Source organism: Serratia sp. CY76391 (assembly GCF_052166695.1).
GTDB lineage: Bacteria > Pseudomonadota > Gammaproteobacteria > Enterobacterales > Enterobacteriaceae > Serratia > Serratia nematodiphila.
On sequence record NZ_JBJNOJ010000001.1, the window covers coordinates 163456 to 219624 of the forward strand.

A 56169-nucleotide genomic window follows, 5' to 3' on the forward strand; every position below is an offset into this window, starting at 1 on the left:
TTCCGCAAATACCATCCCATACTGCAGTGATTGTAATCGCGTTCACATTCATGAGGTCTTTATGTATCGCCTGGCAGCTTTCGATATGGACGGCACGCTGTTGATGCCGGATCACCGGGTTGGCCCGGAAACGCTGGCGGTGCTGAACCAGCTGGTGGAGCGTGAGATGGTGGTGACGTTCGCCACCGGGCGCCACTACCTCGATGCGCAACCGATCATGGCGCAACTGGGGCTGCAGGGGTACCTGATCACCGGCAACGGCACGCGGGTATATGACAACCGCGGCCAACAGCTGCACGCCACCGACCTGCCGGCGGCGGTGGCCGAAGAGGTGCTGCATCATCATTGGCGCACCCGCGCCAGCATGCATGTATTCCGCGACGAAGGTTGGCTGACCGAGTTTCCCGTGCCGGAAGAGATGCTGCGGGCGCATCACCTGAGCGGTTTTCGTTTTCAACTGGCCGATGTGCGCCTTCTGCCGGCGTTCGGCAACAGCAAGGTGTGCTTTGTCGCGCCACATGAGGAGTTGCTGGCGTTGCAGGTGCAGCTGCGGGCGCAATTGGGCGATGAGGCAGACCTGTGCTTTTCCGCCTACGACTGTCTGGAGGTGCTGCCGCTCGGTTGCAACAAAGGCACGGCGCTGGAGCGGCTGAGCCGTCATCTGGGGCTGACGATGGCCGACTGCATGGCGTTCGGCGACGCGATGAACGACAAAGAGATGCTGGGAGCGGTGGGGCACGGCGTGGTGATGGGCAACGCCCTGCCGCAGCTGAAATCCCTGCTGCCGCAGCTACCGGTTATCGGCCATTGCCAACAACAGGCGGTGGCTCACTATTTACAACATTGGCTGCGTTCACCTTGCCTCACCTATTCCCCCGAAGAATGAGGTTCTCCTTACAGCCGGCCGGGTATGACTACCCGGCTTTTTTTTAGCCGAAGCCTGGCGTTACAAATCCGCCAGCTGCGCGAGATACGGCTGCAGATCGCCGATGTTGTTGCTGACCCATTCCGGGTTGTAATAGGTATCCAGATAACGCTCGCCGCTGTCGCACAGCAGGGTGACGATCGCCCCTTGCTCGCCGTTTTCCCGCATCTGCTTCGCCAACTGCAGCGCACCCCAAACGTTGGTGCCGGTAGAGGCGCCAACCTTGCGGCCCAGCACGCTTTCCAGCCAGTGAATGGTGGCGACGCTGGCGGCATCCGGCACGCGCAGCATGTTGTCGACTACCGACGGGATGAACGACGGCTCGGCGCGCGGGCGGCCGATGCCTTCGATACGGCTGCCGCAGCTGCCGATCAGGGTGCGATCGCCGTGGTGGAAGCAGTCATAGAACACCGAGTTTTCCGGATCGACCACCGTCAATTGGGTGTCGTGCCCCTGATAGCGAATGTAGCGCCCCAGCGTGGCGGAGGTGCCGCCGGTGCCGGCGCTCATCACGATGTGTTTCGGCACCGGGAAAGGTTCGCGCGCCATCTGGCGGAAGATGCTGTCGGCGATGTTGTTGTTGCCGCGCCAGTCGGTGGCGCGCTCGGCGTAGGTGAACTGATCCATATAGTGGCCGTTCAGCTCTTTCGCCAACTGTTCGGAGGCAGCGTAGATCTGGGCGGCGTGATCGACGAAGTGACAGCGGCCGCCGTAAAAGGCGATCTGTTCCACCTTGCGGCGCGCGGTGCAGGACGGCATCACCGCGATGAACGGCAGGCCGATCAGACGGGCGAAGTAGGCTTCGGAGACCGCGGTGCTGCCGGAAGAGGCCTCGATGATGGTGGTGTTCTCGGTGATCCAGCCGTTGCACAGGCCATAAAGGAACAGCGAGCGCGCCAAGCGGTGTTTCAGGCTGCCTGTCGGGTGAGTGCTTTCATCTTTCAGGTACAGGCAGATGCCGGGAAACGCCGGCAGGTTCAGGCGAATCAGGTGCGTATCGGCGGAGCGCTGAAAATCCGCTTCTATTTCACCGATAGCATATTTTACCCAAGAGTTTGTCATGATTTGGCCTCAGAATAGGGGGCTGGTTTATGGCGTAGCATAGCCTGTCGGCAGGAAAAAAGGATTGCCATTTTCCCTGTTTAATCGCCTAATGGGAGAAAATTTTTCTCCGGGTTGCCGCTATGTTAGATAAAACAGACCGTAAGCTGCTGTGCATGCTGCAGCAAGATTGCACCCAGTCGCTGCAGGCGCTGGCCGATGCGGTCAATTTGACCTCTACGCCGTGCTGGAAACGGCTGAAGCGTCTGGAAGACGAAGGCTATATCCGCGGCCGGGTGGCCTTGCTGGATAACGAAAAGCTCGGGCTGGGGCTGACGGCGTTCGTGCTGATCAAGACCCAGCAGCACAGCAGCGAGTGGTATCAGGCGTTTGTGCAGCTGACCAGCCAGATGCCCGAGGTGCTGGCGTTCTACCGGATGGCGGGGGAGTACGACTACCTGATGCAGGTCGAAGTGGCGGACATGAAAAGCTACGACGGCTTTTATAAGCGCCTGGTGAACGGCGTACCGGGCCTTATTGACGTCACCTCGAGCTTTGCCATGGAAAAAATCAAATACACCACTGCGCTGCCGGTGCCGGAGTGAAAAGTTAACCGGACGGGCGGCTCAACGGTGGTATCCTGCTCTGCTGAAGCAGAAAAAGAGACAAATCCCATAAAATCCTGGAATCAAACTGCGTGAGATTATTTGCACAAATCGGCTGGTACTTCCGCCGGGAGTGGCGCCGCTACCTCGGGGCGGTGGTGCTGCTGATCGTCATCGCCATCCTGCAACTGTTGCCGCCTAAGCTGGTCGGCATCATCGTGGATGGCGTCACCGAAAAACAGATGTCCACCGGCGTGCTGTTGGCCTGGCTCGGGCTGATGATCGGCACCGCGATAGTCGTTTACCTGCTGCGCTATGTGTGGCGGGTGCTGCTGTTCGGCGCTTCCTACCAGCTGGCGGTCGAACTGCGCGAAAACTTTTACCGCCAGCTCAGCCGACAAAACCCGGCGTTCTACCTGCGTCATCGCACCGGCGACCTGATGGCGCGCGCCACCAACGATGTGGATCGCGTGGTGTTCGCCGCCGGTGAAGGCGTGTTGACGTTGGTGGATTCGCTGGTGATGGGGGTGGTGGTGCTGGTGGTCATGAGCACCCAAATCAGCTGGCAGCTGACGGTGTTGGCGTTAATCCCGATGCCGCTGATGGCGATCGCCATTAAATATTACGGCGACCAGCTGCACCAGCGCTTTAAATCGGCGCAGGCGGCGTTTTCCAGCCTGAACGATCAGGCGCAGGAAAGCATGACCAGCATCCGCATGATCAAGGCCTTCGGGCTGGAAGATCACCAATCCAACCGCTTCGCCGACGTCGCGGCGCAGACCGGGGCCAAGAACATGCACGTGGCGCGGGTGGATGCGCGCTTCGATCCGACCATTTATATCGCCATCGGCGCGTCTAACCTGTTGGCTATCGGCGGCGGCAGCTGGATGGTAGTGAACGGTTCGCTGACGCTCGGGCAACTGACCAGCTTTGTGATGTACCTCGGCCTGATGATCTGGCCAATGCTGGCGCTGGCCTGGATGTTCAATATCGTCGAGCGCGGCAGCGCAGCCTACAGCCGCATCCGCAGCCTGCTCGACGAGGCGCCTGCGGTGCAGGATGGCCCGCAGGCGTTGCCGGCCGGGCGCGGCGTGCTGGAGGTGGATATCCGCGCGTTCCACTACCCGGAAAACCCGCATCCGGCGCTGCACGATGTGGCGCTGACGCTGAAACCAGGGCAAATGCTGGGGCTATGCGGGCCGACCGGAGCCGGCAAATCGACGCTGCTGTCGCTGATCCAGCGCCAGTTCGACGTCGATCAAGGGCAGATCCGCTATCACGGCCTGCCGTTGCCGCAGGTCAAACTCGACGACTGGCGTTCGCGGCTGTCGGTGGTGAGCCAAACGCCGTTCCTGTTCTCCGATACCGTGGCGAACAACATCGCACTGGGCCATCCGGGGGCGACGCAGGCGCAGATCGAACAGGCGGCGCGGTTAGCCAGCGTCCATGAGGACATTCTGCGGCTGCCGCAGGGCTATGACACCGAGGTGGGCGAACGCGGCGTGATGCTGTCGGGCGGGCAGAAACAGCGCATCTCCATCGCGCGCGCGCTGCTGCTGGATGCGGAGATCCTGATCCTCGACGATGCGCTATCGGCGGTGGATGGCCGTACCGAACACCAGATCCTGCACAACCTGCGCAGCTGGGGGCAAGGTCGCACGGTGATCATCAGCGCACACCGGCTGTCGGCATTAACCGAGGCCAGCGAAATCCTGGTGATGCAGCACGGCGGCGTGGCGCAGCGCGGCGATCCGGCGGCGCTGGCGGCGCAGCCGGGCTGGTATCGCGATATGTACCGCTATCAGCAGCTGGAAGCGGCGCTGGACGAAGCGCCGGAAAACGGCGAGGAGGCGTTGGCCGATGAATAAAGTGCAAAAGCTGTGGCCGACGCTGAAGCGCCTGCTGGCCTACGGTTCGCCGTACCGCAAACCGTTGGGGGTGGCGGTGCTGATGCTGTGGGTGGCGGCGGCGGCGGAAGTCGCCGGGCCGATCCTGGTGAGCTATTTTATCGATAATTACGTCGCCAAAGGGCAACTGCCGCTGATGATCGTCGGCGGGTTGGCGGCGGCCTACATTCTGCTGGAGCTGCTGGCGGCGGCGCTGCATTACTTCCAGGCGCTGCTGTTCAACCAGGCGGCGGTAGGCGTGGTGCAGCGGCTGCGCACCGACGTGATGGACGCCGCGCTGCGCCAGCCGCTCAGCGCCTTCGACACGCAACCGGTCGGGCAATTGATCTCGCGCGTCACCAACGACACCGAAGTGATCAAGGACCTGTACGTGATGGTGGTCTCCACGGTGCTGAAAAGCGCCGCGCTGATCGGCGCCATGCTGGTGGCGATGTTCAGCCTCGACTGGCGCATGGCGCTGGTGGCTATCTGCATCTTCCCGGCGGTGTTCGTGGTGATGGGCATCTATCAATATTACAGCACGCCGATTGTGCGCCGGGTGCGCAGTTATCTGGCGGACATCAACGACGGCTTCAACGAAGTGATCAACGGCATGGGCGTGATCCAGCAATTCCGCCAGCAGGTGCGCTTCGGCGAGCGCATGAGCGCCGCCAGCCAGTCGCACTATCTCGCGCGCATGCAGACGCTGCGGCTCGACGGTTTCCTGCTGCGGCCGCTGCTCAGCCTGTTTTCGGCGCTGGTGCTGTGCGGTTTGCTGATGTTGTTCGGCTTCAGCGGTGAAGGCGTGATTGGCGTCGGCGTACTCTATGCCTTCATCAACTACCTGGGGCGTTTGAACGAACCGTTGATCGAGCTGACGTCACAACAGTCGATCCTGCAGCAGGCGGTGGTGGCCGGCGAACGCATTTTCGAACTGATGGATCGCAGCCAGCAGAGTTACGGTTCCGACGATAGTCCGTTGGCCGGCGGCCGCATCGACATCACCGATCTGAGCTTCGCTTACCGCGCGGACAAAAAGGTGCTGCAGCATATTTCGCTGTCGGTGCCGTCGCGTGGCTTCGTGGCGCTGGTCGGGCACACCGGCAGCGGCAAGAGCACCTTGGCCAACCTGCTGATGGGTTATTACCCGGTCAGCGAGGGGGAAGTGCGTCTCGATGGCCGCCCGATCTCCAGCTTGTCACACCGCACGCTGCGCCTGGGCGTGGCCATGGTGCAGCAGGATCCGGTGGTGATCGCCGATTCGGTGCTGGCCAACGTGACGCTGGGGCGCAATATCGAGGAACACGCCGTTTGGCGAGCGCTGGAAACGGTGCAGCTGGCGGAGCTGGTGCGTGGCTTCCCGCAGGGGATTCACACCCGACTGGGGGAGCAGGGCAATAACCTGTCGGTTGGGCAGAAACAGCTGCTGGCGATGGCGCGGGTCTTGGTGCAGGCGCCGCAGATCCTGATCCTCGACGAGGCGACCGCCAATATCGACTCGGGCACCGAGCAGGCTATCCAGCGCGCGCTGCGTGCGATCCGCGAGCACACCACGCTGGTGGTGATCGCTCACCGCCTCTCGACGATCGTCGACGCCGATTCCATTTTGGTGCTGCATCGCGGCCAGGCGGTGGAGCAGGGCAACCATCAGCAGCTGCTGGCGCAGCAGGGGCGTTACTACCAGATGTACCAACTGCAGTTGGCGGGCGAGCAGTTGGCGGAAGCGGTGCGCGAGGAGAGCCAACCCGCCTGAATATGGGCCGCGCTCGCGGCCCTTCTTTCTTTCCAACGCACCATAAGCAGGCAAACCATCTGGGTCACGCCCCCTTTCTGCACTTTTTCGACGCGATGTGCACCAAATCAGTGCGCATTATTTAACCTATCCAAGGTATCGGTGCCGTGCTGCCTCGCGGCTGCGCCCGCGTGCCCGCTAATCCGCTGAATCGCCCTGCAAAATTAAATTTGGCACAGCCCTTGCTACATATGACGCGTACCAGGGGTGAGTTTGGGCTTAATTCGTGGAGGGGCAATATGAAGCTGGTGACCGTGGTAATCAAACCGTTCAAGCTGGAGGACGTGCGCGAGGCCTTGTCCTCCGTGGGCATTCAGGGGTTGACCGTAACCGAAGTGAAGGGCTTTGGCCGCCAGAAGGGGCACGCCGAGCTGTATCGCGGCGCCGAATATAACGTCAATTTCCTGCCCAAGGTCAAAATCGATATCGCCATCGCCGACGATCAGTTGGATGAAGTGGTTGATGTGATTAGCAAAGCCGCCTACACCGGCAAAATCGGCGACGGCAAAATTTTCGTTGCCGAGTTGCAACGTGTGATCCGCATTCGCACCGGTGAAACCGACGAATCGGCACTGTAACCGCGAACTCAGTTAAGTGATGGGGATGGATTGATAATGAAAAGACTGTTATCCATGTTGGGCCTGAGTTCGGTAACCCTGGTTCCTTCTTTGGCCCTGGCCGCCCCGGCGGTCGCTGATAAGGCCGACAACGCCTTTATGATGATCTGCACCGCGTTGGTGCTGTTCATGACGCTGCCGGGCATCGCGCTGTTTTACGGTGGCTTGCTGCGCGGCAAAAACGTGCTGTCGATGCTGACGCAGGTCACCGTCACCTTCGCGCTGGTCTGCGTGCTGTGGGTGTTGTACGGCTATAGCCTGGCGTTCAGCGAGGGCAATGCGGTGTTCGGCGGGTTCGAAACGGCGATGCTGAAAGGCATCGGCATCGACAGCGTCACCGGCAGCATCAGCCAAATGATCCACGTCGCCTTCCAGGCCTCCTTCGCCTGTATCACCGTGGCGCTGGTGGTGGGGGGCTTCGCCGAACGCATTCGCTTCTCGGCGGTGCTGATCTTCGCGATCCTCTGGTTCACGCTGTCTTATCTGCCGATCGCGCACATGGTGTGGGGCGGCGGTTACCTGGCCGCCGACGGCGCCTTGGACTTCGCCGGCGGCACCGTGGTGCACATCAACGCCGCCAGCGCCGGGTTGATCGGCGCCTACCTGATTGGCAAGCGCGCCGGCTTCGGTAAAGAGGCCTTCAAACCGCACAACCTGCCGATGGTGTTTACCGGGGCGTCCATCCTGTATATCGGCTGGTTCGGCTTCAATGCCGGTTCCGCCAGCGCGGCCAACGGCATTGCGGCTCTGGCATTCCTCAACACCGTGGTTGCCACTGCGGGCGCCATTCTCTCCTGGACCTTCGCCGAGTGGGTGCTGCGCGGCAAGCCTTCATTGCTGGGCGCCTGCTCCGGCATGATCGCCGGGCTGGTAGCAGTGACGCCGGCGGCGGGCACCGTGGGCGTGGGCGGGGCGTTGATCATCGGCCTGGTGGGCGGCGTCGCCGGCCTGTGGGGCGTCGTGACGCTGAAAAAATGGCTGAAAGTGGACGACACCTGCGACGTGTTCGGTGTGCACGGGGTGTGCGGCATCGTCGGCTGCCTGTTGACCGGGGTGTTTACCGCCTCTTCACTGGGCGGCACCGGTTACGCCGAAGGGGTGACGATGGGCCATCAGGTCTGGATCCAACTGGTGAGCGTGCTGATCACGCTGGTGTGGTCGAGCGTCGCCGCCTTTATCGCCTTCAAGATCGCGGGCGCCATGGTTGGATTGAGAGTGCCGGAGGAGCAGGAACGCGAGGGGCTGGACGTCAACAGCCACGGCGAGAGCGCCTACAACCAGTAAGGCTCAAAGCAGGGCAGTGCGCTAAAGACTAAAATAATGATGAAGCCAAAAGGGGCGATGGAAACATCGCCCCTTTCTTTATGCTGCGGATCAGGCGTCGCGTTGGCGAATCACCCCTTCCTGCACGGTGGTGGCGACCAGTACGCCCTCGCGGGTATAAATCTGGCCGCGCACAAAGCCACGTGCGCCGGAGGCGGAGGAGCTCTCCACCGCGTACAGCAACCAGTCATCCATGCGGAACGGACGGTGGAACCACATCGAATGGTCAATGGTGGCCACCTGCATGCCCGGCTCGAGGAAGCCGACGCCGTGCGGCTGCAGCGCCGTCGGCAGGAAGTTAAAGTCCGACGCGTAGCCCAGCAGATATTGGTGGATGCGCTGATCGTCCGGCATGCTGCCGTTGGCGCGGAACCACACGTAGCGATGCGGTTCTTCCACGCTGCCTTTCAGCGGGTTATGGAATTTCACCGGGCGCATTTCGATCGGCTTCTGGCCGATAAATTTTTCGCGCACTTTTTCCGGCAGCATATGCGCCAGCTTCTGGGCGATCTCTGACTCAGACAGCAGCCCTTCCGGCGGCGGCACGTCCGGCATCAGATTCTGATGCTCAAAACCCGCTTCCGGACTCTGGAAGGAGGCGGTCATATAGAAGATAGGTTTGCCGTGCTGGATGGCGCTGACGCGGCGTGCGCTGAAGCTGTTGCCGTCGCGCAGGGTTTCCACGTCGTAAACGATAGGTTTGCTGCTGTCGCCCGGGCGCAGGAAGTAACTGTGGAACGAATGCACGCTGCGCTCGTCCGGCACCGTCTGTTTGGCGGCGTACAACGCCTGGCCGACCACCTGCCCGCCGAACACCTGGCGCAGCCCCAGATCTTCACTCTGACCGCGGAACAACCCTTCTTCGATTTTCTCCAGATCCAGCAGATCGAGGAGGTTTTGCAATGCCTGGCTCATAAAGTTGTTACCTTTCTAATAATCATTTTGCGCAGTGTGCGGAATATCACGGCGCGGCGTCAACATTTTGCGTTAAGGGGCCGATGAGAATGCTCTTAATCATGGACGCCTTGGGCTGTTTAAGTGATTAATAGGCGGGGTAAAGTGGATTTATCAGTGTTTTGTGCTAGGTTTAATAGGTGAGGTGGTGAAAGCCACCAACATGTTGATAATAAAAAAGGAGACCGATCCATGAAACTCTGGCAAATCGTAGGCGGTGCCGCGGCACTGACGATCACGCTGGCAGGATGCGCGCAAAAGAGTGCCGATGTGCCTACACAGACGGCCGGTAACCCGGCGGCTGCGCAAACGCAGATTCAGGGCCCGGCGGTGACAGGTTCGGTTAATATACGTCAGCGCATTGCGCTGCCGCCGGACGCCGTACTGACGGTCACCCTCTCTGACGCTTCGCTGGCGGATGCGCCGTCCAAAGTGATTGCACAGCGCGCGGTACGTACCGAAGGGCAGCAGGCGCCATTCAGCTTTACGCTGCCGTACAACCCGTCCTACATCCAACCGAATGCGCGCATCATTCTGAGCGCGGCGGTGACGGTCAACGGGCGCCTGATGTTCATTACCGACACCATCCAGGAAGTGGTTAACCGCAACGGCACCCGCGCCGATCTGCTGCTGGTTCCGGTGCAGGGCGTGCCGATTCAGGCTGCGCCAACCGCCATGCAGTAAACTTACTGCGGTACAGCAAGATAAAATCAACAGCCTTTGCGCTCCGGCCAAAGGCTGTTTTGTTTTACCAGCGCCAGCCGTAGCGTTCGAAATCGACCGTGCTGTGCGGGCCGAAAATTATCCCCTCCGCCAGCAGTGCCTGCCGTTGCCGTTGAAAATCCTCCCCCTGCTGCGAGATCTGTCCGTGGCGGTTGATCACCCGGTGCCAGGGCAGTGCGCTGCCTTCCGGCAAACGCCGCAGCACGCCGCCAACCTGACGCGCGGCGCGCGGCGAGCCGGCCAGCCGGGCGACTTCACCGTAAGTGGTGACTTTGCCGAACGGGATGGCGGCCACGATATGGAAAACCCGCTGGCTGAAAGAGGCGTCTTCTGGTTGCATATTGCTGTTCCTGCACGAGTCAAAACCCAGGCGAAGAGTGTGCCACAATGCAGGTGGGCAAGAAAACAGCGGTTGGCCCCGGTTGGCTTGCTATTTGGTGGGGCATCGCCGATAATGCCCACCGCTTCGGAGTACAGAAGCCGTCAATGGGGGCCCTGTTGGTTCTCCCGCAACACTAACTTGTGAACTCGGTCAGGTCCGGAAGGAAGCAGCCGCAGCAGGTGACGTGTGTGCCGGGATGTAGCTGGCAGGGTCCCCACCCATTTGGGCTTCGCCAATCCGCGCTTTTGTCACCTCTCCTCCACATATCTATTATCCATTTCTGTCATCAGGCAGAGCGACACGCATTTCTTTTCTTCCCGCCTTCAATTCTTTTGGATAATGAATTAGCGGTTCTGGGGAGCGGGCACAGTGAGGTGGGCGATGAGATAACCTGTCTCGATTAAAAAAGAAAATTGTTTCCGCGCAATATTATTATCGGAAGAGGGAACGCAAGTGAAGTTTTACTGTCAATAGGAAAAGTACGTATTCAACTTGAACATTGAGGCCGATAAAAGCATCGGCTCAACGCGTTGGGGGCTGATTATCTGACATATTTCCAAACGGAGGTGGGGATTTTGTCATACAGTTTGTTCATGGTGAGCTCTGCCAGACGATGATCTGCCGCTGAGTAAAACAGCTCCAGTTCATCATCGGAAAGCTCGTACTTATTTTTCTCAATAACACGTTCGAGAGTATCAATCGTGGTGCATTTACGTAAACGCATCAGATAGTCGGTTTTAGTCATGGTGGCCTTTAGTTTAATAACCGTAAAATAGCTTGGGAATAATTATCCCCTAAGTTTTCATTGTCGTACAGATGTCCTCTCCTGAGAACATTCTGAATAATCTCGCCTTGGTTTTTTGCCAGCGGCGCAGGTCGGAATCATTGATACCATAGCTGCTGAACAGCGTATAGGTATCGTCGAGATATTCTTCGACTAACTCCGACAGGTCAGATTCGTCCATGTATTTAATTTTATAACTCATCACAAACGAAGCGATATGTTCGATCAACTCATTAAGCTGCAGGTTGACGGAGGACGTCGGATCGTTGACCCACCCATGATGACTGTCTCCCAGGGTAGCGATACCTTCATCATACAAATTTTCGCACAAGAATTTGAGCTGAGCAATGTCGTGTCGCTTAGGCGAATACTCATCCATATCATCCCCTCCGTAAGTCTTAATTGCGGTGTGATAACACTATGTGAGTAAGCTGATTTACATCATGAACGGAGGCAGCTTAACGGTGGTTAAATAAACTTCCCGTAAAATGAATATAAATCATTTTTTCGCGTTTGGCCTGTAGTTATTACTTAAACTTACAATTCATCCGCAGTTGATGGGCGTGAGTTATCAATGATGTCGAAGATTAAACCCCGCGCCGTCACTCGAAACCGGACGCTGTCGTTGATGATATCTTCGCTGTTGATATCCAGGCAGGCATTAAAAATGCCCCACTTATAACGATAACTCATTGAATAATCGCTGTCACCTTGCTGCACTATATCAAGTATTTCTAATGAATCTTCGGCATAGCGTGCGCTTTCAGAATAAAAGCTGAGTCCGCTGGTCAGCGCCGGCACTAACTCCGCAATATTGTCATGAACCACTTTCTTTAATTTTTTAACAGAAAGTGCGTTGACGTCCAGGTTACAGGCAAGGGTAACAAGCATTAATCTCGGCCAACAACAATGTTATCTGCTTATCTTACTCCTTTTCCGCCCTCGTCGGTAAATTTTTCGATTTACCGCTGTTCTTTACCTTACGCCAACATTCCAACCGAATGGAAATATCCCTGGGTTTTGTAAGGGGGCGGGGGGAGATCCGCTGTGCTAGGGATTGTTACGTTCCGTTGCATTATTGTCGCGCCATAGCTTGAGCCATGGTAGTTGTTGTGATGTTATATTATAACTTTCATCCATTATTTTGGTCATAACATTGATTCCCACTTCACGACATGGTGCCGCGCCGCCACTGAATTCGTTGTTCACCACCTCCGCTGCTGCGCGTTGTGCGGGGGCCGTTGTGCTGCTGGCTCTGCTGTGGCTCGGCATCTTTTGGGCGGTATCGCTGCCATGATCATCCTGCGTCAGCTGGCGCTAGGCTATGGCGCCACGCCGCTTTTCCCGCCGCTGAGCGGGCAGTTTACCGCCGGCTCGTTAACCGCGGTGGTGGGCGTCAATGGGGCCGGAAAATCGACATTGCTGAAAACGCTCGCCGGTTTGTTGCCGCCGATGGGCGGCAGCCTGAGTTTCAGCGGCGGAAAGCCGCCGCGCAGAGCTTACTTACCGCAGCAGGCGGAGCTGGATCGGCAGTTCCCGATCGCGGTAAGCGATCTGGTGGCGATGGGATGTTGGCCGCAAAGCGGCATGTTCGGCGGTATGAACCAGCATGCGGCGAGCCAGGTTAATGAAGCGCTGGCGAGCGTCGGCATGAGTGCGCTGGCGCACAGCCCGGTGGGCGAGCTCTCCGGCGGCCAGCTGCAGCGGGTGTTGTTTGCGCGCCTGCTGGTCCAACAGGCGCCGCTGATTTTGCTGGATGAACCTTTCACCGGTATCGACAGCACCACCACGCAGATCCTGCTGCAGGCGATCGCGCAGCTGCACCGGCAGGGGAAAACGGTGATCGCCGTGCTGCACGATATGTCGATGGTCGCCGAGCATTTTCCGCAGGCGCTGTTGCTGACGCCGCAGGCTTGCCACTGGGGCGCGGCCAAGCAAGTGCTGGAACAGGTGCCGAGGTATCACGCCGCCGACCGGCTGCCGGATCTGCGGGCGGTGGCGCCATGATGCTGTTGCATGGGCTTGTCGATCCTTTCCTCTCTTTCGGTTTTATGCGCCGCGCGCTGATGGCCTGCCTGGCGTTGTCGCTCAGCGCAGCCCCGCTGGGCGTGTTTCTGTTGCTGCGCCGCATGAGCCTGGTGGGGGATGCGTTGTCCCACGCGGTGTTGCCCGGCGCGGCGATCGGTTATCTGATTTCCGGCATGTCGCTGGTGGCGATGGGCGTAGGCGGCTTTATCGCCGGGCTGGCGGTGGCGATGCTGTCCGGCCTGGTGAGCCGCCGCACGCCGCTGAAAGAGGACGCCAGCTTCGCCGGATTCTATCTGGGCTCACTGGCGCTGGGGGTCACGCTGGTCTCGTTGCGCGGTTCCAGCGTGGATCTGCTGCACGTGTTGTTCGGTTCGACCCTGGCGGTGGATGCGCAGGCGATGCTGATGGTCGGTGCTATCGCCTCGGTTTCGCTGCTGGCGCTGGCGGCGCTGTACCGCGCGCTGGTTATCGAATCCTTCGACGTCACTTTCCTGCGCGTTAACGCGCCGCGCCGGTTGGCGCTGATCCACGGCCTGTTTTTGGCGCTGGTGGTGGTCAATCTGGTGGCGGGATTCCAGATCCTCGGCACCCTGATGTCGGTGGGGCTGATGATGCTGCCCGCCGCCAGCGCACGCTTCTGGGCGCGCAATCTGCCGCAGACGCTGGCGACGGCGATGGGCATCGGCGCGCTTTCCAGTCTGATTGGGCTGGTGTGGTCCTACTACGCTTCGCTGCCTGCCGGTCCGGCGATCGTGCTCAGCGCCAGCATCCTCTTTTTTGTCTCGATCCTGTTTGGAACGCGCGGAGGCATTTACGCCTTTGCGCGCCGTTGAGAAGTGCCATTTGCAAGGAGAAAATATGAAACGTTTACCTATATCGCTGGCGGTAGCTGCTCTGCTGGCCAGCCCATTGGCGATGGCGAAGACCGTCGATGCCGTCGCCAGCTTTTCCATTCTCGGAGATATCGTCAAGCAGGTGGGCGGCGATCACGTCAAGGTCAGCACGCTGGTGGGGCCGGATGGCGATCCGCACAGTTTCGAGCCTTCACCGCAGGACGGCAAGAAGCTGGCTCAGGCTGATGTGGTATTCGTCAGCGGCCTGGGGCTGGAAGGGTGGATCGATCGCCTGGTCAAGGCTTCGGGTTATAAAGGGCAGGTGATCACCGCTTCACAGGACATCAACACCCGCCAGATGGAAGAGGATGGCAAACCGATTACCGATCCTCACGCCTGGAACAGCATGAAAAACGGCGTGCAGTACGCCACCAACGTGATGAACGCCCTGATCGCCGCCGATCCTGAGGATGCCAACTATTTTCGCCAGCGCGGCGCCGACTACATTCAGCAGCTGCAAAAGCTGGATCTGTGGGCCAAAACTCAGTTCGCCGCAGTGCCACCGCAGAAACGTAAGGTGCTGACCAGCCATGATGCTTTTGGCTACTTTGGACAAGAGTATGGCGTCACCTTCCTTGCCCCGGTCGGATTTTCCACCGAAGCGGAAGCCAGCGCCAGCGACGTGGCGAGCCTGATTAAGCAGATTAAACAGGAGAAGGTTAACGCTTACTTTATCGAAAACCAGACCGATCCGCGGCTGGTGAAGCAGATTGCCGCCGCCACCGGCGCCAAGGTGGGCGGCGAGCTGTACCCTGAAGCGCTCTCCCGCGCCGGCGGCCCGGCGGCCACCTATGAGCAGGCGTTCAAACACAATGTCGACACGTTGCTGAGCAGCATGAAGTAATCTCTGCCCCCGCCTGCGGGTGGGGGACAGCTTGCAGGCACTTTCTCGCCATAAAAAAAGCCCCGTTGAGCAGCAACGGGGCTTTGCGACAGATGACACTTGGGAGTTAACGCTTTTTCTTACGTCCCTGTACCGCTTTGAATCGCGGATTGCTTTTACAGATCACATAGATGCGGCCACGACGACGCACGACTTTGCAATCCGGATGGCGATTTTTCGCCGAACGCAATGAACTCAATACCTGCATGGGGTTTCCTTGTTACTTATTGCCGATAAAGCGGCCAAAGCGCTGCTGGAAGCGCGCCGTGCTGCCTTCTTTGGAATAGTCTTTCTGCTTACCGGTGTAATACGGATGCGAAGCGGAAGAGACGTCGAGGGTGACATACGGCCAGCTTTCGCCGTCCAGTTCGATAGTGCGATCGGTTTTGATGGTCGATCCCACTTTGAAGTAGGCATTGGCGCTGACGTCGTGGAACACCACGGTGCGATAATCGGGATGGATGCCGGGTTTCATAATGGCTCTCTTGTGTAATGTTATACTATAACAATAATTATGCGCCGACCTGGCATCATGATCAAGCGTAAATTGCACTCATGAGCGAATTAATGAGAACGGTTTGCATTAATCTGCTGAAGCAAAAGAAAAAGGCCGCATGCGCGGCCTTTTCGATTATCGGGTGGAGCTCACATCACTGAGCGATCAGTGGTGCTCTACCGGATGGCTGTGTTCCAGGTCTTCGTTCTTCTTGCTGAAGCGGCGGCGAACCACCACGAAGAACACCGGTACGAAGAAGATCGCCAAGACGGTAGCGGTGATCATCCCGCCCATAACGCCGGTACCAACCGCGTTCTGTGCGCCGGAGCCCGCACCGCTGCTGATAACCAGCGGCAGAACCCCGAGGATGAAGGCCAGGGATGTCATCAGGATTGGACGCAGACGCATACGCACTGCTTCCAATGTCGCCTCGATCAGGCCTTTGCCTTCTTTTTCCATCAGGTCTTTGGCGAATTCCACGATCAGGATGGCGTTCTTCGCCGATAGACCAATGGTGGTCAGCAGCCCTACCTGGAAGTACACGTCGTTGTTCATGCCGCGCATCGTCGCGGCCAACAACGCACCGATAACCCCCAGCGGCAATACCAGCATGACCGAGAACGGCACGGACCAGCTTTCATACAGCGCCGCCAGACACAGGAACACCACCAGAATCGAGATAGCGTACAGCGCCGGCGCCTGGTTGCCCGACAGACGTTCCTGATAGGACATGCCGGTCCAGTCGTAACCGATGCCGCTTGGCAGTTTGGACGCCAGCTGTTCCATCAGGTTCATCGCTTCACCGGTACTCTTGCCCGGTGCGGCCTGGCCCAGAATTTCCATCGACGGCAAGCCGTTATAGCGTTCCAGACGCGGTGAGCCGTATTCCCATTTCGCCGAAGAGAAGGCGGAGAATGGCACCATCTGGCCGCTGGTACCGCGCACGTACCACTTGTTGATGTCTTCCGGCAGCATGCGGAACGGCGCTTCGGCCTGTACGTACACCTTCTTCACACGACCGCGGTCGATGAAGTCGTTGACGTACGAGCCACCCAGCGCGGTGCTCAGCGTGCTGTTAATGGTGGTGATGCTGACGCCCAACGCCTTGGCTTTCTCCTGATCGACGATCAGTTTGAACTGCGGCGTATCTTCCAGGCCGTTCGGGCGCACGCCCACCAGCACATCCGGATGCTGAGCAACCATGCCCAACAGCTGGTTACGCGCTTCAGTCAGTTTTTCGTGCCCCAGGCCGCCCTGGTCAATCAGCTCGAAGTCGAAGCCGGTTGCGGTACCGAGTTCGATGATCGCCGGCAGGTTGAACGGGAACACCAGGCCTTCTTTAATCTGCGAGAAGGCGCCCATGGCGCGACCGGCGATCGCTTCTACCTTGTTCCCGGCCCCCGGACGCTCACCCCAGTCTTTCAGGCTGACGAATGCCAGGCCGTTGTTCTGGCCGTTACCGTTGAAGCCGAAGCCCGCGACGGTAAACACCGAAACCACGTTGTCCTTTTCCTTGTTCAGGAAGTAGTCGGAGACTTCTTCCAACACCTTGTTGGTGCGGGATTCGGTGGCGCCGGCAGGCAACTGCACCATGGTCAACAGGATGCCCTGATCTTCGTCCGGCAGGAACGAGGAAGGCAGGCGCAGGAACAGCAGGCCCATGCCAACCACGATCAGCAGGTAGATGATCAGATAGCGGCCGGTGCTGCGCAGGATGTTGCCCACGCTGTCGGTATAGTGATGCGTGCTCTTCTCGAACATGCGGTTAAACCAGCCGAAGAAGCCTGTTTTAACCCCGTGATCGCCTTTCGGGATCGGTTTGAGCATGGTGGCGCACAGCGCCGGCGTCAGGATCAAGGCCACCAGCACCGACAGCGCCATCGCGGATACGATGGTGATCGAGAACTGGCGATAGATGGCGCCGGTTGAGCCGCCAAAGAACGCCATCGGCACGAATACCGCTGACAGCACCATGGCGATGCCCACCAGCGCGCCCTGGATCTGGCCCATCGATTTACGGGTGGCTTCTTTCGGCGGCAGCCCCTCTTCGGACATGACGCGCTCGACGTTTTCCACCACCACGATGGCGTCATCTACCAGCAGGCCGATCGCCAACACCATGCCGAACATCGTCAGGGTGTTTATCGAGAAGCCGAACGCCGCGAGTATCGCAAAGGTCCCCAACAGTACTACTGGCACCGCGATGGTTGGGATCAGCGTCGCGCGGAAGTTCTGCAGGAACAGATACATCACCAGGAACACCAGGATGATGGCTTCGATCAGCGTTTTCACCACTTCGTTGATGGAGATTTTAACGAACGGGGTGGTGTCGTACGGATAAACCACTTTCATCCCTTGCGGGAAGAATGGCGCCATCTTGGCCAGCTCGTCTTTCACACCTTTGGCGGTGTTCAAGGCGTTGGCGCCGGTTGCCAGTTTGATACCCAGGCCGGCGGCAGGCTTGCCGTTATAGCGAGCGGTAACGGCGTAGCTTTCCGCGCCGCGCTCGATGTGAGCGACGTCGCGCAGGCGCACCTGGGAACCGTCGGTATTTACCTTCAGCAGGATCTTGCCGAACTCTTCCGGCGAAGTCAGACGGGTCTGCGCGATGATCGAGGCGTTCAACTGCTGCCCCGGCACCGGCGGCAGGCCGCCCAGCTGGCCAGCGGCGATCTGGTTGTTCTGCTCGGTGATGGCGGAGGTCACGTCCGTGGTCGTCAGCTGGTAGTTGTTCAGCTTGTTCGGATCCAGCCAGATACGCATCGCGTACTGGGCACCGAACAGCTGCACCTCACCCACGCCGGACGAACGGCTGATCGGATCCTTGATGTTGGACGCCACGTAGTCCGCAATATCGTCCTGCGTCATGTTCGGATCGTCGGAAACGAAGCCGGCCACCATCAGGAAGCTGCTGCTGGATTTTTCTACTTTCAGGCCCTGCTGCTGAACTTCTTGCGGCAGCAGCGGGGTGGCCAACGACAGTTTGTTCTGGACCTGAACCTGCGCGATGTCAGGATCGGTGCCGGACTCAAACGTCAGGGTAATGGTGACGCTACCAGAGGAATCACTGGTGGAGGACATGTACATCAGGTTATCGATACCGTTCATGTTCTGTTCGATAATCTGCGTGACGGTATCCTGCACCGTTTTGGCATCTGCGCCCGGGTAGTTGGCGGAAATACTCACCGCCGGCGGTGCAATAGTGGGATACTGCGCGATGGGCAGTTTCATTATTGCAAGCACCCCCGCCAACATGACGATGATGGCGATTACCCAGGCGAAAATTGGGCGGTCTATAAAGAACTTAGCCATGTATTACCGGCTCCTTTTTATGACTTCTGCGCTTCAGACTGCGGCTGTTTTTGCGCCTGAGTGTCAACTTCCTGCACTTTTACCTGCGCGCCCGGATGCACTTTCATCAGGCCGGAGACGATCACGCGATCGCCGGCTTTCAGGCCATCGGTAACCAGCCATTTGTCGCCAATCGCCTGATCTGCCTTCAGCGTGCGCAGCTCAACTTTATCGTCTGCACCGACCACTAACGCCGTCGCTTCACCACGCGGGTTGCGGGTGACGCCTTGCTGCGGCACCAGCAGCGCATCGCTGCGCACGCCTTCGTCCAGACGGGCGCGCACGAACATGCCAGGCAACAGCGTATCGTTCGGGTTAGGGAACAGGGCGCGAATGGTAATGGAGCCGGTGGTCTCATCGACGGTGACGTCAGAGAATTCCAGCGTGCCTTCCTGCGCGTATTCGGTGCCGTTTTCCAGCATCAGTTTCACCTTGGCCTTGCCGTTTTCCTGCTTCAGCGCGCCGCTGGCCAGTTCTTGCTTCAGGCGCAGGAAGTCGGTGCTCGACTGGGTGACGTCGACATACATCGGATCCAACTGCTGCACGGTGGACAGGGCGGTCGCCTGGCCGTTGCTGACCAGCGCGCCTTCGGTCACGGCGGATTTGCCGATGCGGCCGGAGATCGGGGAGGTCACTTTGGTGTACGCCAGATTAATGCGCGCGGTTTCGACGGCGGCCTTGGCGGCCACCACGGCGGCATCCGCTTGCTGCAGCGTGGAGACGGCGTTGTCGTAGTCCTGCTTACTGATATAGCTGGTACCCAGCAATGGCTTGTAGCGGTTTACCGTCACGCGTGCGATGGAAGCGCTGGCCTGTGCTTTGGCCAAATCGCCTTTCGCGCTGTCGTAGCTGGCTTGATAGGTTGCGGGATCGATTTGGTACAGAGACGTCCCGGCCTTGATATCGCTGCCTTCGACGAAGTTGCGCTTCAGGATGATGCCACTGACCTGAGGGCGAACTTCGGCGATACGATACGCAGCGGTGCGGCCAGGAAGATCGGTAGTGATGTTGAGAGGCTCGGCCTTCAAGGTGACTACGCCCACTTCAGGTGCCTGTTGTTGGGCACCTTGCTGTTGGGTTTCTTTATCGTTACATCCTGTTAGCACTAAGCTGCCTGAAAGCATCAGAACGGCCGCCAGAGGCGTTAACCCTCTGTTTTTGTTCATAGAAAAACCTCAAGTGTCCGATTTCAAAATGATCAATGGATCACAAGCTTTAAAACCCATTGCTGCGTTAATTATATGTGCGTGCTATGGTACATACATTCGCGAATGTATGTAAATCACACTCCCCCTAAATAACAATGCCATGGCACGAAAAACCAAACAGCAGGCGCAAGAAACCCGACAGCAAATCCTCGATGCTGCGGTGAGAGAGTTCTCTGAACGTGGCGTTGCTGCAACGTCACTGACAGATATTGCCACCGCTGCTGGGGTTACGCGTGGAGCCATTTACTGGCACTTCAAGAATAAGGTAGACCTGTTTAATGAAGTTTGGGAATCTACCGAGCCGAAAATTGACCAGCTCGAAACAGAGTATCAGGCAAAGTTTCCCGATAATCCACTGCGGGTTATCCGGGAAATTCTGATTTACATTCTGACGTCTACGGTTGAAGACGGTCGCAGGCGGGCGTTGATGGAAATTATATTCCACAAATGCGAGTTTGTCGGTGAAATGATGCCGCTGCTGGATTCGCGCAAGGTGCTGTACCTCGCCGGTTACGAACGCATTGAAGCGGTGCTGTACAACTGCATTCACCACGGGCAATTGCCGACCGATCTGCACACTCGTCGCGCGGCGATCATCCTGCGCGGTTATATCACCGGCCTGCTGGAAAACTGGCTGTTTATGCCGGAAAGTTTCGATCTGCGGGCCGAAGCCGAAGCGCTGGTGGATGCGTTTTTGGAGATGCTGCAGTTTTGCCCCACCTTGCGCCTCAGATCCGATATGCCGATGGCCGCGCCGTCCAACGCCGGCTCCCTGCCTTTATAAGGAGAGATTTCATGTCATCAGTCGTTCTCATCGCCAACGGCGCCGCCTATGGCCACGAATCCTTGTTCAATGCGCTGCGGTTGGCCATCGCCATGAAAGAGCAGCAGAGCAGTCTCGATCTGCGGCTGTTTCTGATGTCCGATGCGGTGGTGGCCGGGTTGGCCGGGCAGCAGCCGCACGAGGGGTACCACCTGCAGCAGATGCTGGAAATCCTTACCGCGCAGCAGGTGCCGGTCAAGCTGTGCAAGACCTGCGCCGACGCGCGCGGCGTCAGCCGCTTGCCGCTGGCGGACGGCGTGGCGATCGGCACGCTGGTCGAGCTGGCGCAGTGGACGTTGGCGGCGGAGAAAGTGCTGACTTTCTGATTTCGCGACAACGGGACATCACCGGCAACGTTTTTGTTGTTCGTTGCCCGGCGGCGGTCGTGATAATCTTCTGGCTTCTTAACCGATCCGAAGCTAAATCATGCATCGCTGGTTGACTCTGCCTTCTCTGGCGCCGCTCTCGTTTGTCGGCGCATGCCGGCGGCGCATCGCCGCCGTACTCCTTTTCCTGATTTGCACGCTCAGCGTGCCGGCGCAGGCGGCGCTGAGCGGTGATCTGCCGCAGCGCAGCGAAGTGCAAAGCCAGCTGGAAGCGCTAAGCAAGCAAAAAGCCCTGACGCCGGTCGAAAAGCTGTCCCAACAGGATTTGACCCGCACGCTGGAGCTGCTGGATGCCCTCGAGCGCAACCGGCAAGACGCCGCACAGCTTAAACAGCAGGTGCAGCAGGCGCCGGCGAAGCTCAGTCAGGTCACTGCCGAACTGGATGCGCTGAAGCAGCCGGTGGACAATGCGGCGGCGCGCGCTGCGCTGTTGCCGTTGTCGCTGCGCCAGTTGGAAAGCCGGCTGTATCAAACGCTCGATGAGCTGCAAAACGCGCAGGAAAGCCTCTCCACCTACAACAGCCAACTGGTGTCGCTGCAAACCCAGCCTGAACGGGTGCAGAGCACCATGTACGCCGCGTCGCAGCGCCTGCAGGAGATCCGCAGCCAGCTCAGCGGCCAGACGCCGGGGCAAGATTCGCTGCGCAACAGCCAGCAGGTGATGCTGACCACCGAGCAGGCGTTGCTCAACGCACAGCTGGAGCTGCAGCGCAAAAGTCTGGAAGCCAATACCACGCTGCAGGATCTGCTGCAAAAACAGCGTGATTACACTACGGCGCATATCGACGCGCTGGATCGCTCGGTGCAGCTGCTGCAGGAGATCGTCAACAGCAAGCGGTTGACGATCTCCGAAAAGACCGCCAAAGAGGCGCAAAACCCGGAAGACGCCACCGATATCCAGCACGATCTGTTGGTCAGCAAACAGCTGGACGTCAACCGCCAGCTGAGCCAGCGCCTGATCGCCGCCACCGAAGAGAGCAACACCCTGTTCCAGCAAAATATTCGGGTCAAAAACTGGCTCGATCGCGGGCTGCAGGCGGAGCGTAACCTGAAAGAGCAGATCCAGGTGCTGAAGGGCAGCCTGGTGCTGTCGCGCATTCTGTATCAGCAACAGCAAAGCCTGCCGCAGGGCACGCTGCTGGCGGATATGGATACGCGCATCGCCGATCTGCGGCTGGAGCAGTTCGATATCAATCAGCAACGCGACGATCTGTTCAAGGGCGAGGATTACATCAACCAACTGGTGGCCGAAAGCAAGGAAAAGGCCGGCCCGGAAGTGATCGACGCGCTGAACGAAATTGTCGACATGCGCCGCGAGCTGCTGGATCAGCTGAACAAACAGCTCAGCAACCAGCTGTCGTTATCGATCAACCTGCAGATCAACCAGCAGCAGCTCACCAGCGTCTACGGCTCGCTGCAGGATACGCTGACCCAGCAGATCTTCTGGGTCAACAGCAACAAGCCGGTCGATCTGGCGTGGCTGAAGGCGATGCCCGAGGCGGTGCGCGTTCAGCTCGCCGGGCTCGATCTCAAGTTCGACGGCGGCAAGCTGGTGCAGGGCGGGTTGAATGCGCTGGTGTTCCTGATCCCGATGCTGTTGGCGATCGGGGTATTGCGCTGGCGCTACCGGCTGATCGACGGCCATTTGCAAAAGCTGGCCAACGACGTGGGGCAACTGAAGCGCGACGGCCAACTGCACACGCCGAAGGCCATCGCGCTGACCTTGCTGAAGGTATTGCCCGGTGCCGCGTTACTCCTCGGCGTCGGTTTCTGGATGTATCGCGCGGATTTCGGCATCAGCGACTTTATCTGGGGATTGTCGCAGCAGCTGGCGCTGTCGTGGCTGGTGTTCGGCTTCAGCTATCGCATGCTGAAACCGGGCGGCATCGCCGAGCGGCATTTCAACTTCGGCGCCAATCTGTGCGCGCATTACCGCCGGCAGACGCTGCGGCTGGGATTGGCGCTGCAGCCGCTGATCTTCTGGTCGGTATTGGGCGAAAAAGCGCCGCTGCGTCTGGTGGAAGACGTGATTGGCCAGATCGTGGTGATGCTGACGCTGGCGCTGCTCGCGGTGCTGGTGTTCCCGCTGTGCCGCGACAGCTGGCGCGAAAAGGGCTCGCACGCCGTGCGGCTGATGGTGGTCACCGCGCTGGCCGCCACGCCGCTGATCCTGCTGGGGCTGATGTTCGCCGGCTACTTTTATACCACGCTGCGGCTGGCCAGCCGCTGGATAGACAGCCTGTATCTGTTTTTCCTGTGGAATATCGTGTACCTGACCGCGCTGCGTGGCCTGAGCGTGGCGGCGCGGCGTCTGGCCTACCGGCGCGCGTTGGCGCGGCGGCAAAACGTGGCGAAAGAGGGGGCCGAAGGCGGTGAACCGGTGGTGGAAGAGCCGCCGCTGGCGCTCGATCAGATCAACCAGCAGTCGCTGCGCCTGACCACCCTGGTGCTGTTCGCCATCTTCGCCAGCGCCTTCTATGCCATTTGGTCGGATCTGGTGACGGTCATCGCCTATCTGGACAGCATCACGCTGTGGCATTACACCAGCACCGTGGCGGGCAGCAGCGTGGCGCAGGCGGTGACGCTGGGCAACATGATGGTGGCGATCGCCGCAGTGCTCGTCGCCTACGTGCTCACCCGCAACTTGCCTGGTCTGCTGGAGGTGGTGGTGCTGTCGCGGCTGCAGCTGCGGCAGGGGGCATCCTATGCCATCACCACTGTGCTCACTTACCTGATTACCGCCGTGGGCGCCGTGGTTGCGCTGGGATCGCTCGGCGTCTCCTGGGACAAACTGCAATGGCTGGCCGCCGGTCTGACGGTCGGGCTGGGCTTCGGGTTGCAGGAGATCTTCGCCAACTTCGTCTCCGGCCTGATCATTCTGTTCGAACGCCCGATCCGCATCGGCGATACCATCACCATCGGCACCTTCTCCGGTTCGGTCAGCAAGATCCGCATTCGCGCCACCACCATTACCGACTTCGATCGCAAAGAGGTGATCATTCCGAACAAGGCGTTCGTCACCGAGCGGCTGATCAACTGGTCGCTGTCCGACACCATCACTCGCGTGCTGATCAAGGTCGGCGTGGCCTACGGCTCCGATCTCGATAAGGTGAAAAAAGTGTTGCTGCAGGCGGCGCACGACAATCCGCGGGTGATGACCGATCCCGAACCGCAGGTGTTCTTCCTCAACTTTGGTGCCAGCACGCTGGATCACGAACTGCGGCTCTATGTGCGCGAACTGCGCGATCGCAGCTACACGGTGGACGAACTGAATCGCTCAATCGACCGCCTGTGCCGGGAAAACGACATCGACATCGCCTTCAACCAGCTGGAGGTGTATCTGCATAACCAGCAGGGCAACGAAGTGCAGGAAGTGAAAAGAACGCTGTCGCCGGATGACGGCGGTCAGACGGCGGTGGATAAGCAATGAGAGGCGAAAGGGACAGCAGTGCTGTCCCTGGTTACTGTCCGGCGGGCAGATAGGGTGAGGTGACGCCGGCGCGCTGCAGCTTTTCCTGATAATCCCGTTTGACGATATCCAGCGCCGCCAGTGCGGTGACCGGATCGATCTCGTTGCATTCCAGCAGGTAAATCAAGTCTACCGCCAGCTGCAGTTCGGGTGAGGCGTTTTCCAGAGACATAGCACCTGCGCTTATTAATTAATGGGATGAATAACTCGCGTACCGGCAGAGTATAGTGAACCCGGCGCGCAACCGGGAATAATCATTAAAATATTGTGATAAATCTTCAAAAACCGTTTTCTTTGCGCTCGATATTGCGCTCGATGCGCGCCAACGCCTGACGACAGCGCATCAGTCGCCCCTCCAGCGCCGCCAGCTCGTGCTGCAGTTTTTGCTGCGCCACCAGCGTGGTTTGGCGGCCGAGCAGGCTTTCCCGATCCTGAATCATGGCGATCAGCCGGCGTTCGTAGTCCTGATGTTCGGCCAGCTTGTGGTACAGATCGGCCTCGGGGGCTTCTTTCGGCTGGTTCTTGCGCCGCAGCGCCTGGGTCGCCAGCTCGCGCTGCAGGGCGGCGATCTGAGCCACCAGTTTTTCGGCCAGAAAGGCCACCTGGCTGGTACGGTTGTCGTTGGCGGCGCTTTGCAGCTGGGCGAAATTCTTCTCCACCTCGGCCAGGTAGTCGCGCAGCCGCGTGCCGCGATTGGCGAACAGGGCTGCGTCGAAGCGCGCCTGCGGGATCGGAACGTCGCCGCGCGGGGTCACTTCGGCCGCCAGCGCCGCGATCTGCTGTGCCAACACCTGTAATAGACGCTGAGTGCTCACGTAAGCTCCCTCTTGATTTCAACAGGCGTAAGCTTGCCCGCGATGCTGCTGTGAAACAAGCGCCGCATGCATATTCCGCCGGCGCGGCGCCGATGCTACAGTAAGCCGCAACCGATTGAGGAGCGAAGAGCCGCATGACGCGTGGGTTATTGATCATTTTGGGCTGGCTGGCGGTGGTGCTGGCGACGTTGGGCGTGGTGCTGCCGCTGCTGCCGACCACGCCGTTCCTGCTGTTGGCCGCCTGGTGTTTCGCCCGCTCTTCGCCGCGCTTTCATCACTGGCTGCTGCACCGTTCCTGGTTCGGCCCTTACCTGCGCCACTGGCAGCAGCATCGCGCGCTGCCGCCGGGGGCGAAGTGGAAGGCGGTGCTGGTGATCGTGCTGACCTTCGCCTGTTCGCTGTGGCTGGTGAAAATCTGGTGGGTGCGCGGGCTGTTGCTGCTGATGCTGGCCATTTTGCTGACCTTTATGCTGCGTCTGCCGGTTATTGACCTGCCGCAACAAAAACAGCGCTGATTGTGCCTTAAACTCCTCAATAGCTTTCAAGCCGCAGCCAGGCGACAAACGCAGGCATCCCCGGAAGCTTACTTAGGTAAGTGACCGGGGGGAATGCGTGCAGTCAACAACGCTGCGGGTTGAAAGATGCAGGGGAGAGTTGCATTTGTCCGCCAGTTTGCATAGATTTGGGCGTTTTCGTGCGCGGATCGCCTGCCATTCCTTCTCCGGTGTGTTTCTCCCGGGGGCGGCGGGTGAGCGGCGCGCCGGTTTTCAGGCAGTTTTATCAGGCAACAATTATGACCGCTACTGCGCAGCAGCTTCAGTTTATTAAAGACAGTATCAAAACCATCCCGGATTATCCGAAGCCGGGCATCCTGTTCCGCGACGTGACCAGCCTGCTGGAAAACCCGTTGGCCTATGCCGCCAGCATCGAGCTGCTGGTTGAGCGCTATCGCGAAGCGGGCGTGACCAAGGTGGTGGGTACCGAAGCGCGTGGTTTCCTGTTCGGCGCGCCCGTCGCGCTGGCGCTGGGCGTCGGTTTCGTGCCGGTGCGCAAACCGGGCAAACTGCCGCGCGCCACGCTCAGCGAAAGCTATGAGCTGGAGTACGGCACCGACAAGCTGGAGATCCACACCGATGCCATCACCGCGGGTGACAAAGTGCTGGTGGTGGACGATCTGCTGGCGACCGGCGGCACCATCGAAGCGACCACCAAACTGATCCGCCGTCTGGGCGGTGAAGTGAACGACGCCGCGTTCATCATCAACCTGCCGGATCTGGGCGGGGAAGCGCGTCTGAACAAGCTGGGCATCGATTGCTACTGCCTGGTGGACTTCGCCGGCCATTGATGAGGCATTGCCCCTTGGGCACAACGGCCTCGCGGATCGCCGCGGGGCTGTGTTAGCATGACCCTCCAGATTCCTCGACTTCTCCGGTATTAATGAGCTATCAGGTTCTCGCCCGTAAGTGGCGCCCTCAAACGTTCGCAGACGTGGTCGGCCAGGAACATGTCCTGACCGCGCTGGCCAACGGCCTCTCACTGGGGCGGATCCATCACGCCTATCTGTTCTCGGGCACGCGCGGCGTGGGGAAAACCACCATCGCCCGCTTGCTGGCCAAAGGCCTGAACTGTGAAACCGGCATCACCGCCACGCCGTGTGGCCAATGCGACAACTGCCGCGAGATCGAGCAGGGGCGCTTTGTCGATCTGATCGAGATCGACGCCGCTTCCCGAACCAAGGTGGAAGATACCCGCGATCTACTGGACAACGTCCAGTACGCGCCGGCGCGCGGCCGCTTCAAGGTCTACCTGATCGACGAAGTGCATATGCTCTCGCGCCACAGCTTCAACGCGTTGCTGAAGACGCTGGAAGAGCCGCCGCCGCACGTCAAATTCCTGTTGGCCACCACCGATCCGCAAAAGCTGCCGGTGACCATTCTCTCGCGCTGTCTGCAGTTCCACCTCAAAGCGCTGGACGTCGATCAGATCCGTCAGCAGTTGGAAACGGTGCTGACGGCGGAGCAGATCACCAGCGACGCCCGCGCGCTGCAGCTGCTGGCGCGCGCCGCCGACGGCAGCATGCGCGACGCGCTGAGCCTGACCGATCAGGCGATCGCCATGGGGCAGGGGCAGGTGACCGCCGCCACCGTCAGCCAGATGCTCGGCACGCTCGATGACGAGCAGCCGCTGGCGATCCTCGAAGCGCTGGTCAGCGCCGACGGCGAAAAGGTGATGGCGCAGGTCGCGCAGGCTGCTTCGCGCGGCGTGGACTGGGAAAACTTGCTGGTGGAGACGCTGGCGCTGCTGCATCGCATTGCGATGGTGCAGCTGTTGCCTTCGATGCTCGACAACCAATACGCCGCCGTGGAGCAACGGCTGCGCGAGCTGGCGCGCACCCTGCCGCCGGCCGATGTGCAACTTTACTACCAGACGCTGTTGGTGGGCCGCAAAGAGCTGGCCTATGCACCGGATCGCCGCATGGGGGTTGAGATGACCCTGCTGCGCGCGCTGGCGTTTCACCCGAAAGCGGTGATCCCGGAGCCGGTGGCGTTGGTGCAGACCGCGCCGGCGCCGATGGCGCAGCCGCAGCAGGCCGCATCGCCACAGCCGCCGCAGTTTCAGGACGCGCCGCCGCCGCTAGGGCAGCCGGCCGCGCCGCAGCGACAATCATCGGCCCCTTTACCGGATGCCACCGCCCAGCTGTTGAAAGCGCGGTCCCAGCTGCAACGGCAGCAGGGAGCATCCACACCAAAAAAGAATGAGCCGGCGGCGCCAGGAATAGCGCGGCCGGCAAACTCGGCGCTGGGGCGTTTGGCTTCGGTGACCGAGCGCAGCCAGCAGCGCCTGGCGGAGAAGAAGGTGCCGGAAAAACCGGCGAAACCGGAAGCCTATCGCTGGCGCGCGCAAACCGAGCCGGAAGCGGCGCCGGAACCGCTGGCGACGCCGAAAGCGCTGCGCACGGCGTTGGAACATGAGAAAACGCCGGAGCTGGCCGCCAAGCTGGTGGTGGAGTCGCTGGAGCGCGACGCCTGGGCGGCAGAAATCGATAAGCTGAAGATCCCGAAATTGGTGCAGCAGCTGGCGTTGAACGCCTTCAAGCAGCAGCCGGAGCCGGGCAAAATTAACCTCCATCTGCGGTCTTCGCAGCGCCATCTGAATTCGCCTTCGGCGCAGAAGACGCTGGCCGACGCGCTCGGTGAGCTGTACGGCGGCCCGATTGAGCTGACCGTGGTGGAGGACGATAATCCGGCGGGGCGCACCCCGCTGGAGTGGCGACAAGCCATCTATGAAGAAAAGCTGGCGCAGGCGCGCCAGTCCATCGAAGCGGATACCAACATTCAGACGCTGCGCCGATTCTTCGACGCGGATCTGGATGAAGAGAGTATTCGCCCCCTTTAAACGCCGCGCGAGGTGCGCGGCCCTAGCGACGAGAGACGACTATGTTTGGTAAAGGCGGTCTGGGCAACCTGATGAAGCAAGCCCAGCAAATGCAAGAAAAAATGCAGCAGATGCAGGAAGAAGTCGCCAAATTGGAAGTGACCGGCGAATCCGGCGCGGGCCTGGTGAAAGTCACCATCAACGGCGCGCACAACTGCCGCCGCGTGGAGATCGATCCTAGCCTGATGGAAGACGACAAAGAGATGCTGGAAGATCTGATCGCCGCGGCGTTTAACGACGCCGCGCGCCGCATCGAAGAGACTCAGAAAGAGAAAATGGCTTCCGTCTCCAGCGGCATGCAGTTGCCGCCTGGCTTCAAGATGCCGTTCTGATGCAAACCAGCCCGCTCCTTGAATCCCTGATGGAGGCGCTGCGCTGTTTGCCGGGCGTCGGCCCGAAATCGGCACAGCGCATGGCGTTTCAACTGCTGCAGCGCGATCGCAGCGGCGGCATGCGCCTGGCGCAGGCGTTGACGCGTGCGATGTCGGAGATTGGCCACTGCGCCGACTGCCGCACCTTCACCGAACAGGACGTCTGCACCATCTGCGCCAATCCGCGCCGTCAGCAAAACGGCCAGATTTGCGTGGTGGAAAGCCCGGCGGATATCCACGCCATCGAGCAGACCGGCCAGTTCGCCGGGCGCTACTTTGTGCTGATGGGGCATCTGTCGCCGCTGGACGGCATCGGGCCGGGCGATATCGGCCTGGATCGCCTGGAGCAACGGCTGGAAAAGGAAAGCATCACCGAAGTGATCCTCGCCACCAACCCGACGGTGGAAGGGGAGGCGACCGCCAACTACATCGCCGAGATGTGCGGCCAGTATGGCGTGCTCGCCAGCCGCATCGCCCACGGCGTGCCGGTGGGCGGCGAGCTGGAGATGGTCGATGGCACCACGCTGTCGCATTCGCTGGCCGGGCGCCACGCCATCAAGTTCTGATGTTTTCCCGGATGGGGCCGTCCGGCCCCATTGTTTTTTGCCAAAAAAATCCCGCCGTCCGCTTGAAAAACAACACCCTGACCCTCATCTGATCCTCATTGTTCGATTTTGGTAGCCATTGTCTTTTGAGGTAATCAATGAGTATGAAAGGTCAAGAAACCCGCGGGTTCCAGTCTGAAGTAAAACAGCTGCTTCATTTGATGATCCATTCGCTGTACTCCAACAAAGAAATTTTCCTGCGCGAGCTGATTTCCAACGCCTCTGACGCCGCCGACAAGCTGCGCTTCCGCGCCCTGTCCGCGCCAGAGCTGTACGCCGGCGACGGCGAGCTGCGCGTACGTTTGTCCTTCGATAAAGAGCAGCGCACCCTGACCATCGCCGACAACGGCATCGGCATGCGCCGCGAAGAAGTGATTGAAAACCTCGGCACCATCGCCAAGTCAGGCACTAAAGCGTTCCTGGAATCCATCGGTTCCGATCAGGCGAAAGACAGCCAACTGATCGGCCAGTTCGGCGTCGGTTTCTACTCGGCGTTCATCGTGGCGGACAAAGTGACCGTGCGCACCCGCGCCGCCGGCGCCGCCGATGACGAGGGCGTGTTCTGGGAGTCCGCCGGTGAAGGCGACTACACCATCGCCGACATCACCAAAGAGACCCGCGGCACCGAAATCACCCTTCATCTGCGCGAAGGCGAAGATGAGTACCTCGACGCCTGGCGCCTGCGTTCGGTGATCGGCAAATATTCCGATCACATCGCCTTGCCGGTGGAGATCGAAAGCAAAAACGAAGAAGACGACACCGTCACCTGGGAGAAGATCAACAAGGCGCAGGCCCTGTGGACCCGCAGCAAGGCTGACGTGACCGACGAAGAGTACAAAGAGTTCTACAAACACATCGCCCACGACTTCACCGATCCGCTGAGCTGGAGCCACAACCGGGTGGAGGGCAAGCAGGAATACACCAGCCTGCTGTACATCCCGGCGCAGGCGCCGTGGGACATGTGGAATCGCGATCACAAGCACGGCCTGAAGCTGTATGTGCAGCGCGTGTTCATCATGGACGACGCCGAGCAGTTCATGCCGAACTACCTGCGCTTTGTGCGCGGCCTGATCGACTCCAACGATCTGCCGCTGAACGTGTCGCGCGAGATCCTGCAAGACAGCCGTGTGACGCAAAACCTGCGCGGCGCGCTGACCAAGCGCGTGTTGCAGATGCTGGATAAGCTGGCCAAAGACGACGCCGAAGGCTACCAGAAATTCTGGCAGCAGTTCGGTCTGGTGCTGAAAGAGGGCCCGGCGGAAGACAACGGTAACCAGGAAGCGATCGCCAAACTGCTGCGCTTCGCCTCTACCCACGGTGACAGCTCGGCGCAGACCGTATCGCTGGAAGAGTACGTCGGCCGCATGGCAGAAGGGCAGGAGAAGATTTACTACATCACCGCCGACAGCTACGCCGCCGCCAAGAGCAGCCCGCACCTGGAGCTGTTCCGCAAGAAAGGCATCGAAGTGCTGCTGCTGTCCGATCGCATCGACGAGTGGATGATGAGCTACCTGACCGAGTTCGACGGCAAGCCGTTCCAATCAGTCAGCAAGGCGGATGAAGCGCTGGATAAACTGGCGGATGAAACCGAAGAGCAGAAGGCCGCCGAGAAGCAACTGGAACCGTTCATCGAACGCGTGAAAACCCTGCTGGGCGATCGCGTGAAGGATGTGCGCCTGACGCACCGCCTGACCGATACGCCGGCGATCGTCGTGACCGACGCCGACGAAATGAGCACCCAGATGGCCAAGCTGTTCGCCGCCGCCGGTCAGCAGGCGCCGGAAGTGAAGTACATTTTCGAGCTTAATCCGGAACATGCTCTGGTCAAACGCGCATCCGACGTGGGCGATAACGAACATTTCGCCGAATGGATCGACCTGTTATTGGATCAGGCGCTGCTGGCTGAACGCGGCACGCTGGAGGATCCGAACCTGTTCATCCGCCGCATGAACAAGTTGCTGTCCGCCTAAAGTTGAAGATATGCGCCCTTAACGGCACCGTTAGGGGCGCATTTTCGGTTTTTCCCCGCCTTTTCTCGCCTTTTGTTCGTCGGTTTTTTTGCACATTCCGCAATCGATTTCCTTCGCGCGCCTTGAGCCTGCCCCCCCTGAAATGGTATCGTTGAGCGTTTTCGCAATTTTATAAAAACTACATAGCAAGGGGATTTACGCAATGCGTATCATTCTGCTGGGCGCTCCGGGCGCTGGTAAAGGTACTCAGGCTCAATTCATCATGGAGAAATACGGCATTCCGCAAATCTCCACCGGTGATATGTTGCGCGCAGCCGTGAAGGCCGGCAGTGAACTGGGCAAGCAGGCGAAAGAGATCATGGACGCCGGCAAGCTGGTGACCGATGAGCTGGTGATCGCGCTGGTCAAAGAGCGCATCGCTCAGGAAGATTGCCGCAAGGGCTTCCTGCTGGACGGTTTCCCACGCACCATTCCGCAGGCTGACGCGATGAAAGAAGCCGGCATCAACGTGGACTTCGTGCTGGAGTTCGACGTGCCGGATGAGCTGATCGTTGACCGCATCGTTGGCCGCCGCGTGCACGCGCCGTCCGGCCGCGTATACCACGTGAAATTCAATCCGCCGCAGGTGGAAGGCAAAGACGACGTGACCGGCGAAGAGCTGACCACGCGCAAGGACGATCAGGAAGAGACCGTGCGCAAGCGTCTGGTGGAATACCATCAGATGACCGCGCCGCTGATCTCTTACTACAGCAAAGAAGCGGCAGCGGGCAACACCCAATACCGCAAAATCGACGGCACCCGCAAGGTGGCCGAAGTGAGCGCAGAGCTTGCGACCATCCTCGGTTGATCGCAAGCGCATCGTGCATGACGCCGGGCCCGTGGCCCGGCGTTTTTTTTGCCGTTTTGCCGCCAAATTGTGATCGCGGCGGCTTGTTGCAACCGTGCCCGTTAATCGCCCGCGCCAAATGGCGTATAACAAGCCTGCGTTTTCACCCTCAGCAGGGAGCCGGGCATGCTCAGACAAACCACTCTTCTGGCGGAAGCCACCGCGCGCCAGATCGTCCAGCGGGCGATGGGCATCATCAGCCATTCCGTCAACGTGATGGACAGCAACGGCGTGATCATCGCCTCCGGCAATCCGCAGCGTCTGTTTCAGCGCCATGAGGGCGCGGTGCTGGCGTTGGCGGAGAATCGGGTGGTGGAGATCGATCGCGCCACCGCCGAGCATCTGAAAGGGGTGCGGCCTGGCATCAACCTGCCGTTCAGCTTTCGTAATCAGCGAGTGGGGGTGATCGGCATTTCCGGCGAACCGGCCGAGGTGCGCGCCTACGCCGAGCTGGTCAAGATGGCGGCGGAGATGATGGTGGAGCAGGCGGCGCTGCTGGATCAGCACCAGTGGGAAAAACGCTACCGGGAAGAGCTGGCGAACCAGCTGCTGCAGCCGCAGCCGAACACCGCGTCGCTGGAGGCGATGGCGGCGTATCTGGGATTGGATCTGCGCCAGGCGCGCATCGTGTGGATCGTCGAATTGCAAGAGGCGCAGCCGCACCTGCTGCGCGAGCTGTTGGCGGAGCTGGAGGCCACCCAGCGCGATGCGTTGATCGCCATTACCGGTTTCAATGAAATGACCCTGCTGCGCCCGGCCTGCATGGCGCAAGGCGAATGGAGTTTGAAGCTGGAGCGCCAACAGGCGCAGCGTCTGCAAAACCAGCTCAAGCACCGCTTTCGGGTGCGGCTGATCGTCGGCGGTTTTTATGACGATCCGCAAAGCGCCTACCGCTCCAGCCTGACGGCGCGCGCCACCCAGGCGATGGCGCAGCGCCTGAAATTGCGTCACGCCACGCTGTTCTACCACGACTATCCGTTGCCGTCGCTGCTGTGCGATCTGGGAGAGGACTGGCGCGCGCAAGAGCTGGGGCGTCCCTGGCGAACGCTGGGCGAACAGGACGAAAAAGGCGTGCTGCGCAGCACGCTGCGCCACTATTTTTCGCAGAATTGTGATCAGACGCAGACCGCCGCGCAGCTGCATATTCACGTCAATACCCTGCGTTATCGCCTGCAGCGCATCGAGGCGATAACCGGCATGAAAATCAATCAATTAACCGATGCTCTGCGGTTGTATATCGGCATGCTGATGCACGACTGAATTGTGCCAACCCACAAATTCCGCGCCGTTCCCCCGGCGATTTTTTGTTGTTTTCCCTCAGGTCTGCGCCGGGCGCGCGCGATATGTTGGCCTGCACATCAACCACGGAGAAAACAACAATGACAACCGTATCCACTCTGGGGGCGCTGGTGGCGTTAGCCGTCGCCATCGTCCTGATTCTACGCAAGGTGCCGCCGGCTTACGGCATGATCGCCGGCGCGCTGGCGGGCGGGCTGTGCGGCGGCGCCGATCTGGTGCAGACCGTGACGCTGATGATCGGTGGGGCGCAGGGCATCACCAACGCCGTGATGCGCATTCTGGCGGCGGGGGTGCTGGCCGGGGTGCTGATCGAATCCGGCGCGGCGCACACCATCGCCGAAACCATCGTGCGCAAGGTGGGCGAAACCCGTGCGCTGCTGGCGCTGGCGGTGGCTACACTGATCCTGACGGCGGTGGGGGTGTTTATCGACGTGGCGGTGATCACCGTCGCGCCGATCGCCCTGTCGATTGCCCAGAAGGCCGGCATTTCACGCGCGGCGATCCTGCTGGCGATGATCGGTGGCGGCAAGGCCGGCAACGTGATGTCGCCTAACCCGAACACCATCGCGGCGGCGGACAATTTCCACGTGCCGCTCACCTCGGTGATGATGGCCGGCATCGTGCCGGGGCTGTGCGGCCTGGTAGTGGCCTATCTGCTGGCGCGCCGCCTGAGCGATAAAGGCAGCAAGGTGATGGCCGAAGAGCTGACTCAGCATGCCGAAGGGGCGCGGCCGGGCTTCGCGGCGGCGATCAGCGCGCCGCTGGTGGCGATCCTGCTGCTGTCGCTGCGGCCGATCGCCGGGATCGCCGTCGATCCGCTGATCGCGTTGCCGGCCGGCGGTTTGGCGGGCGCGCTGTTGATGGGGCGCATTCGCCAGTGCAATCAGTTCATGGTCTCCGGCCTGTCGCGCATGGCGCCGGTGGCGATCATGCTGCTCGGCACCGGCACATTGGCGGGCATTATCGCCAACTCGGCGCTGAAGGATGTCCTGATTAACGGTTTGACGCATACCGGGCTGCCGGCCTGGCTGCTGGCGCCGCTGTCCGGCGCGCTGATGTCGATGGCGACCGCCTCGACCACCGCCGGCACCGCCGTCGCCTCCGGGGTGTTCAGCTCCACGCTGCTGGAACTGGGGGTGAGCGGGCTGGCCGGCGCGGCGATGATCCACGCGGGCGCCACGGTGCTGGATCACCTGCCGCACGGCAGCTTCTTCCACGCCACCGGCGGCAGCGTCAATATGGCGGTGCACGAGCGGCTGAAGCTGCTGCCGTATGAGACGCTGGTGGGGTTCACCATCGCGGCAATCTCGGCGCTGATGTTTGGCGTATTTAACCTGGCGGGATAAGGAACAGTGATGAAAACGCTGAAAAAAGTGGTTATTGCCCCGGATTCTTTCAAAGAGAGCCTGAGCGCGCTCGGCGTCGCTGACGCTATCGAGCGGGGATTCCGCCAAATCTACCCGCAGGCGCACTACGTGAAGTTGCCGATGGCGGACGGCGGCGAAGGCACGGTAGAGTCGATGGTGGCGGCCACCGGCGGCGAGATCGTTCAGGTGACGGTCACCGGCCCGCTGGGGGAGCCGGTGCAGGGGTTCTATGGCCTGCTGGGCGATGGCGAAACTGCGGTGATTGAAATGGCCGCGGCTTCCGGGCTACATCTGGCGCCGCCCGGCCGGCGCGATCCGCGCATCACCACCAGTTACGGCACCGGTGAACTGATGCTGGCGGCGCTGGAACGCGGCGTGAAGGCGATCATTCTCGGCATCGGCGGCAGCGCCACCAACGACGGCGGCGCCGGGATGATGCAGGCGCTGGGCGTGAAGTTGCTGGATAAGGATCGTCGCCCGCTGCCGGTGGGCGGCGCGGCGCTGGCGCAGCTGGCGCACCTCGATCTCGCCGGGCTGGACGCGCGCTGGCAACGGGTGAGCGTGACCGCCGCCTGCGACGTCGATAACCCGCTGTGCGGCGAAAAGGGCGCCTCGGCGGTATTCGGGCCGCAGAAGGGGGCGACGCCGGAGATGGTGGCGCAGCTTGATGCGGCGCTGCACCACTACGGCGAGCTGCTGGAACGGGAAACCGGCCGCGCCGTGCTGGCCCAGCCAGGGGCGGGCGCGGCGGGCGGCATGGGGGCGGCGCTGCTCGGCATGCTCAGCGCGCGCTTGCGGCCGGGCATCGAGATCGTCACCGAAACCCTGCGCCTGGATGAGGCGGTGCGCGATGCCGATCTGGTGATCACCGGCGAAGGGCGGCTGGACAGCCAGTCGATTCACGGCAAAACGCCGATCGGCGTGGCGCGGGTGGCCAAGCGCCACGGCGTGCCGGTGATCGCCATCGCCGGCAGCCTGACGCCGGATTATTCGGTGGTGCATCAGCACGGCATCGATGCGGCGTTTTCGGTGCTCGATCGCATTGTGACGCTGGAAGAAGCGCTGGCGGACGCCGATCGCAATCTGCAGGTGACGGCGCGCAACGTGGCGGCGGTATGGCAGCTGGCGCAGGGAAGAAGCCCACAGGCATAGCCTGTTGCTGTTATCGGTTTCGATGCAGGACTTTTCCGTTACAATAGCCGGCATTAATGGCTGCTGACATCCCGACCCAGAACGGAATGCCGGCCGGAAAGGAAATGAGGGGAACTGAGATGAAGCAAGAGAAACACGGCGTATTGCTGGTGAACCTGGGCACGCCAGATGCGCCGACCTCGTCTGCGGTCAAACGCTATCTGAAGGAATTCCTCAGTGACGATCGCGTGGTCGACACGGCGCCGCTGATTTGGTGGCCGATCCTCAACGGCGCGATCCTGCCGATCCGCTCGCCGCGCGTGGCGAAACTCTATCAGTCGGTGTGGATGGAAGAGGGCTCGCCACTGCTGGTGTACAGCCGCCGCCAACAGCGGGCGCTGGCGGCGCGCATGCCGAATACGCCGGTGGAACTGGGCATGAGCTACGGTTCGCCAAGCCTGGCGGAAGCCATCGACAAGCTGCTGGCGCAGGGCGTGACCAACCTGGTGGTGCTGCCGCTCTATCCGCAATATTCCTGTTCCACCAGCGCGGCGGTATGGGATGGCGTGGCGCGGGTGCTGAAAGGCTATCGCCGCTTGCCTTCTGTGGCCTTCATTCGCGATTACGCCGAACACCCGGCCTATATCGCCGCGCTGCAGCAAAGCGTGGAGCGCTCGTTCGCCGAGCACGGCCAGCCGGACCGGCTGGTGTTGTCGTTCCACGGCATCCCCAAGCGCTATGCGCGTCTGGGCGACGATTACCCGCAGCGCTGCGAGGATACGCTGCGTGCGCTGAGCGCCACGCTGCCGCTGGCGCCGGAGCGGGTGATGATGACGTACCAATCGCGCTTCGGCCGCGAGCCGTGGCTGACGCCGTACACCGATGAAACCCTGAAGGGGTTGCCGGCGCAGGGCGTGAAGCACATTCAACTGATTTGCCCCGGCTTCTCGGCTGACTGCCTGGAAACGCTGGAAGAGATCAAAGAGCAGAACCGCGAGATCTTCCTCAAGGCCGGCGGCGAGAAGTTTGAATATATCTCGGCGTTGAACGACGAGCCGGCGCATATCGACATGATGCAGCAGCTGGTGGCGCAGCGTCTGTAATCATCCATAATCTGTCTATTAGGTGCATCGTGATCGGGCGGGGATGTGTTAACATTCTCCGCTTGTTAAACCGTCACCACCGCCAATCACATGAAATTTCCTGGTAAACGCAAGTCCAAACACTATTTTCCGGTGAGCGCCCGCGATCCGCTTCTGCAGCAGGCCCAGCCCGAAAGTGAAATCAGCACCTCGTATATTGTCGGCATCGACCAGACGCTGGTGGATATCGAGGCAAAAGTGGACGATGCTTTTGTCCAGCGTTACGGCCTGAGCCTGGGCCACTCTCTGGTGATCGAAGACGACGTCGCCGAGGCGCTGTATCAGGAACTGAATGAAAACAACCTGGTCACCCATCAGTTCGCCGGCGGCACCATCGGCAATACCATGCACAACTATTCGGTGCTGGCGGACGATCGTTCGGTACTGCTCGGCGTGATGTGCAGCAACGTGAAAATCGGCAGCTACGCCTACCGTTATCTGTGCAATACCTCCAGCCGCACCGATCTTAACTATTTGCAGGGCGTTGATGGCGCCATCGGCCGCTGTTTCACGCTGATCGGCGAAAGCGGCGAGCGCACCTTCGCCATCAACCCCGGCCAGATGAACCAGCTGCGCCCGGAAAGCATTCCTGAAGAGGTGATCGCCGGCGCGTCGGCGCTGGTGCTGAGTTCTTACCTGGTGCGCTGCAAGGAAGGGGAGCCGATAAAGGACGCGACCCTGCAGGCGATCGAGTACGCCAAAAAACACGATGTGCCGGTGGTGCTGACCCTGGGTACCAAGTACGTCATTGCCGACAACCCGCAGTGGTGGCGCGACTTCCTGAAGGAAAATGTGACGATTCTGGCGATGAACGAAGACGAAGCGCTGGAGCTGACCGGGCTGAGCGATCCGCTGACCGCCTCGGACATGGCGCTGGAGTGGGTGGATCTGGTGCTGTGCACCGCCGGGCCGAATGGCCTGTATATGGCGGGCTACACCGAAGAAGCCAATAAGCGGCAGACCCAGCACCCGCTGCTGCCGGGGCATATCGCCGAGTTCAACCGCTACGAGTTCAGCCGCGCCATGCGCCGCGAGCACTGTGAAAATCCGCTGCGCGTTTATTCGCATATCGCGCCGTATATGGGTGGGCCGGAGAAGATCATGAACACCAACGGCGCCGGCGACGGCGCGCTGTCGGCGTTGCTGCACGATATCGCCGCCAACGGCTATCACCGCCACAACGTGCCGAACTCCAGCAAGCATGTGCGCAGTTACCTGACCTACTCCTCCCTGGCGCAGGTGTGCAAATACGCCAACCGCGTCAGCTACCAGGTGTTGAACCAGCATTCGCCACGCCTCACGCGCGGCCTGCCGGAGCGGGAAGATAGCCTGGAAGAGTCCTACTGGGAGCGTTAACCCGCTGAAAAAGAAAAGGTCCGGCATGCCGGACCTTTTTTTATGCGCGGTGCCTCAGATCGGGCAGCCGCCCATTTTTTCTTCTTCGCTCAGGGTGTCCAGCTGCAGGATGTTCAGCATGCTGTTGGCGATCTCGCGTTCGCCCATGACCACCTGATTGGCGCCGCGATCGGTGATGTAGGCCACTTCATCGTCGTAGTGGGCGCGGGCGATGATCTCGATGTTCGGGCGCTTGGCGCGCGCCGAGGCGACGATCTCGCCGGCCTCGTAGCCATTCGGGATGGTCAGCAGCAGCCAGCGCGCGCAGTCGAGCCTAGCCAGATCCATCACTTCCGGATTGGCGGCGTTGCCCAGCACCGTCTTGATACCCTGTTCGCGCAACGCTTCCACCCGCGGGCGGGAATTCTCGATCACCACCAGCGGAATGCCCGCCTCGGCCAGTTTGCCGCCCAGCAGGCTGCCGACGCGGCCGTAGCCGACCACCAGCGCGTGATTGCACATATCCACCGGGATCTGTTTCTCTTCTTCCACCGCCTCTTCGAGGATTTGCTCTTCGATGGTTTCGGTTTTGGCCAGATAGCGTTCCAGCAGGGTGAACAACAGCGGATTGAGCATGATGGACAGAATGGCGCCGGCCAGCACCAGATTGCGGCCGTGCTCCGACATCATGCCGAGCGCGATGCCGAGGCCCGCCAAAATAAAGGCAAACTCGCCGATCTGTGCCAGGCTGGCGGAAATGGTCAGCGCGGTGCGCTTGGAGTGACCGAACATTTTCACCAGCAGGAACGCGGCGGCGGATTTGCCGAACACGATGATCGCCAGCGTCGCCAGCACCGCCAGCGGTTCGTTAATCACGATCATCGGATCGAACAGCATGCCGACCGAGACGAAGAACAGCACCGCGAACGCGTCGCGCAGCGGCAGGGTGTCATGCGCCGCGCGGTGGCTCAGCTCGGACTCGTTCAGCACCATGCCGGCGAAGAAGGCGCCCAGCGCAAAGGAGACGTCGAACAGCTTCACCGCGCCGTAGGCGATGCCGAGCGCCAGCGCCAATACCGCCAGGGTGAACAGCTCGCGCGAGCCGGTGCTGGCGGTTTTCGACAGGATCCACGGCACCAGGCGGCGGCCGACCACGATCATCAGCGCGATGAAGGCGATGACTTTACCGATGGTCAGCGCCAGCTCCATCAGCAACTGGCTGCTGCTGGCGTTGTCATTGCCCAGCATATTGCCGAAGGCCGGCAGCAATACCAGCGTCAGCACCATCGCCAAATCTTCGACGATCAGCCAGCCGATGGCGATTTGCCCGCGCTGGCTGTCGATCAGTTGCCGTTCCTCCAGGGCGCGCAGCAGCACCACGGTGCTGGCGGTGGAGAGGCAGAGGCCGAACACCAGACCGGAGATCAGATCCCAGCCGAGCAGCTTGGACAGCCCCATGCCGAGCAGGGTAGCGACGGCTATCTGCGCCACGGCGCCGGGAATGGCGATAGATTTTACTGCGAGGAGGTCTTTCAAAGAGAAATGCAGGCCAACACCGAACATCAACAGGATAACGCCGATTTCCGCCAGTTCCGGCGCCAGTGAGGTGTCGGCGACGAAACCGGGGGTGAACGGGCCGGCGAGCACCCCTGCGGCCAGATACCCCACCAGAGGGGAGATGCGCAGGCGGTTCGCCAGCATGCCGAGGAGGAAGGCGAGTACTAACCCTCCGACGATGGTGGTGATGAGCGGTGTTGAATTATGCATCCATACTCCTTCTGGCTATGCATCGCGGCACGGGAAAAACGCAACAAAGTTACGAAAAGATACATTTAGTTTATTGCATTTGTTCGCGGCTTGCTTGGCTAATTTGGTCTTTTTTGTAAAAAAGCAGAGGATTTCACTTAAGGTGTGGCAACGAGGGGGTTTTGGGGCAGATAAACCAAATAACATTGATTTATCCGTAGGATAACCCGGATGAATAAATAATTTCATCCGGGCGGTTCGCGGGGTTATTGTGGTTTATGCTCCATATTGGGCAGTAATGCGGTGATAATGCCGATCAGTGGCAGGAAAGCACAGATTTGGTAGACCAGTTCGATACTGGTCAAATCGGCGACATAACCAAGAACTGCCGCACCTAACCCGCCCATACCGAAAGCAAAACCGAAGAATAAGCCGGAAACCATGCCGACTTTACCGGGGATCAGCTCCTGAGCGTAGACCAGAATGGCGGAGAACGCCGAGGCGAGAATAACCCCGATGATCACCGTCAAAATGCCGGTCCAATAGAGAGATGCATAGGGTAAAACAAGGGTAAACGGCGCTGCGCCGAGAATAGAGCCCCAAATCACGTATTTACGCCCTATCTTGTCGCCAAGAGGCCCGCCAATAATGGTACCTGCTGCTACCGCAAACAGGAAGGCGAACAGGTGAATTTGGGCATTCTGCACCGAAACGCCGAACTTATGTATCAGATAAAAGGTGTAATAGCTGCTGATGCTGGCCAAATAGAAGTATTTGGAGAAAATCAGCACCAGCAGGATGCCCAGTGAGTAGGCCACGGTACGTTTTGGCAGCGGTTTCAGCAGCGACGGGCTTTTCGGCTGCCCTTTAGTTGCCCGATGCTGATGTTGATACCACTTGCTGACCTGCAGCAACACCACGATCGCCAGCAGCGCCGCCAGCGAGAACCAGGCGACGTTGCCCTTGCCGTAAGGCGCGATGATCAGCGCCGCCAGCAGCGGGCCGAGCGAGCTGCCGAAGTTGCCGCCGACCTGGAACAGCGACTGCGCCAGGCCGTGCCGCCCGCCGGAGGCCATGCGCGCCACGCGCGAGGATTCCGGGTGGAAGACCGATGAGCCGGTGCCCACCAGTGCCGCCGCCAGCAGCACCAGCGGGAAGGTGCTCGCCACCGACAGCAGCAGCAGGCCGGATAGGGTAAAGCCCATGCCGATCGGCAGCGAGTAAGGCTGCGGGTGTTTATCGGTGTAATAGCCGATCAGCGGTTGCAGCAGCGAGGCCGTTAGCTGATAGGTCAGGGTAATCATGCCGATCTGCACGAAGCTGAGGTGGAAATCGGCTTGCAGGATCGGGTAAATCGCCAGGATCAGCGACTGGATCATATCGTTGAGCAGGTGAGACACGCTGATGGCGCCAAGGATGGAGAAGGCGGTGCCTTTCACCGCACTGCCTTTGGCGGGCGGTATCGCGCTTTGGCTACTGTCGGTCATATTATTATTAGCCTGATAAGTTGTTGAGCACAGAGATGACATCTTAGGCAGGACGTTCAATTTTTACCATATCTGAAATAATCAGACTCACATCGCAAAAAATTGAAATCAGCTGTCATTAATTCGCGCTACAATTTCGGCCTCATCATAAAAGCCATTTAATACACGGAGATCCGCCATGCGTTTTTCGCTGAAAACCACCGCATGCGCGTTGGCCGTTTCCCTGACGTTGCTGTCGGGGGCCGCCAGTGCCTGGGAAAAGGATAAGACCTACGCCATCACCATTCTGCACACCAACGATCATCACGGTCACTTCTGGCAGAACGATCACGGCGAATATGGCCTGGGCGCGCAGAAAACGCTGGTGGACGGCATTCGTCAGGAAGTGGCTGCGCAGGGTGGCAGCCTGCTGTTGTTGTCCGGCGGCGATATCAATACCGGCGTGCCGGAATCGGATCTGCAGGACGCCGAGCCGGACTTCCGCGGCATGAACCTGGTGGGTTACGACGCGATGGCGATCGGTAACCACGAATTCGACAACCCGCTGAGCGTGCTGCGCCAGCAGGAGAAGTGGGCGACCTTCCCGCTGCTGTCCGCCAACATTTATCAGAAAAGCACCGGCCAGCGCCTGTTCAAGCCTTACGCCCTGTTCGACAAGCAGGGCATCAAGATCGCGGTGATCGGCCTGACGACCGACGATACCGCCAAGATAGGCAACCCGGAGTACTTCACCGACATGGAGTTCCGCGTGCCGGCGCAGGAGGCGAAGCAGGTGGTGGAGCAACTGCGTAAGGACGAGAAGCCGGACGTGATTATCGCCGCCACCCACATGGGGCACTATGACAACGGCGAACACGGCTCTAACGCGCCGGGCGACGTAGAGATGGCGCGCAGCCTGCCGGCCGGATATCTCGACATGATCGTCGGCGGCCACTCGCAGGATCCGGTGTGCATGGCCGGCGACAACCGCAAACAGGTGGATTATGTGCCGGGCACGCCGTGCTCGCCGGATCGCCAGAACGGCACCTGGATCGTGCAGGCGCACGAGTGGGGCAAATACGTGGGGCGCGCCGATTTCGAATTCCGCAACGGCGAGCTGAAGCTGGTGCATTATCAGCTGATCCCGGTGAACCTGAAGAAGAAAGTGGAGAAAGCGGACGGCACCAGCGAGCGGGTGTACTACACCCGGCAGATTGCGGAAGATCCGGCCATGATGAAGCTGCTGACGCCGTTCCAGGATAAGGGCAAGGCGCAGTTGGAAGTGAAGATCGGCAGCGTCAACGGCAAGCTTGAAGGCGACCGCAGCAAGGTGCGCTTCGTGCAGACCAACCTGGCGCGGGTGATGCTGGCCGCGCAGAGGGAGCGCGCCGACGCCGACTTCGCCGTGATGAGCGGCGGCGGGGTGCGCGATTCGATTGAAAGCGGCGATATCACCTACAAGAATGTGCTCAAGGTGCAGCCGTTCGGCAACACCCTGGTGCATGTCGATATGAAAGGCAGCGAGGTTGAGGAGTACCTGGCGGTGGTGGCCAACATGAAGCCGGATTCCGGCGCCTACGCCCAGTTCGCCAACGTCAGCCTGGTGGCGGACGGCAAGGGCGTCAGCGAAGTGAAGATCAATGGCCAGCCGCTGCAGGCGGATAAAATTTACCGCATGGCGACGCTGAACTTCAACGCGCTGGGCGGCGACGGCTATCCGAAGCTGGACGGGCTGCCGAGCTACGTCAACACCGGCTTTATCGACGCCGAAGTGCTGAAGCAATACATCGAGAAACACTCGCCGCTGGATGCGGCGGCTTACGAACCGAAGGGCGAAATCGTTTATCGCTAATCGCCACCGCAGCGGCCTGCCCCATGGGCGGGCCGCCTGTTTTCCCGCCGAAAACCCCGCCCCAAACGCACGCAAAAGTCGCCGCCGCCGCCTTCCAATGATAGCCTGAACGACAATTTGGTTTTGATAACGCAAACAGGAAGATGACATGTTGAAAACCGCAGGCTGGCTGCTGCCCGCCATCGTGGCGCTGGCGGGGTGTTCGTCATCCGGCCAACGTCACGAACAAACCCTCAGCCAGGCGCTGGCGGCCATCGGCCAGGACAAGGCGCTGGTTGGGGCGTCTAGCGGCGTGATGGTGCGCGATGCCGAGAGCGGCAAGGTGCTGTATCAGGCGCACGCGGAGCAGCGTTTGGCGCCGGCTTCCAACATGAAGATGTTCACCTCTCTGGCGGCGTTCGGCGTGCTGGGGGCCGATTACCGCTTTGAAACCCGGCTGTTGACCGCCGGTAAACAGCGCGGCGACACCTTGCAAGGGGATCTCTATCTGCAGGGCAGCGGCGATCCGACGCTGCATCCGGACGATCTCGACGCCTTCGCCGCGGCGCTGGCGAAACGCGGCATCCGTCATATACAGGGGCGGTTGTTGCTGGATGCCGGCGCCTTCGATCAGACGCCATTCGGCGCCGGTTGGAGCTGGGACGATGAACCTTTCGCCTTCGCTGCGCCGATCTCGGCGCTGAACTACGCCTTTACTCCCGGCGGCGATATCAACGTGGTGCAGGTGGCGGTGCGGCCGGGCGCCCGCGCCGGCGCGCCGGGACGGGCGAGCTTCTATCCCGCCAATGACGCGGTGACGCTGGTCAACCGCACCATCACCGGTAGTGACACCGAGCTGACGTACGAGCGCCGGCCGGGCAGCAACCGGATCGTGGTCAGCGGCACCATCGCCGCGCAGGCGGAGGCCAGCTCGCGATTGATTACCGTCGATCAACCGGCCCTCGTCGTCGGCGCTTTATTGCAACACGCTCTGCGCGCGCGCGGCATCACCCTGCGCGGCAACGCTGAAGAGGGCGTGACGCCGGCCGGCGCACGGCTGCTGGCGCAAAAAACCTCGCCGCCGCTCTCCCGCCTGGTCGTCACCTTCCTGAAAGTCTCCAATAACGGCTACGGCGAGATATTGACCAAGGCGATGGGCCGCAAGACGCAGGGCAAAGGGGATTGGGCCGCCGGTCTTCAGGCGATAAACGGGTTTGTGCAAAGCCAGGGCATCGCGGCCGACACGTATCGCCAGGTGGACGGTTCAGGGCTGTCGCGCATGAACCAGATCACGCCGCAACAGCTGACGACGCTGCTGCTGGCGGCCAGAAAACAGCCGTGGTTCGCCGACTGGTATCGCGCCTTGCCCGTTGCGGGCGAGCCGGGGTTGTTGGTGGGCGGCACGCTGCAAAGCCGCATGGTGAACAGCGCGGCGGCGGGGCGCGCCCACGCCAAGAGCGGTTCCATGACCGGCGTATCGTCGCTCAGCGGCTATGTCGATTCGGCGACCGGGCGGCCGCTGGCGTTCGCCATCATCAGCAATAACTATCTGGTGCCCGGCGCGCAGGTGAAAGCGCTGGAGGACCGCCTGGTGGAGACGCTGGCGGCCTGTGACGCCACGGTGGTGTGCCGCTGAGCACGCGGCGTCAGTCGCGTTTGGCGATGTCGGCGAAGCTGCCGGCCAGCAGGCGGCACAGATCGGCGGCCGCCAGCTCGATATCCAGCCCGCGTTTGCCGCCGGAAACGTAGATGGTGGCGAACGCTTGCGCCGGGCTGTCGATCACCGTCGGCAGCCGTTTTTTCTGCCCCAGCGGGCTGATGCCGCCCACCAGATACCCGGTGACGCGCTGCGCCAACTGCGGATCGGCCATCTCGGCCTTTTTGGCGCCGAGCGCGCGGGCGACCTTCTTTAGATCCAACTGGGTCGCGACCGGCGTGACCGCCACCGCCAGGTGTTTGGCATCGCCGTTCAGCGCCACCAGCAAGGTTTTGTAAACCCGATCGGCATCCAGCCCCAGCTTTCTCACCGCCTCGTCGCCGAAGTTGGTTTCGTCGCTGTCGTGGTGATAAGGATGGAGGGTGAAGGTGACCTTTTGTTTCTCAAGCAGAACGACTGCGGGCGTCATGATGTGTTGTCCAAAATGTCCCCGGCGGGGAAAGGGTGATAACCAGCCTTAAAAATACAAAAATCCAACCTGCCCGGCAACCTGAGCGGCTGTTACATAAAGCGGGTTGCCAAGATATTCACCGGGTTGCTACCCTGTTTACTGTAACCGTTAACACGGTTGCTATGCGTATAACTAGAATACAAGAAATTCCTCTTTGACTGGCCAATAGCGATATTGGCCACTTTTTTACCCCTGTGGCTGCAGCATCGCCGGCAGGTTATCCTCGCCGTACAGGTGCAATGCGCCAACCGCCACCACATAGTCACCGGCAGGCAGCGCCTCCAGCTGATGCCGCCAGTCGCGATTGCGCTGATGCATCAGCACGTCATACAGCCCGGCGCTGAAGGTGGCGGGCAGCGTGTCCAGCGTACCGCGCGGTTTGGCGTCCAGCCACCAGCTCACCATGGTTTGCAGCAGCCGCGCGTTGGTATGCCAGTGCTCCAGCGTATCGCGCAGCAGCGCAATGCCGCCTTCCGGCAATTGTTCCAGCATCGCCAGCTGCTGCCGCGCGCCTTCCAGTTCGATCACCGGTTTGTCCTGCGCCCGGGCGGCTTGCAGCAGCTGATAGTCCACGCCATATTCCGCGCGCAGCCCCAAACGCTGAGCCTGGCGCGCCTGCATCATCAGCGCCACCTGCCAGCCGGGCAGGGTAGCGAAGGCGTGCGGGTCGGTGCCCAGCTCATGGCACAGCGCCAGCAACCGTTGATATTCTTCGGCGGACAGGCGCTGTTCCAGCTCCGGCTGCAGCTCGGCGTGGTCGAAAGGGGAGGCGGAGTCGGTGATATCGGCTTCGACGATCAGCGCGTCGGCCTGCTGCAGCCGGGCGGCCAGCCGGGGCGGCAACGGCGACATATCGACGGTGCCCATATGGATGCTGCCCACCAGATGCAGCCGACGATCGCCAGGCAGGGTGATGTCCAACGCCGGATAAGCGTAACGCTTGGGCGAGATCAGGCCGAGAAAGGCGGCGAGGCGGCGTAACAGTTGACCCATACGGCGTGGCTCCTGAATAACGGGTGCGCGTTTCAGCATGAAAGGCGAGGGGAAATCGTTATTCATGCTAAACGCTATCCGCCGCACAGGAAAGCCCGGAAAACAGCGGGGCGCCGTCATGGCGCCCCGGCGATCACTTCCTGGGTTTAAAACGCAGCAACCGGTTGGCGTTGCTGACCACGGTAATGGACGACAGCGCCATCGCCGCGCCCGCCACCACCGGGCTGAGCAGCGTGCCGGTCAGCGGGTAGAGCACGCCGGCGGCGATCGGAATGCCCAGCGTATTGTAGATAAAGGCGCCGAACAGGTTCTGCTTCATGTTGCGCAGCGTGGCCTTCGACAGTTCCACCGCATCCGCCACGCCGTGCAGGCTGTGGCGCATCAGGGTGATGGCGGCGGTCTCGATGGCGATGTCGCTGCCGCCGCCCATCGCGATGCCCACGTCGGCCTGCGCCAGCGCCGGGGCGTCGTTGATGCCGTCGCCGACCATCGCCACGCGCTGGCCCTGCGCCTGCAGCTGTTTGATCGCCGCCGCTTTGCCGTCCGGCAGCACGCCGGCAATCACCCGATCGATACCGGCCTCTTTGGCGATGGCGTTGGCGGTTACCGGGTTGTCGCCGGTCAGCATCACCAGCTGATATCCCTGCTGGTGCAGGCGCTGCAGCGCCGCGACGCTGTCCTCGCGCAGCGGATCGCGAATGGCGAACAGCGCGGCCGGTTTACCGTCCACGGCCAGCAGCACCGGCGTCACGCCGCGTTCGGCCTGGGCGCGCATCGGCGCTTCCAGTTCGGCGGTCGCGACCTGATGCTGTTCCAGCAGCGCGGCGTTGCCCAGCAGCACCTGCACGCCGTCGATCTCCCCGCTGACCCCGGCGCCGCGCAGGGTGCGGAACTGCGCTACCTGCGGCAGCGTTTGCCCGGCGGCGCGTTCCATGATGGCGCGCGCCAGCGGGTGGTTGGAGCCTTGTTCCAGCGCGGCGGCCCAGCCGATCGCCTGCTGTTCGCTGACCTGATTGAAGGTCAGGATCTCCACCACCTGCGGTTTCCCTTCGGTCAGGGTGCCGGTTTTGTCGAACACCAGGGTGTCCAGCTGGCTGGCCTGCTGCAGGGCGTCGGCGTCGCGCACCAGCACGCCGAACTCCGCCGCGCGGCCGACGCCGGAGATGATCGACATCGGCGTCGCCAGGCCCAATGCGCACGGGCAGGCGATGATCAGCACCGTGGTGGCGATCACCAGCGTATAGACCAGCTGCGGCTGCGGGCCAAAGAAGTACCATATCGCCGCGCTAAGCAGGGCGATCGCCACTACCGCCGGCACGAACACCGCCGAGACGCGGTCAGCCAGTTGGCCAATCGCCGGTTTGCTGCTCTGCGCCTGACGCACCAGTTTGATGATGCGCGCCAGCGTGGTTTGGCTGCCGATGGCGGCGGCGCGGAACAGCACGCTGCCGTCGTCGACCACCGTCCCGGCATGTACCGTATCGCCGGCGCCTTTCTGCTGCGGCACCGCTTCGCCGGTCAGCATCGCTTCATCGAGCCAGACCTCGCCCTGTACGATTTCACCGTCGACCGGCACGCGATCGCCGGTAGTCAGCCGCAGCGTCATGCCGAGCTGCACCTCTGCCAGCGGGATATCGCGCTCGCCGTCGTCAGTCACCAGCCGGGCGGTGGGCGGCGTCAGATCCAGCAGCCGCTCCAGCGCCTGCGAAGAACGCTGGCGAGCGCGCTGCTCCAGCGCATGGCCGAGGTTGATCAAACCGATGATCATCGCGCTGGCCTCGTAATAGAGGTGGCGCGCTTCCATCGGGAAGAAATCGGGCCAAACGTTGACGGCGATCGAGTAAAGCCAGGCGGCGCCGGTGCCGAGCGCCACCAGAGTGTCCATGGTGGCGCTGCCGTTCATCAGCGCGCGCCAGGCGTTGCGGTAGAAGTGTCCGCCGGCGAACACCATCACCGCCAGGGTGATGACGCCGACCAGCAGCCAGGGGCGCTGGGTTTCCGGCGTCAGCGTCATGCTGCCGCCGAACAGCCCCCAGGCCATCAGCGGGATACCCAACGCCAGCCCCAGCGCCGCCTGCCAGCTAAAGCGCTTCATGTTGGCGCGAGCGGTCTGCTGCTGGCGTTCGCGGCGTTCGGTTTCGTCCTGGATCATCTCGGCGCCGTAGCCGGCTTTTTCCACCGCCGCCACCAGCGCCTGCGCATCGGCGGCGCCGGTCACCAGCGCGCTGCGTTCCGCTAGGTTGACGCGCGCGTGCTCTACGCCGGGTACGCTTTGCAGCGCCTGCTGCACTTTATTGACGCAGCTGGCGCAGGTCATGCCGCTGAGCAGCAGCTGTATGCTGTCGTCCGCGCTGTCGGTTGCCGGAAGGGGAGATTGCGCCGCTGGCTGAACGTCCGGCAACGAAGGTGTTGCGTCAGCCAACGGCTCAGTTTTTGGGGCGGCGGCGCCCGCTACGCTGGCATGATAACCGGCATCTTCCACCGCAGCGATCAGCGCCTGCGGATCGGCATCGCCGTATACTTTCGCGCTGTCGATCTCGACCTCGGCGGCGAACACGCCCGGCACCGCTTCCAGCGCCTTGCGGGTGGTGCCGACGCAGTGCATGCAGCTCAGGCCGCTCAGCTGCAGTTCGGTATCGGCGTGCGGCGCGACTTCGGCCTGATAACCGGCGGCGATCACGCTGTCGATCAATGCGCTGTCCGGCGCTTCGCCGGTCACTTTGGCGTAATGCACGTTAACGTCCGCCTGTTCGACATCGCTGCGGCTTTCCAGGGCTTTTTTCACCCGCTGCGCGCAGTTCATGCAGGACAGCCCCTGCAATGCCAGCATAGTGGTGTGTGACATGATTGAACTCCTTGCGTAGAGGCGGTGTTTAAAGGTTGACCGCCTGACCTGTTTTCACTAAGAATGGAGCTTAAACCTTCCAGCAAGGGTAAGGTCAAGGAGGGAAAATGAATATTAGCGACGTCGCGAAAAAAACCGGTTTAACCAGCAAGACGATTCGTTTTTACGAAGAGAAAGCGTTGATTACCGCCCCGATTCGCAGCGACAACGGTTACCGCCACTATTCCGCCAAGCATGTCGAAGAGCTGACGCTGCTGCGTCAGGCGCGGCAGGTGGGCTTCAACCTGGACGAGTGCCGTGAGCTGGTGGCGTTGTTCAACGATCCGGCCCGCCACAGCGCCGACGTGAAGGCGCGCACGCTGCAGAAGGTGGCGGAGATCGAAAGGCACATCAGCGAACTGGGAGAAATGCGCCAACGCCTGTTGACGCTGGCGGAACAATGTCCGGGCGACGAGGGGGCCGAGTGCCCCATCATCAATAATCTGGCGGGATGCTGTCGTTCGAATTAACGGCTGATGGCGCGGATCACCAGTGTGACCCCTTCCACCGCCACCACTTCCACTTCGGTGCCGGCGGGCAGATCTTCCGCCGCCTGCGCGCGCCAGCTGCTGTCGCCGATATTGATGCGCCCCATGCCGTTGTGCATCGGCTCCGTCAGCGTGGCGCGGGTGCCGATCAGCTGACGGTTGCGCTGGTTGAGCACCGGTGAACCGCCGGACCCGGCCGCCGGGCGGCGACGCAGCCAGTACCACCATAGATAGGCGACGACGACGGTCAGGACGGCGAAGATCACGCCTTGCCATTCCCAAGTGAGCGTCGGCAGCAGCCAGATCAAGGCGCCGACCAACAGCGCCGCCACGCCGCTCCACAGCAGGTAGCCGCCGGCGCCGAGCATTTCCGCCGCCAGCAACACGCCCCCGAGGGAGAGCCAGAACCACAGCGGATTCGCCGCGATCAGTTCGAGCATGATTATTTGCCTTTGCTTTCTTTCAGCAGTTCGGTAATGCCGCCGATCGAGCCGAGCAGGCTGCTGGCGTCCAGCGGCATCATCACCACTTTGCTGTTGTTGGAGGAACCGATCTTCTGCAGCGCGTCGGTGTATTTCTGCGCCACGAAGTAGTTCACCGCCTGAATGTTGCCGCTGGCGATGGCGTCGGACACCAGCTGGGTGGCGCGCGCCTCGGCCTCGGCGGCGCGCTCACGCGCTTCCGCCTGCAGGAACGCCGACTGGCGTTCGCCCTCGGCCTTCAGGATTTGCGATTGTTTCTCACCCTCGGCGCGCAGAATGGCCGCCTGGCGCACCCCTTCCGCCTCCAGGATGTCGGCGCGCTTGGTTCGCTCGGCCTTCATCTGGGCGTTCATCGAGGCGATCAGTTCCGCCGGTGGGCGCACGTCGCGGATCTCGATACGGGTGATCTTCACCCCCCAAGGGTTGGTCGCTTCATCGACGATGTGCAGCAGGCGGCTGTTGATGCTGTCGCGTTGCGACAGCATTTCGTCCAGCTCCATCGAGCCGAGCACGGTGCGGAAGTTGGTCATGGTCAGGTTGACGATCGCCTGTTCGAGGTTGCTGACCTCGTAGGCGGCGCGCGCCGGATCGACCACCTGGATAAAGCACACCGCATCGATGGCCACGTTGGCGTTATCGCGGGAAATCACTTCCTGCGAAGGGATGTCCAGCACCTGCTCCATCATATTGATTTTACGGCCGATGCGGTCCATGAACGGCACCACCAGGTTCAGGCCCGGCATCAGCGTTTTGGTGTAGCGGCCGAAGCGTTCTACCGTCCATTGGAACCCCTGCGGCACAATTTTGACGCCGGCGAACACCACAATCAGCGCGACGACGATCACGATGGGAATAAAAGTAAGCATGCAAACCTCCTGTCAGACATATGTAAACAGATATTACGCCAGCGCCGGAAAAATGCCTACCGATACCGCGACTTAATCCAGGGCGTTGGTGATTCCGCCATAAGCGGAACCGCTGTTCCGAACAGGGAGAAAAACGTTATTGAAATAAGTCTGGCACAGTTGGCAGATAAGTATGCCTAAATGGCATGATTTCAATAATTTTTATTCATTTCATGATGTTGCTCGCCTTGGCTAGAGTAAAAACACCCCCGTGTTTACCGTCAAAAATTTGTCATTTTTATTTGCGACTATGCTTTTTGAAATGACATTTCGGCCAAGGATTGTTATGGATTCGCTCAGTGTTGATGAACTCGCCCAGAAGAAAGACCGCTGGTATCGCATTGTAGAGGAGATGCTGGCTGAAGCCGGCGTCGCCATCAACGGCCCGCGCGCCTGGGATATCCGGGTGCATAACCCGGCGCTGTTCAAACGCATTTTGCAGGAAGGCTCGCTCGGCTTCGGCGAGAGCTATATGGACGGCTGGTGGGAATGCGAACGGCTGGACATGCTGTTTACCCGCATTCTGCAGGCCGGCGTCGATGAGCGGCTGCCGAAAAGCCTGAGCGACATCGCGCGCATCGCCTATGCCCGGCTGTTCAACCGCCAATCGCGCAAGCGCGCCTGGCAGGTGGGCAAAGAGCATTACGACATCGGCAACGACCTGTTCCGGGCGATGCTCGATCCTTACATGCAATACTCCTGCGGCTACTGGAAAGAAGCGCAGACGCTGGAGCAGGCGCAGCAGGCCAAGCTCAGGATGATCTGCGAGAAGCTGCAGCTGAAACCGGGCATGACGCTGCTGGATATCGGCTGCGGCTGGGGCGGGTTGGCGCAGTTTGCGGCGCAAAACTACGGCGTCTCGGTGCACGGCGTGACCATTTCAGCCGAGCAGCAGAAGCTGGCGCAGGCACGCTGCGCCGGGCTGGACGTCGAGATCTTGCTGCAGGATTACCGCGATCTGGATCGTCAGTTCGATCGCATCGTGTCGGTCGGCATGTTCGAGCACGTCGGGCCGAAAAACTACGAGACCTACTTCAGCGTCGCGGCGCGCAACCTGAAGCCCGATGGCCTGTTCTTGCTGCACACCATCGGTTCCAATCAAACCGACCTTAACGTCGACGCCTGGATAGACAAATACATCTTCCCCAACGGCTGCCTGCCTTCGGTGCGGCATATCGCCGAGGCCAGCGAAGGGCGTTTCGTGATGGAGGATTGGCACAACTTCGGCGCCGATTACGATCGCACGCTGATGGCCTGGCTGGAGAATTTCAAACGGGCGTGGCCGGAATTGGCGGGCGGTTATTCCGAGCGCTTCGAGCGCATGTTCACTTATTACCTGAACGCCTGCGCCGGCGCGTTCCGTTCGCGCAACATTCAGCTGTGGCAGGTGTTGTTCAGCCCGGCGGGCGTGGAGGGCGGGGTGCGGGTCTATCGCTAGTCCCCGTCATATCTCAAGCTGGCTGCACGTTCGAGCCCTGGTCACTTAGTTATCTAAGCTCCCAGGGCTTCTCACATTTGCCGCCTGGATGCAGCTTCAAGTATGACGGTATCAGTACAGCAGGGAGTACAGCTGGCGGCGATATTTAGCGGCCAGCGCGTCGCCGGTGCCGAGTGCGGCCAGAATGTCCATCAGGGTCTTGCGCGCGCTGCCGTTGGCGGCGGCCAGATCTTTCTTCAGATGCCCCATCAGCAGTTCCAGCGCTTCTTCGTTACGCCCGACCTGATGCAGTTGCAGCGCCAGCTGCACCGCCAGCTCGACGTTGTCCGGCTCTTGCTGCACCTGCTGTTGCAGCTGCTGGATTTCCGGCGTGTCCGCTGCCTGCTTCAACAGTTCAATCTGCGCCACCAGGCCCTGATAGCGCGTATCGCGATCCTGCAGCGGGATGGTCGCCAGCACCGCTTCGGCATCTTCGCTGCGGCTGAGGGCGATCTGCGTTTCGGCCAGCGTCAGGCCGATGTCGCTGCGCTGCTGGCTGCTCTGCCAGGCGTCTTTCAGCAGCGGCAGCGCTTCGGCGGCGTTGCCGGCGGCCAGCAGCTCCTGCGCCTGCGCCAGTTTCAGATCTTCTTCCTTTGGCAGGAAACGCTGCAGCAGGTCACGGATCGCTTCTTCCGGCTGCGGGCCCTGGAAGCCGTCGACCGGCTGGCCGTCTTTAAACAGGTAGACCGTCGGAATGGAACGCAGCCCGAACTGGGAGGCGATCATCTGTTCGGCGTCGCAGTCCACCTTGGCCAGAATGAACTGACCGGCGTATTCCGCCGCCAGCTTGTCCAGCACCGGCGTGAGCTGCAGGCAGTGTTGGCTGCGCTCGGACCAGAAGTAGAACAGCACCGGAATGGACATCGACTGTTCCAGCGTCTGGTGCAGGTTAGTTTCGTTAATATCAACAACAGCTTGAGCTAGCATCTTTTTTCTCTCTGATCGTGCGGAGCCATGGGGTGTAAATGGGGGCGCGCCGCCATTCTTCAACCCCGTCGGGCGAATTAAGCGTTGCTGCGCAGCAGCCAATCCAGACAGCGGCCCGGCAAAATGCGGCGCAGCACGCTCATCGCGTGCGCCAGCAGGGTGACCGGATAGCGCAGTTTGGCGCGTGGGCTTTCCAGCGCGTGGCGCAGTTTGGGCAGAATGGCCTCCGGCGGCAGCGTCAGGCGCTTGGCGATGCCGGGGTTGTGCACCGGCTTATCGCTCTGCGCCTGGTTGACGTTCTGGCTAAAGTGGGTGGAGATCGGCCCCGGTTCGATCAGGCTGACCTGAATGCCGCTGCCGTGCAGCTCCATGCGCAGCGCGTCCGACCAGGCTTCCAGCGCGAACTTGCTGGCGGCGTAGGCGCCGCGCCCGGCGCTGGAGACCAGACCCATTACCGAGCTGGTCTGAATAATACGCCCTTCGCCGTGCGGTAACATCGCCGGCAACAGCAGCTGGGTCAGTTGGTGGGTGCCGAACAGGTTGGTGGCGAACTGCCGCTCCAGCTGGCTGCGCGAAATGCGGCTGAGCGGGCCGTAAACGCCGAACCCCCCGTTATTGAACAGGCCGTACAGGCGGCCGTCGGTCAGCGCGATCACCTCGGCGGCGGCGCGCTCGACGCTGGCGCTGTCGTCCAGATCCAGCTCGATGCCTTCCAGCCCGAGCTGGCGCATGTTTTCCACGTCCTGCGGCTTACGGCAGGCGGCCAGCACCCGGTAGCCGCGGTTGCGCAGATCCTGCGCCGCAATCAATCCAATCCCGCTGGAACAGCCGGTTATCAATACCGCTTTTTGCATAACTTTACCTAGTGTACGACCCTAATTTAGTGAGACTCATGCTTTACTAGCGGTTCCAGGCGCTCCGCCATCCAGGTGGCGATAAACGGCTGAGCGTCCCCATTGGGGTGCAATCCGTCATCCTGCATCCATTCCGGCTTCACCACCACCTGTTCCATATAGAACGGCAGCAGCGGAATGTTGAACTGCTTGGCCAGCGCCGGGTAGACGGCGCTGAACGCCTCGGTGTAGCGGCGGCCGTAGTTAGGCGGGATGCGGATCTGCATCAGCAGCGGCTGCGCGCCGGCCTGCTGTACCCGCGTGATGATTTGGCCGAGATCGCGCTGTACGTCCTGCGCCGGGAAGCCGCGCAGGCCGTCGTTGGCGCCCAGCTCGATCAGCACCCAGCGCGGCTGATGCTGTTTCAGTAGCGCGGGCAGACGCGCCAGCCCCTGTGCGGCGGTGTCGCCGCTGATGCTGGCGTTGACCAGCTGCGGCGCACCCGGTTTTTTCTGCCACTGTTCGGCCAACAGCGTCGGCCACGCCCGCTCGATCGGCAGGCGGTAACCGGCGCTTAAACTGTCGCCTAAAATCAACAAGGTATCGGCGGCGGCAGCGCGTAAACTGAATAATCCCAACAGCAAAAGGAAGGGAAGATGCCAGCGGAAAACGTTCTTGAAGTTCATCATCTTAGTAAACACGTTGGTCAGGGTGAGCATCAGCTCACCATCCTTACCGGAGTCGAGCTGCTTGTCAAACCCGCGCAGACGATCGCCCTGATCGGCGAATCCGGATCGGGGAAATCGACCTTGCTGGGCATTTTGGCCGGGCTGGATGACGGCAGCGAAGGCGAGGTGCGTTTGCTCGGCGAGTCGCTGACCGCGTTGGACGAAGAGGGCCGCGCCGCGCTGCGCGCCAGGAACGTCGGCTTTGTGTTTCAGTCGTTCATGTTGGTGCCGACGCTGAACGCGCTGGAGAACGTGCAGCTGCCGGCGCTGCTGCGCGGCGAGAGCGACAGGCAGAGTCGCGAGCAGGCGGTGCAGT

Annotated in this window: 52 protein-coding genes, 1 other RNA gene and 1 other annotated feature (1 of these 54 only partly in view); of the genes, 31 read left to right on the forward strand and 22 right to left on the reverse strand. The window is 60.8% G+C overall.

What is annotated here, in order from left to right; translation table 11 throughout:
- Positions 1–61: 61 nt before the first annotated feature.
- Positions 62–886, forward strand: a complete 825-nt coding sequence (gene cof / locus ACJ8PN_RS00945) for an HMP-PP phosphatase (RefSeq protein WP_171453428.1) — start codon at positions 62–64, stop codon at positions 884–886.
- A 60-nt stretch (positions 887–946) separates the two neighbouring features.
- On the opposite strand, the gene ACJ8PN_RS00950 is transcribed toward cof, so the two are convergent.
- Positions 947–1987, reverse strand: coding sequence for a PLP-dependent cysteine synthase family protein (locus ACJ8PN_RS00950; RefSeq protein WP_411261209.1), 1041 nt, complete (start codon positions 1985–1987; stop codon positions 947–949).
- A 122-nt stretch (positions 1988–2109) separates the two neighbouring features.
- Between ACJ8PN_RS00950 and ACJ8PN_RS00955 the strand changes: the two genes are divergently transcribed.
- The 5 genes from ACJ8PN_RS00955 to amtB all read left to right on the forward strand — a co-directional run bounded on the left by ACJ8PN_RS00955 (position 2110) and on the right by amtB (position 8150).
- Positions 2110–2571: an Lrp/AsnC family transcriptional regulator gene (locus tag ACJ8PN_RS00955; protein ID WP_004940330.1), complete on the forward strand. Its 462-nt coding sequence runs from the start codon at positions 2110–2112 to the stop codon at positions 2569–2571.
- A gap of 92 nt (positions 2572–2663) precedes the next feature.
- Positions 2664–4439 (forward strand): multidrug efflux ABC transporter permease/ATP-binding subunit SmdA, encoded by a 1776-nt coding sequence (smdA, locus tag ACJ8PN_RS00960; RefSeq protein WP_437189275.1) that lies wholly within the window; start codon positions 2664–2666, stop codon positions 4437–4439.
- Entirely contained in the window at positions 4432–6210 is a 1779-nt protein-coding gene (gene smdB / locus ACJ8PN_RS00965; protein ID WP_442534532.1) for a multidrug efflux ABC transporter permease/ATP-binding subunit SmdB, read from the forward strand. Before smdA ends, smdB begins: the two co-directional genes overlap by 8 nt.
- Before the next feature lie 278 nt (positions 6211–6488).
- Positions 6489–6827, forward strand: a complete 339-nt coding sequence (gene glnK / locus ACJ8PN_RS00970) for a P-II family nitrogen regulator (RefSeq protein WP_004940327.1) — start codon at positions 6489–6491, stop codon at positions 6825–6827.
- Positions 6828–6863: 36 nt separating this feature from the next.
- Complete coding sequence (gene amtB, locus ACJ8PN_RS00975; RefSeq protein ID WP_004940322.1) at positions 6864–8150, forward strand: ammonium transporter AmtB; 1287 nt, start codon at positions 6864–6866, stop codon at positions 8148–8150.
- A 90-nt stretch (positions 8151–8240) separates the two neighbouring features.
- On the opposite strand, the gene tesB is transcribed toward amtB, so the two are convergent.
- On the reverse strand, positions 8241–9104 hold the full coding sequence (gene tesB / locus ACJ8PN_RS00980; protein WP_171453432.1) for an acyl-CoA thioesterase II: 864 nt from the start codon (positions 9102–9104) through the stop codon (positions 8241–8243).
- 231 nt (positions 9105–9335) lie between these two features.
- Here tesB and ACJ8PN_RS00985 point away from each other — a divergent pair, with 231 nt between their 5' ends.
- Entirely contained in the window at positions 9336–9827 is a 492-nt protein-coding gene (locus ACJ8PN_RS00985; RefSeq protein WP_411261206.1) for a YbaY family lipoprotein, read from the forward strand.
- 64 nt (positions 9828–9891) lie between these two features.
- On the opposite strand, the gene ACJ8PN_RS00990 is transcribed toward ACJ8PN_RS00985, so the two are convergent.
- Entirely contained in the window at positions 9892–10206 is a 315-nt protein-coding gene (locus tag ACJ8PN_RS00990; RefSeq protein ID WP_033633993.1) for an MGMT family protein, read from the reverse strand.
- 156 nt (positions 10207–10362) lie between these two features.
- Here ACJ8PN_RS00990 and ffs point away from each other — a divergent pair.
- Positions 10363–10459: signal recognition particle sRNA small type (ffs, locus tag ACJ8PN_RS00995), an RNA gene on the forward strand.
- Positions 10460–10789: 330 nt separating this feature from the next.
- Here ffs and ACJ8PN_RS01000 read toward each other — a convergent pair.
- The 3 genes from ACJ8PN_RS01000 to ACJ8PN_RS01010 all read right to left on the reverse strand — a co-directional run bounded on the left by ACJ8PN_RS01000 (position 10790) and on the right by ACJ8PN_RS01010 (position 11923).
- Positions 10790–10993, reverse strand: a complete 204-nt coding sequence (locus tag ACJ8PN_RS01000) for an HHA domain-containing protein (RefSeq protein ID WP_004940313.1) — start codon at positions 10991–10993, stop codon at positions 10790–10792.
- 49 nt (positions 10994–11042) lie between these two features.
- The gene (tomB, locus tag ACJ8PN_RS01005; protein WP_004940312.1) at positions 11043–11411 is read right to left on the reverse strand and encodes an Hha toxicity modulator TomB; all 369 of its coding nucleotides are present in this window, start codon (positions 11409–11411) and stop codon (positions 11043–11045) included.
- Positions 11412–11569: 158 nt separating this feature from the next.
- On the reverse strand, positions 11570–11923 hold the full coding sequence (locus ACJ8PN_RS01010) for a hypothetical protein (RefSeq protein WP_004940311.1): 354 nt from the start codon (positions 11921–11923) through the stop codon (positions 11570–11572).
- Between the two features lie 402 nt (positions 11924–12325).
- On the opposite strand from ACJ8PN_RS01010, the gene ACJ8PN_RS01015 reads away from it, so the two are divergent.
- The 3 genes from ACJ8PN_RS01015 to ACJ8PN_RS01025 are packed head-to-tail and all read left to right on the forward strand — an operon-like array spanning position 12326 to position 14797.
- Positions 12326–13039: a metal ABC transporter ATP-binding protein gene (locus tag ACJ8PN_RS01015; RefSeq protein WP_442534533.1), complete on the forward strand. Its 714-nt coding sequence runs from the start codon at positions 12326–12328 to the stop codon at positions 13037–13039.
- Entirely contained in the window at positions 13036–13893 is an 858-nt protein-coding gene (locus tag ACJ8PN_RS01020) for a metal ABC transporter permease (RefSeq protein WP_442534534.1), read from the forward strand. Before ACJ8PN_RS01015 ends, ACJ8PN_RS01020 begins: the two co-directional genes overlap by 4 nt.
- Before the next feature lie 25 nt (positions 13894–13918).
- Positions 13919–14797: a metal ABC transporter substrate-binding protein gene (locus ACJ8PN_RS01025; protein ID WP_442534535.1), complete on the forward strand. Its 879-nt coding sequence runs from the start codon at positions 13919–13921 to the stop codon at positions 14795–14797.
- A gap of 106 nt (positions 14798–14903) precedes the next feature.
- Here ACJ8PN_RS01025 and ykgO read toward each other — a convergent pair whose 3' ends face one another.
- The 4 genes from ykgO to sdeX all read right to left on the reverse strand — a co-directional run bounded on the left by ykgO (position 14904) and on the right by sdeX (position 19849).
- Positions 14904–15044 carry a type B 50S ribosomal protein L36 gene (gene ykgO / locus ACJ8PN_RS01030; protein ID WP_004940304.1) on the reverse strand — a complete coding sequence of 47 codons (141 nt, stop codon included), beginning with the start codon at positions 15042–15044 and terminating at the stop codon, positions 14904–14906.
- A 12-nt stretch (positions 15045–15056) separates the two neighbouring features.
- On the reverse strand, positions 15057–15311 hold the full coding sequence (locus tag ACJ8PN_RS01035; protein ID WP_004940303.1) for a type B 50S ribosomal protein L31: 255 nt from the start codon (positions 15309–15311) through the stop codon (positions 15057–15059).
- A gap of 186 nt (positions 15312–15497) precedes the next feature.
- Complete coding sequence (sdeY, locus tag ACJ8PN_RS01040) at positions 15498–18644, reverse strand: multidrug efflux RND transporter permease subunit SdeY (RefSeq protein ID WP_015376860.1); 3147 nt, start codon at positions 18642–18644, stop codon at positions 15498–15500.
- Between the two features lie 17 nt (positions 18645–18661).
- Positions 18662–19849 (reverse strand): multidrug efflux RND transporter periplasmic adaptor subunit SdeX, encoded by a 1188-nt coding sequence (gene sdeX / locus ACJ8PN_RS01045; protein ID WP_004940290.1) that lies wholly within the window; start codon positions 19847–19849, stop codon positions 18662–18664.
- A 142-nt stretch (positions 19850–19991) separates the two neighbouring features.
- On the opposite strand from sdeX, the gene acrR reads away from it, so the two are divergent.
- The 3 genes from acrR to mscK all read left to right on the forward strand — a co-directional run bounded on the left by acrR (position 19992) and on the right by mscK (position 24530).
- Entirely contained in the window at positions 19992–20675 is a 684-nt protein-coding gene (gene acrR / locus ACJ8PN_RS01050) for a multidrug efflux transporter transcriptional repressor AcrR (protein ID WP_171453437.1), read from the forward strand.
- 11 nt (positions 20676–20686) lie between these two features.
- Positions 20687–21040 carry a DsrE/DsrF/TusD sulfur relay family protein gene (locus ACJ8PN_RS01055; RefSeq protein ID WP_004940282.1) on the forward strand — a complete coding sequence of 118 codons (354 nt, stop codon included), beginning with the start codon at positions 20687–20689 and terminating at the stop codon, positions 21038–21040.
- A gap of 100 nt (positions 21041–21140) precedes the next feature.
- The gene (gene mscK / locus ACJ8PN_RS01060) at positions 21141–24530 is read left to right on the forward strand and encodes a mechanosensitive channel MscK (protein ID WP_442534536.1); all 3390 of its coding nucleotides are present in this window, start codon (positions 21141–21143) and stop codon (positions 24528–24530) included.
- 31 nt (positions 24531–24561) lie between these two features.
- Here the strand turns inward: mscK and rsmS are convergent, their stop codons facing one another.
- Positions 24562–24741, reverse strand: a complete 180-nt coding sequence (rsmS, locus tag ACJ8PN_RS01065) for a pleiotropic regulatory protein RsmS (protein ID WP_004940278.1) — start codon at positions 24739–24741, stop codon at positions 24562–24564.
- A gap of 106 nt (positions 24742–24847) precedes the next feature.
- Positions 24848–25384 (reverse strand): primosomal replication protein PriC, encoded by a 537-nt coding sequence (priC, locus tag ACJ8PN_RS01070; protein ID WP_171453439.1) that lies wholly within the window; start codon positions 25382–25384, stop codon positions 24848–24850.
- 134 nt (positions 25385–25518) lie between these two features.
- Here priC and ACJ8PN_RS01075 point away from each other — a divergent pair, with 134 nt between their 5' ends.
- The 12 genes from ACJ8PN_RS01075 (at position 25519) to ACJ8PN_RS01130 (ending at position 38946) form a co-directional block, all read left to right on the forward strand.
- On the forward strand, positions 25519–25899 hold the full coding sequence (locus tag ACJ8PN_RS01075; RefSeq protein ID WP_004940275.1) for a DUF454 family protein: 381 nt from the start codon (positions 25519–25521) through the stop codon (positions 25897–25899).
- A 278-nt stretch (positions 25900–26177) separates the two neighbouring features.
- Entirely contained in the window at positions 26178–26729 is a 552-nt protein-coding gene (apt, locus tag ACJ8PN_RS01080; RefSeq protein WP_015376864.1) for an adenine phosphoribosyltransferase, read from the forward strand.
- 92 nt (positions 26730–26821) lie between these two features.
- Positions 26822–28780, forward strand: a complete 1959-nt coding sequence (gene dnaX / locus ACJ8PN_RS01085) for a DNA polymerase III subunit gamma/tau (RefSeq protein ID WP_004940265.1) — start codon at positions 26822–26824, stop codon at positions 28778–28780.
- Positions 28113–28177: a sequence feature (DnaX frameshifting element), on the forward strand. (Overlaps the previous gene by 65 nt.)
- Before the next feature lie 41 nt (positions 28781–28821).
- Positions 28822–29151: a YbaB/EbfC family nucleoid-associated protein gene (locus tag ACJ8PN_RS01090; protein ID WP_004940264.1), complete on the forward strand. Its 330-nt coding sequence runs from the start codon at positions 28822–28824 to the stop codon at positions 29149–29151.
- Positions 29151–29756 (forward strand): recombination mediator RecR, encoded by a 606-nt coding sequence (gene recR, locus ACJ8PN_RS01095; protein ID WP_004940263.1) that lies wholly within the window; start codon positions 29151–29153, stop codon positions 29754–29756. The genes ACJ8PN_RS01090 and recR overlap by 1 nt, the downstream gene beginning before the upstream one ends.
- Before the next feature lie 143 nt (positions 29757–29899).
- Complete coding sequence (gene htpG, locus ACJ8PN_RS01100) at positions 29900–31765, forward strand: molecular chaperone HtpG (RefSeq protein ID WP_004940262.1); 1866 nt, start codon at positions 29900–29902, stop codon at positions 31763–31765.
- Positions 31766–31967: 202 nt separating this feature from the next.
- Entirely contained in the window at positions 31968–32612 is a 645-nt protein-coding gene (gene adk / locus ACJ8PN_RS01105) for an adenylate kinase (RefSeq protein ID WP_004940261.1), read from the forward strand.
- A 165-nt stretch (positions 32613–32777) separates the two neighbouring features.
- On the forward strand, positions 32778–33911 hold the full coding sequence (locus tag ACJ8PN_RS01110) for a sugar diacid recognition domain-containing protein (protein WP_021504663.1): 1134 nt from the start codon (positions 32778–32780) through the stop codon (positions 33909–33911).
- 119 nt (positions 33912–34030) lie between these two features.
- Positions 34031–35296 carry a GntP family permease gene (locus ACJ8PN_RS01115; protein WP_015376868.1) on the forward strand — a complete coding sequence of 422 codons (1266 nt, stop codon included), beginning with the start codon at positions 34031–34033 and terminating at the stop codon, positions 35294–35296.
- 9 nt (positions 35297–35305) lie between these two features.
- A complete protein-coding gene (locus ACJ8PN_RS01120; RefSeq protein ID WP_171453441.1) occupies positions 35306–36469 on the forward strand; it encodes a glycerate kinase in 1164 nt (387 codons plus the stop codon).
- Positions 36470–36588: 119 nt separating this feature from the next.
- Positions 36589–37551 (forward strand): ferrochelatase, encoded by a 963-nt coding sequence (hemH, locus tag ACJ8PN_RS01125; protein WP_004940253.1) that lies wholly within the window; start codon positions 36589–36591, stop codon positions 37549–37551.
- A 90-nt stretch (positions 37552–37641) separates the two neighbouring features.
- Positions 37642–38946, forward strand: coding sequence for an inosine/guanosine kinase (locus tag ACJ8PN_RS01130; protein ID WP_004940249.1), 1305 nt, complete (start codon positions 37642–37644; stop codon positions 38944–38946).
- A 54-nt stretch (positions 38947–39000) separates the two neighbouring features.
- Here the strand turns inward: ACJ8PN_RS01130 and ybaL are convergent, their stop codons facing one another.
- Positions 39001–40692: a YbaL family putative K(+) efflux transporter gene (gene ybaL, locus ACJ8PN_RS01135; RefSeq protein WP_004940247.1), complete on the reverse strand. Its 1692-nt coding sequence runs from the start codon at positions 40690–40692 to the stop codon at positions 39001–39003.
- Between the two features lie 245 nt (positions 40693–40937).
- Positions 40938–42158, reverse strand: coding sequence for an MFS transporter (locus tag ACJ8PN_RS01140; protein ID WP_131164600.1), 1221 nt, complete (start codon positions 42156–42158; stop codon positions 40938–40940).
- A gap of 178 nt (positions 42159–42336) precedes the next feature.
- Between ACJ8PN_RS01140 and ushA the strand changes: the two genes are divergently transcribed.
- Both ushA and dacB read left to right on the forward strand, forming a co-directional pair.
- Positions 42337–43989, forward strand: a complete 1653-nt coding sequence (gene ushA, locus ACJ8PN_RS01145; protein ID WP_015376872.1) for a bifunctional UDP-sugar hydrolase/5'-nucleotidase UshA — start codon at positions 42337–42339, stop codon at positions 43987–43989.
- Between the two features lie 148 nt (positions 43990–44137).
- Positions 44138–45604, forward strand: a complete 1467-nt coding sequence (gene dacB / locus ACJ8PN_RS01150) for a D-alanyl-D-alanine carboxypeptidase/D-alanyl-D-alanine endopeptidase (protein WP_442534537.1) — start codon at positions 44138–44140, stop codon at positions 45602–45604.
- Positions 45605–45614: 10 nt separating this feature from the next.
- Here the strand turns inward: dacB and ybaK are convergent, their stop codons facing one another.
- From ybaK to copA, 3 genes are all read right to left on the reverse strand, one after another.
- Positions 45615–46094, reverse strand: coding sequence for a Cys-tRNA(Pro)/Cys-tRNA(Cys) deacylase YbaK (ybaK, locus tag ACJ8PN_RS01155; protein WP_049272291.1), 480 nt, complete (start codon positions 46092–46094; stop codon positions 45615–45617).
- Positions 46095–46322: 228 nt separating this feature from the next.
- Positions 46323–47129 carry a TraB/GumN family protein gene (locus ACJ8PN_RS01160; RefSeq protein ID WP_442534538.1) on the reverse strand — a complete coding sequence of 269 codons (807 nt, stop codon included), beginning with the start codon at positions 47127–47129 and terminating at the stop codon, positions 46323–46325.
- 133 nt (positions 47130–47262) lie between these two features.
- Positions 47263–49974 carry a copper-exporting P-type ATPase CopA gene (gene copA / locus ACJ8PN_RS01165; RefSeq protein ID WP_442534539.1) on the reverse strand — a complete coding sequence of 904 codons (2712 nt, stop codon included), beginning with the start codon at positions 49972–49974 and terminating at the stop codon, positions 47263–47265.
- A 107-nt stretch (positions 49975–50081) separates the two neighbouring features.
- Between copA and cueR the strand changes: the two genes are divergently transcribed.
- Positions 50082–50483 carry a Cu(I)-responsive transcriptional regulator gene (gene cueR, locus ACJ8PN_RS01170; RefSeq protein ID WP_351106897.1) on the forward strand — a complete coding sequence of 134 codons (402 nt, stop codon included), beginning with the start codon at positions 50082–50084 and terminating at the stop codon, positions 50481–50483.
- Here cueR and ACJ8PN_RS01175 read toward each other — a convergent pair.
- Both ACJ8PN_RS01175 and ACJ8PN_RS01180 read right to left on the reverse strand, forming a co-directional pair.
- Entirely contained in the window at positions 50480–50941 is a 462-nt protein-coding gene (locus tag ACJ8PN_RS01175) for an NfeD family protein (RefSeq protein ID WP_171453452.1), read from the reverse strand. The two genes, cueR and ACJ8PN_RS01175, sit on opposite strands and share 4 nt — an antisense overlap.
- Positions 50942–50943: 2 nt before the next feature.
- On the reverse strand, positions 50944–51849 hold the full coding sequence (locus tag ACJ8PN_RS01180) for an SPFH domain-containing protein (RefSeq protein WP_004940203.1): 906 nt from the start codon (positions 51847–51849) through the stop codon (positions 50944–50946).
- A gap of 325 nt (positions 51850–52174) precedes the next feature.
- Between ACJ8PN_RS01180 and cfa the strand changes: the two genes are divergently transcribed.
- The gene (cfa, locus tag ACJ8PN_RS01185) at positions 52175–53326 is read left to right on the forward strand and encodes a cyclopropane fatty acyl phospholipid synthase (protein ID WP_015376906.1); all 1152 of its coding nucleotides are present in this window, start codon (positions 52175–52177) and stop codon (positions 53324–53326) included.
- Between the two features lie 111 nt (positions 53327–53437).
- Here cfa and ACJ8PN_RS01190 read toward each other — a convergent pair whose 3' ends face one another.
- From ACJ8PN_RS01190 to tesA, 3 genes are all read right to left on the reverse strand, one after another.
- Entirely contained in the window at positions 53438–54292 is an 855-nt protein-coding gene (locus ACJ8PN_RS01190; RefSeq protein WP_171453454.1) for a co-chaperone YbbN, read from the reverse strand.
- A gap of 77 nt (positions 54293–54369) precedes the next feature.
- Complete coding sequence (locus tag ACJ8PN_RS01195; protein ID WP_004940195.1) at positions 54370–55146, reverse strand: SDR family oxidoreductase; 777 nt, start codon at positions 55144–55146, stop codon at positions 54370–54372.
- Positions 55147–55172: 26 nt separating this feature from the next.
- On the reverse strand, positions 55173–55811 hold the full coding sequence (gene tesA / locus ACJ8PN_RS01200; protein ID WP_161545168.1) for a multifunctional acyl-CoA thioesterase I/protease I/lysophospholipase L1: 639 nt from the start codon (positions 55809–55811) through the stop codon (positions 55173–55175).
- Between tesA and ybbA the strand changes: the two genes are divergently transcribed.
- Positions 55782–56169: the 5' portion of a putative ABC transporter ATP-binding protein YbbA gene (ybbA, locus tag ACJ8PN_RS01205; protein WP_004940192.1), read on the forward strand. It continues 299 nt past the right edge of the window; only the first 388 of its 687 coding nucleotides appear in the window; the start codon lies at positions 55782–55784; the stop codon falls past the right edge of the window. The genes tesA and ybbA overlap by 30 nt on opposite strands.

Bases quoted from the DNA above. Each gene is read 5' to 3' on its own strand.
- cof (WP_171453428.1), top strand. From the start codon at position 62: ATGTATCGCCTGGCAGCTTTCGATATGGACGGCACGCTGTTGATGCCG.
- ACJ8PN_RS00950 (WP_411261209.1), bottom strand. From the start codon at position 1,987: ATGACAAACTCTTGGGTAAAATATGCTATCGGTGAAATAGAAGCGGAT.
- ACJ8PN_RS00955 (WP_004940330.1), top strand. From the start codon at position 2,110: ATGTTAGATAAAACAGACCGTAAGCTGCTGTGCATGCTGCAGCAAGAT.
- smdB (WP_442534532.1), top strand. From the start codon at position 4,432: ATGAATAAAGTGCAAAAGCTGTGGCCGACGCTGAAGCGCCTGCTGGCC.
- glnK (WP_004940327.1), top strand. From the start codon at position 6,489: ATGAAGCTGGTGACCGTGGTAATCAAACCGTTCAAGCTGGAGGACGTG.
- amtB (WP_004940322.1), top strand. From the start codon at position 6,864: ATGAAAAGACTGTTATCCATGTTGGGCCTGAGTTCGGTAACCCTGGTT.
- tesB (WP_171453432.1), bottom strand. From the start codon at position 9,104: ATGAGCCAGGCATTGCAAAACCTCCTCGATCTGCTGGATCTGGAGAAA.
- ACJ8PN_RS00985 (WP_411261206.1), top strand. From the start codon at position 9,336: ATGAAACTCTGGCAAATCGTAGGCGGTGCCGCGGCACTGACGATCACG.
- ACJ8PN_RS00990 (WP_033633993.1), bottom strand. From the start codon at position 10,206: ATGCAACCAGAAGACGCCTCTTTCAGCCAGCGGGTTTTCCATATCGTG.
- ACJ8PN_RS01000 (WP_004940313.1), bottom strand. From the start codon at position 10,993: ATGACTAAAACCGACTATCTGATGCGTTTACGTAAATGCACCACGATT.
- tomB (WP_004940312.1), bottom strand. From the start codon at position 11,411: ATGGATGAGTATTCGCCTAAGCGACACGACATTGCTCAGCTCAAATTC.
- ACJ8PN_RS01010 (WP_004940311.1), bottom strand. From the start codon at position 11,923: ATGCTTGTTACCCTTGCCTGTAACCTGGACGTCAACGCACTTTCTGTT.
- ACJ8PN_RS01015 (WP_442534533.1), top strand. From the start codon at position 12,326: ATGATCATCCTGCGTCAGCTGGCGCTAGGCTATGGCGCCACGCCGCTT.
- ACJ8PN_RS01020 (WP_442534534.1), top strand. From the start codon at position 13,036: ATGATGCTGTTGCATGGGCTTGTCGATCCTTTCCTCTCTTTCGGTTTT.
- ACJ8PN_RS01025 (WP_442534535.1), top strand. From the start codon at position 13,919: ATGAAACGTTTACCTATATCGCTGGCGGTAGCTGCTCTGCTGGCCAGC.
- ykgO (WP_004940304.1), bottom strand. From the start codon at position 15,044: ATGCAGGTATTGAGTTCATTGCGTTCGGCGAAAAATCGCCATCCGGAT.
- ACJ8PN_RS01035 (WP_004940303.1), bottom strand. From the start codon at position 15,311: ATGAAACCCGGCATCCATCCCGATTATCGCACCGTGGTGTTCCACGAC.
- sdeY (WP_015376860.1), bottom strand. From the start codon at position 18,644: ATGGCTAAGTTCTTTATAGACCGCCCAATTTTCGCCTGGGTAATCGCC.
- sdeX (WP_004940290.1), bottom strand. From the start codon at position 19,849: ATGAACAAAAACAGAGGGTTAACGCCTCTGGCGGCCGTTCTGATGCTT.
- acrR (WP_171453437.1), top strand. From the start codon at position 19,992: ATGGCACGAAAAACCAAACAGCAGGCGCAAGAAACCCGACAGCAAATC.
- ACJ8PN_RS01055 (WP_004940282.1), top strand. From the start codon at position 20,687: ATGTCATCAGTCGTTCTCATCGCCAACGGCGCCGCCTATGGCCACGAA.
- mscK (WP_442534536.1), top strand. From the start codon at position 21,141: ATGCATCGCTGGTTGACTCTGCCTTCTCTGGCGCCGCTCTCGTTTGTC.
- rsmS (WP_004940278.1), bottom strand. From the start codon at position 24,741: ATGTCTCTGGAAAACGCCTCACCCGAACTGCAGCTGGCGGTAGACTTG.
- ACJ8PN_RS01075 (WP_004940275.1), top strand. From the start codon at position 25,519: ATGACGCGTGGGTTATTGATCATTTTGGGCTGGCTGGCGGTGGTGCTG.
- apt (WP_015376864.1), top strand. From the start codon at position 26,178: ATGACCGCTACTGCGCAGCAGCTTCAGTTTATTAAAGACAGTATCAAA.
- dnaX (WP_004940265.1), top strand. From the start codon at position 26,822: ATGAGCTATCAGGTTCTCGCCCGTAAGTGGCGCCCTCAAACGTTCGCA.
- ACJ8PN_RS01090 (WP_004940264.1), top strand. From the start codon at position 28,822: ATGTTTGGTAAAGGCGGTCTGGGCAACCTGATGAAGCAAGCCCAGCAA.
- recR (WP_004940263.1), top strand. From the start codon at position 29,151: ATGCAAACCAGCCCGCTCCTTGAATCCCTGATGGAGGCGCTGCGCTGT.
- htpG (WP_004940262.1), top strand. From the start codon at position 29,900: ATGAAAGGTCAAGAAACCCGCGGGTTCCAGTCTGAAGTAAAACAGCTG.
- adk (WP_004940261.1), top strand. From the start codon at position 31,968: ATGCGTATCATTCTGCTGGGCGCTCCGGGCGCTGGTAAAGGTACTCAG.
- ACJ8PN_RS01110 (WP_021504663.1), top strand. From the start codon at position 32,778: ATGCTCAGACAAACCACTCTTCTGGCGGAAGCCACCGCGCGCCAGATC.
- ACJ8PN_RS01115 (WP_015376868.1), top strand. From the start codon at position 34,031: ATGACAACCGTATCCACTCTGGGGGCGCTGGTGGCGTTAGCCGTCGCC.
- ACJ8PN_RS01120 (WP_171453441.1), top strand. From the start codon at position 35,306: ATGAAAACGCTGAAAAAAGTGGTTATTGCCCCGGATTCTTTCAAAGAG.
- hemH (WP_004940253.1), top strand. From the start codon at position 36,589: ATGAAGCAAGAGAAACACGGCGTATTGCTGGTGAACCTGGGCACGCCA.
- ACJ8PN_RS01130 (WP_004940249.1), top strand. From the start codon at position 37,642: ATGAAATTTCCTGGTAAACGCAAGTCCAAACACTATTTTCCGGTGAGC.
- ybaL (WP_004940247.1), bottom strand. From the start codon at position 40,692: ATGCATAATTCAACACCGCTCATCACCACCATCGTCGGAGGGTTAGTA.
- ACJ8PN_RS01140 (WP_131164600.1), bottom strand. From the start codon at position 42,158: ATGACCGACAGTAGCCAAAGCGCGATACCGCCCGCCAAAGGCAGTGCG.
- ushA (WP_015376872.1), top strand. From the start codon at position 42,337: ATGCGTTTTTCGCTGAAAACCACCGCATGCGCGTTGGCCGTTTCCCTG.
- dacB (WP_442534537.1), top strand. From the start codon at position 44,138: ATGTTGAAAACCGCAGGCTGGCTGCTGCCCGCCATCGTGGCGCTGGCG.
- ybaK (WP_049272291.1), bottom strand. From the start codon at position 46,094: ATGACGCCCGCAGTCGTTCTGCTTGAGAAACAAAAGGTCACCTTCACC.
- ACJ8PN_RS01160 (WP_442534538.1), bottom strand. From the start codon at position 47,129: ATGGGTCAACTGTTACGCCGCCTCGCCGCCTTTCTCGGCCTGATCTCG.
- copA (WP_442534539.1), bottom strand. From the start codon at position 49,974: ATGTCACACACCACTATGCTGGCATTGCAGGGGCTGTCCTGCATGAAC.
- cueR (WP_351106897.1), top strand. From the start codon at position 50,082: ATGAATATTAGCGACGTCGCGAAAAAAACCGGTTTAACCAGCAAGACG.
- ACJ8PN_RS01175 (WP_171453452.1), bottom strand. From the start codon at position 50,941: ATGCTCGAACTGATCGCGGCGAATCCGCTGTGGTTCTGGCTCTCCCTC.
- ACJ8PN_RS01180 (WP_004940203.1), bottom strand. From the start codon at position 51,849: ATGCTTACTTTTATTCCCATCGTGATCGTCGTCGCGCTGATTGTGGTG.
- cfa (WP_015376906.1), top strand. From the start codon at position 52,175: ATGGATTCGCTCAGTGTTGATGAACTCGCCCAGAAGAAAGACCGCTGG.
- ACJ8PN_RS01190 (WP_171453454.1), bottom strand. From the start codon at position 54,292: ATGCTAGCTCAAGCTGTTGTTGATATTAACGAAACTAACCTGCACCAG.
- ACJ8PN_RS01195 (WP_004940195.1), bottom strand. From the start codon at position 55,146: ATGCAAAAAGCGGTATTGATAACCGGCTGTTCCAGCGGGATTGGATTG.
- tesA (WP_161545168.1), bottom strand. From the start codon at position 55,811: ATGAACTTCAAGAACGTTTTCCGCTGGCATCTTCCCTTCCTTTTGCTG.